The organism is Sphingobacterium sp. UBA6645 (genome assembly GCF_002455685.1).
GTDB lineage: Bacteria > Bacteroidota > Bacteroidia > Sphingobacteriales > Sphingobacteriaceae > Sphingobacterium > Sphingobacterium hotanense.
Window position 1 is genome coordinate 1 of record NZ_DKLH01000082.1, and the last position, 40,980, is coordinate 40,980.

At 40.5% G+C, this 40,980-nt stretch carries 35 protein-coding genes; 20 read left to right on the forward strand and 15 right to left on the reverse strand.

Translation table 11 applies throughout. The annotated features are described in order from the left end of the window. The first annotated feature begins 309 nt into the window (after positions 1-309). Entirely contained in the window at positions 310-3,531 is a 3,222-nt protein-coding gene (locus tag B2400_RS14465; protein ID WP_293934483.1) for a TonB-dependent receptor, read from the forward strand. Between the two features lie 488 nt (positions 3,532-4,019). Continuing rightward, complete coding sequence (locus tag B2400_RS14470) at positions 4,020-7,325, forward strand: TonB-dependent receptor (protein ID WP_293934485.1); 3,306 nt, start codon at positions 4,020-4,022, stop codon at positions 7,323-7,325. An 85-nt stretch (positions 7,326-7,410) separates the two neighbouring features. On the opposite strand, the gene B2400_RS14475 is transcribed toward B2400_RS14470, so the two are convergent. Beyond that, complete coding sequence (locus B2400_RS14475) at positions 7,411-7,803, reverse strand: lipocalin family protein (RefSeq protein ID WP_149526391.1); 393 nt, start codon at positions 7,801-7,803, stop codon at positions 7,411-7,413. 15 nt (positions 7,804-7,818) lie between these two features. Next, positions 7,819-8,523: a TIGR00730 family Rossman fold protein gene (locus B2400_RS14480; protein WP_149526390.1), complete on the reverse strand. Its 705-nt coding sequence runs from the start codon at positions 8,521-8,523 to the stop codon at positions 7,819-7,821. 202 nt (positions 8,524-8,725) lie between these two features. Between B2400_RS14480 and B2400_RS14485 the strand changes: the two genes are divergently transcribed. Together B2400_RS14485 and recR are read left to right on the forward strand one after the other, a co-directional pair. Further along, the gene (locus B2400_RS14485; RefSeq protein ID WP_149526389.1) at positions 8,726-10,003 is read left to right on the forward strand and encodes a Gfo/Idh/MocA family protein; all 1,278 of its coding nucleotides are present in this window, start codon (positions 8,726-8,728) and stop codon (positions 10,001-10,003) included. Between the two features lie 95 nt (positions 10,004-10,098). After that, positions 10,099-10,713, forward strand: coding sequence for a recombination mediator RecR (recR, locus tag B2400_RS14490; protein ID WP_149526388.1), 615 nt, complete (start codon positions 10,099-10,101; stop codon positions 10,711-10,713). Here recR and B2400_RS14495 read toward each other — a convergent pair. From B2400_RS14495 to B2400_RS14520, 6 genes are all read right to left on the reverse strand, one after another. Then, complete coding sequence (locus tag B2400_RS14495; RefSeq protein ID WP_149526387.1) at positions 10,710-11,927, reverse strand: MFS transporter; 1,218 nt, start codon at positions 11,925-11,927, stop codon at positions 10,710-10,712. The genes recR and B2400_RS14495 overlap by 4 nt on opposite strands. Positions 11,928-11,957: 30 nt before the next feature. Next, positions 11,958-12,917 (reverse strand): metallophosphoesterase, encoded by a 960-nt coding sequence (locus B2400_RS14500; protein ID WP_293934490.1) that lies wholly within the window; start codon positions 12,915-12,917, stop codon positions 11,958-11,960. Further along, entirely contained in the window at positions 12,892-13,656 is a 765-nt protein-coding gene (locus B2400_RS14505) for a 5'-nucleotidase C-terminal domain-containing protein (RefSeq protein WP_149526385.1), read from the reverse strand. The genes B2400_RS14500 and B2400_RS14505 overlap by 26 nt, the downstream gene beginning before the upstream one ends. A gap of 143 nt (positions 13,657-13,799) precedes the next feature. Then, positions 13,800-15,035, reverse strand: coding sequence for an ROK family protein (locus B2400_RS14510; protein WP_293934493.1), 1,236 nt, complete (start codon positions 15,033-15,035; stop codon positions 13,800-13,802). A gap of 550 nt (positions 15,036-15,585) precedes the next feature. Continuing rightward, positions 15,586-16,839 carry a PQQ-dependent sugar dehydrogenase gene (locus B2400_RS14515; RefSeq protein WP_293934496.1) on the reverse strand — a complete coding sequence of 418 codons (1,254 nt, stop codon included), beginning with the start codon at positions 16,837-16,839 and terminating at the stop codon, positions 15,586-15,588. Between the two features lie 22 nt (positions 16,840-16,861). After that, complete coding sequence (locus B2400_RS14520) at positions 16,862-17,428, reverse strand: YqgE/AlgH family protein (protein WP_149526382.1); 567 nt, start codon at positions 17,426-17,428, stop codon at positions 16,862-16,864. Between the two features lie 135 nt (positions 17,429-17,563). Between B2400_RS14520 and pdxH the strand changes: the two genes are divergently transcribed. The 4 genes from pdxH (at position 17,564) to B2400_RS14540 (ending at position 21,185) form a co-directional block, all read left to right on the forward strand. Next, on the forward strand, positions 17,564-18,217 hold the full coding sequence (gene pdxH, locus B2400_RS14525; protein WP_293934498.1) for a pyridoxamine 5'-phosphate oxidase: 654 nt from the start codon (positions 17,564-17,566) through the stop codon (positions 18,215-18,217). Between the two features lies 1 nt (position 18,218). Next, positions 18,219-18,710, forward strand: a complete 492-nt coding sequence (locus B2400_RS14530) for an NADH-quinone oxidoreductase subunit C (RefSeq protein ID WP_293934500.1) — start codon at positions 18,219-18,221, stop codon at positions 18,708-18,710. A gap of 1 nt (position 18,711) precedes the next feature. Next, positions 18,712-19,908, forward strand: coding sequence for an NADH-quinone oxidoreductase subunit D (locus B2400_RS14535; RefSeq protein ID WP_293934503.1), 1,197 nt, complete (start codon positions 18,712-18,714; stop codon positions 19,906-19,908). Positions 19,909-20,636: 728 nt separating this feature from the next. Further along, positions 20,637-21,185 carry a DUF1543 domain-containing protein gene (locus tag B2400_RS14540; protein WP_260042169.1) on the forward strand — a complete coding sequence of 183 codons (549 nt, stop codon included), beginning with the start codon at positions 20,637-20,639 and terminating at the stop codon, positions 21,183-21,185. Between the two features lies 1 nt (position 21,186). Here the strand turns inward: B2400_RS14540 and B2400_RS14545 are convergent, their stop codons facing one another. From B2400_RS14545 to B2400_RS14560, 4 genes are all read right to left on the reverse strand, one after another. Next, complete coding sequence (locus B2400_RS14545) at positions 21,187-21,837, reverse strand: NAD(P)-dependent oxidoreductase (RefSeq protein ID WP_260042170.1); 651 nt, start codon at positions 21,835-21,837, stop codon at positions 21,187-21,189. A 97-nt stretch (positions 21,838-21,934) separates the two neighbouring features. After that, entirely contained in the window at positions 21,935-22,618 is a 684-nt protein-coding gene (locus tag B2400_RS14550) for a hypothetical protein (protein ID WP_293934510.1), read from the reverse strand. A gap of 2 nt (positions 22,619-22,620) precedes the next feature. After that, positions 22,621-24,582 carry a M1 family metallopeptidase gene (locus B2400_RS14555; protein ID WP_293934512.1) on the reverse strand — a complete coding sequence of 654 codons (1,962 nt, stop codon included), beginning with the start codon at positions 24,580-24,582 and terminating at the stop codon, positions 22,621-22,623. 7 nt (positions 24,583-24,589) lie between these two features. Then, positions 24,590-24,934: an ArsC family reductase gene (locus tag B2400_RS14560; RefSeq protein WP_293934515.1), complete on the reverse strand. Its 345-nt coding sequence runs from the start codon at positions 24,932-24,934 to the stop codon at positions 24,590-24,592. A gap of 295 nt (positions 24,935-25,229) precedes the next feature. Between B2400_RS14560 and fbaA the strand changes: the two genes are divergently transcribed. The 9 genes from fbaA to B2400_RS14605 all read left to right on the forward strand — a co-directional run bounded on the left by fbaA (position 25,230) and on the right by B2400_RS14605 (position 35,766). Further along, positions 25,230-26,309, forward strand: coding sequence for a class II fructose-bisphosphate aldolase (gene fbaA / locus B2400_RS14565; protein ID WP_149526373.1), 1,080 nt, complete (start codon positions 25,230-25,232; stop codon positions 26,307-26,309). Between the two features lie 146 nt (positions 26,310-26,455). Beyond that, positions 26,456-27,337 (forward strand): tyrosine-type recombinase/integrase, encoded by an 882-nt coding sequence (locus tag B2400_RS14570; RefSeq protein WP_149526372.1) that lies wholly within the window; start codon positions 26,456-26,458, stop codon positions 27,335-27,337. A 13-nt stretch (positions 27,338-27,350) separates the two neighbouring features. After that, a complete protein-coding gene (gene hpf / locus B2400_RS14575) occupies positions 27,351-27,692 on the forward strand; it encodes a ribosome hibernation-promoting factor, HPF/YfiA family (RefSeq protein ID WP_149526371.1) in 342 nt (113 codons plus the stop codon). 228 nt (positions 27,693-27,920) lie between these two features. Continuing rightward, positions 27,921-28,430 carry a hypothetical protein gene (locus B2400_RS14580; protein WP_293934519.1) on the forward strand — a complete coding sequence of 170 codons (510 nt, stop codon included), beginning with the start codon at positions 27,921-27,923 and terminating at the stop codon, positions 28,428-28,430. An 80-nt stretch (positions 28,431-28,510) separates the two neighbouring features. Beyond that, positions 28,511-28,873, forward strand: a complete 363-nt coding sequence (locus B2400_RS14585) for a hypothetical protein (RefSeq protein ID WP_246172233.1) — start codon at positions 28,511-28,513, stop codon at positions 28,871-28,873. A 165-nt stretch (positions 28,874-29,038) separates the two neighbouring features. Continuing rightward, a complete protein-coding gene (locus B2400_RS14590) occupies positions 29,039-29,566 on the forward strand; it encodes a ferritin (RefSeq protein WP_149526368.1) in 528 nt (175 codons plus the stop codon). 141 nt (positions 29,567-29,707) lie between these two features. Next, positions 29,708-32,434, forward strand: a complete 2,727-nt coding sequence (locus B2400_RS14595) for an outer membrane beta-barrel protein (RefSeq protein ID WP_293934523.1) — start codon at positions 29,708-29,710, stop codon at positions 32,432-32,434. Beyond that, positions 32,434-33,408 carry an NAD(P)H-quinone oxidoreductase gene (locus B2400_RS14600; protein WP_293934525.1) on the forward strand — a complete coding sequence of 325 codons (975 nt, stop codon included), beginning with the start codon at positions 32,434-32,436 and terminating at the stop codon, positions 33,406-33,408. Before B2400_RS14595 ends, B2400_RS14600 begins: the two co-directional genes overlap by 1 nt. Positions 33,409-33,477: 69 nt before the next feature. Next, on the forward strand, positions 33,478-35,766 hold the full coding sequence (locus B2400_RS14605) for a GH92 family glycosyl hydrolase (RefSeq protein ID WP_293934527.1): 2,289 nt from the start codon (positions 33,478-33,480) through the stop codon (positions 35,764-35,766). A 451-nt stretch (positions 35,767-36,217) separates the two neighbouring features. Here B2400_RS14605 and B2400_RS14610 read toward each other — a convergent pair whose 3' ends face one another. From B2400_RS14610 to mqnC, 3 genes are all read right to left on the reverse strand, one after another. Then, positions 36,218-36,391, reverse strand: a complete 174-nt coding sequence (locus B2400_RS14610; protein ID WP_260042185.1) for a hypothetical protein — start codon at positions 36,389-36,391, stop codon at positions 36,218-36,220. Positions 36,392-36,521: 130 nt separating this feature from the next. Further along, complete coding sequence (scpB, locus tag B2400_RS14615; RefSeq protein ID WP_293934531.1) at positions 36,522-37,082, reverse strand: SMC-Scp complex subunit ScpB; 561 nt, start codon at positions 37,080-37,082, stop codon at positions 36,522-36,524. Between the two features lie 10 nt (positions 37,083-37,092). After that, complete coding sequence (gene mqnC / locus B2400_RS14620; RefSeq protein WP_293934533.1) at positions 37,093-38,217, reverse strand: cyclic dehypoxanthinyl futalosine synthase; 1,125 nt, start codon at positions 38,215-38,217, stop codon at positions 37,093-37,095. A gap of 158 nt (positions 38,218-38,375) precedes the next feature. Here mqnC and B2400_RS14625 point away from each other — a divergent pair, with 158 nt between their 5' ends. The 3 genes from B2400_RS14625 (at position 38,376) to B2400_RS14635 (ending at position 40,873) form a co-directional block, all read left to right on the forward strand. Further along, positions 38,376-38,822 carry an SRPBCC family protein gene (locus tag B2400_RS14625; protein WP_149526361.1) on the forward strand — a complete coding sequence of 149 codons (447 nt, stop codon included), beginning with the start codon at positions 38,376-38,378 and terminating at the stop codon, positions 38,820-38,822. A gap of 137 nt (positions 38,823-38,959) precedes the next feature. After that, the gene (dctA, locus tag B2400_RS14630; protein WP_293934536.1) at positions 38,960-40,213 is read left to right on the forward strand and encodes a C4-dicarboxylate transporter DctA; all 1,254 of its coding nucleotides are present in this window, start codon (positions 38,960-38,962) and stop codon (positions 40,211-40,213) included. A gap of 276 nt (positions 40,214-40,489) precedes the next feature. Continuing rightward, a complete protein-coding gene (locus B2400_RS14635) occupies positions 40,490-40,873 on the forward strand; it encodes a YkvA family protein (RefSeq protein ID WP_223110807.1) in 384 nt (127 codons plus the stop codon). Positions 40,874-40,980 lie beyond the last annotated feature (107 nt).

The window sequence follows — 40,980 nt, forward strand, 5'->3', positions numbered from 1 at the left end:
GGTTCAAAACAAAAATATCCTGCCTTTCCTGGTTCAAAGACAATACGCTCATCCTAAAATTCTTTCTTTCCTGGTTCAAAACAAAATACCCTTACTTTCTTGGTTCAAAACCTCCTTCTTAATGCTTCACAAAAAAACTGTACAAAAAGGAAGCAACGCGGCGTCGATAGGTCTAATTTCTAATGTCTATTGTCTAATATCTACACCATTAATATAAGGGTTAAATTTTTTAATTATTAAGTTTCTATTAAAGCAAGGTAAGTTTGATAAAAGCTCTATATATTTAACTTGTAATTTAAAACAAATCAAATGAAGAAATCTTTACTATTCTTTGCTTTGGTACTTGCAAGTTATAGCGCGGTCCAGGCACAGGTTACAAGTAGTAGTATGACGGGTGTTGTCAAACAACATAGTGGTAGTATGACAGAAGGTGCGAGCATAAAAGCCATTCACACGCCATCAGGTACGGTTTATTCCAGCTCGACGAATGAGGCTGGACGTTTTAGTTTGGTCGGTATGCGCGTTGGTGGTCCGTATCGCATTGAGATTAGCCATGTAGGGCAAGAGCCGATTGTCTATAACAATGTATTTATACAATTAGGTAGAGCCTTTGAGTTGAATCCTACATTTGGCGACGATGTGACGATTATTGATGCGGTTGAGATCACGGGGCAGGGGCGCGGACAAAACTTGAAGACCGGAGCGAGCACGCAGCTTTCGAACCGTCATCTACAAAGCATGCCGACAATTTCGCGTAGTCTTAAAGACTTTACTCGTCTAACACCGCAGGCTGATGTTCGGGGCGAGGCGACTTCGATCGGCGGAATGCACAACCGCTTCAATCAGTTGACGATTGATGGAGCAGTCAGCAATGATGTTTTCGGTTTGAATGACGCCGGTACGAATGGTGCGAGTACTGGTACATCGCCCATATCCTTGGATGCAATTGAGGAAATCAATGTACAAGTGGCGCCATTTGATGTGCGTGCTAGTGGATTCGCTGGTGGTGGTATTTCAGCTGTAACTCGTTCGGGTACTAACGAGCTGAAAGGATCTGCATATTTCTATATGCGCAATGAGAACCTGACAGGTATGACGCCTCCGGATTTGGTGAGAAATGAGGAAGTACGTAAGAAACTAGAAAGCTATAATGAACGTCAGATGGGGTTTCGTCTAGGCGGACCAATCATTAAAGATCGTTTATTTTTCTTTGCAAATTATGAGCGTACAGAGAATGTTACTCCACTAGGTTTCCTTCCAGGAACATCAGCTTCGAATGTCTCTTTAGACGCTGTAAAGAAAGTAGCGGAAATCATTAAAGGAATGGGTTATCAACCAGGTGGCTATTTAGACTTGGAGTCCAACAACTATTCAGATAAGATTTTTACAAGATTCGACTTTAACTTAAATGAGCAGCATAAATTGACAGCGCGTTACAGCTATGTGAAAGGATCTGCTTTTCAGATATGGCGTAATGCATCAACTGTTATTTTCCAAAATGCAGGTATCAATAGAACAAGTGACACCCATTCTGCTGTCGTAGAGTTAAATAGTCGTTTCTCAAATATCCTTTCAAATAACTTGGTTGTCGGTTATACGAATGTTCGCGAGCCGCGCGGATTCTTAGGAGAAGCCTTTCCTCGTGTAGCTATCAGCAGCAGAAACTTGAATATCAACTTGGGTCCGGAGCCGTTTTCTACGATTAACCAATTGAATCAGAATATCCTGACCTTGACCAATAACTTGACGCTGTTAAAAGGTAATCATACGATAACTTTCGGTACACACAATGAGTTTTACAAAATGTATAATGGATTTATCGGAAATGGATTCGGCAGTTATGTGTTCACGGATTCGCCTGTGACCGACATTAACCCGGCGACCAATGCGCCTTATACCGCACTTGAGAATTTCGAGCGTAAGCTTGCCAGCAATTTCAGATATGCATATAGTAATACCGACGATCCTAGACAAGTTGCAGACATCAGTGCCATGCAATTAGGTTTTTATATACAAGATGATTTCCAAGTTGCTAGTAATTTTAAGTTAACTGCTGGTTTACGCGTGGATATTCCGATTTATACAAGCAGTCCTTTGGAGAATAAAGATTTTAATAATTCGATTTTAGCAAAACGTTACGATGTTCAGACGAATCGTATGCCGAATACGGCGTTTATGTGGTCTCCTCGCGTAGGTTTTAACTGGGATGTCAACAAGGATCGTTCAGCAATATTGCGTGGTGGTGTTGGTATATTTGCTTCTCGTTATCCATTTGTATGGTCGTCTGGTGCTTATACACAAAGTGGTGTATTATTGGGCGGAGTGCAAGCGAGTGTGCGAAGCAATGTGGCTCCAAACATTCCTTTTATACCGGATGCTAACAAGCAGCCAAAAAGCACGGAAGAGTTTAAACCATCAGGAAATATCTCTGTGTTGGCGAAAGATTTGAAATTGCCACAAATGGCGCGCGCATCCATAGGTATGGATTATCAATTGCCATGGGGTGTGCAGGCGACGGTAGACGCGATGTTCTCGAGAAACTTAAGCAATTTCCGCTTTAGAGACTTAAACGTGAAAGATCCGATCGGACAGTTGGAAGGTGCAGACAACCGCCTAATGTATGAGCAAGATGTGAGAAAACGCCTTGTTTTGCCAAACTATACGCAGGTGATTTACATAGACAATGTGAACAAGGGTTATGCTTGGTCTGGAACCGCGCAACTATCAAAGCATTTTGACAAAGGATTCTTTGGTTCAGTGGCCTATACCTATACCGAATCGAAAGATTTATTCTCAGGCTCTTCATCACAAAACCAGTCGAACTTCTACAGAACAGGTACTATTAATGGTTCAAACAATATCACTTTAGGTCACAATTCATTTAGTACGGGTAGTCGTATTGTAGCGTATGCATCATACCACAAGGAATATTTGAGAAACTTAGGAACAACAATTTCATTGGTTTATAATGGTCAGTCAGGTAATCGTTTTGCTTATATGATTGCCGGAGATCCAGGAGGTCACTCGGCCGGCAGAAGCGATCAGTTCTCTTTGATGTATATCCCGAAAAATGCGAGCGAAATTAAATTCGTCGATATCCCTAAGGGAAAATCTGCAGCCGAGCAATCTGCTGAATTCGAAAAATATATCGAGTCAAATCCATATCTGAAAAGTAGAAGAGGCCAATATGCGGAGCGTAATGGCGATCGTACTCCATTTTCACACCAGTTTGACTTGAAACTTTTACAAGATGTATTCGTCAATGTTGGAGGTAAGAAAAATACAATCCAACTATCGATTGACATCATGAACATTGGAGCTTTAGTTAATAAAAATTGGGGTAAACAGTATCAGGGAGGTCAAAGTTTCTGGGACAATAGTTTCCGTCCGATTGTATTTGACAGTTTTGAGAAAGATACAAACATCCCTCAATACCGTCTTGGCAATTTGAACGATGGAAAACCATACTTCCAACATGATCTTTCATCGCGTTGGTCTGCTCAGGTCGGACTTCGCTATATCTTCAATTAAGAATACAGGTTTCGTTTAGTTTAGTGGTTCATAATGACGGAGGGTACAATATTATATTGTGCCCTCTTTTATTTTCTGTAAGTGTTTGTTTTCAAAGGGCATCAAAAACGCTCCTTTCTTTTGCTGTTTCAATGGAAAGTAGAAGTTCTTGTTATTGATACACTTCGTATTGATTTTAGATAATTTGCATTAAATCGTTACCCGAAATTATCGAACTCCGCATTTTATCTTCAAATTTTGAAAAAACTTTTCCACATTTCACAAAATGTTAAAATTTGTTAAACTGATAATGTTCAGCTATTTTTTTTGTCAATTTTTTAACCAATAGGCGTCGTTCGTACAAAAAGTTGTCATGTTTACTATTTTGGTTTACTCGTTTTTGCCAAAAGAATGCAAATCTATGGTTGTTAGTATATTAAGTTTATGTTAAGCATTAACAGAACATGATTTAACTTTATAATTTTGCATCGGAAAACAAAACAAACCATATGAAGAAATCTTTACTTTTCTTTGCTTTGGTTCTTGCGAGCTACGGAACTATCCAAGCGCAGGTAACCACTAGTAGCATGACTGGTGTGGTCACTCAAACCAATGGATCCACTACTTCAGGAGCTACTATCAAAGCTACCCACTTACCTTCAGGAACTGCTTATTCAGGTTCTGCAAATGATGCGGGTCGTTTTAACTTATCCAACATGCGTGTTGGTGGTCCATACCGTATTGAAGTAACATACGTAGGACAAGATCCAGTAGTATACGAAGATGTATACTTACAATTAGGTCAACCATTCGTTCTTAACCCAGTATTTGGTGACGCAGCGAATGTTATTGATGAGGTTGTCGTTACTAGAAGTGGAAGCCGTGTTAACAAAACGGGTGCATCGACTAACGTTGGATTAAAACAAATTCAAGAATTACCTCAAGTTAGTAGAAGTATTACTGAGTTCACACGTTTGACTCCTCAAGCAAACGGAAACTCGTTCGCAGGTAGAGATGCGAGATACAACAACTTACAAATTGACGGTGCAAACTTTAACAACGGTTTCGGTTTAAGTACAAACGCTCTTCCGGGCGGTAATGCACAGCCTATTTCACTTGACGCGATTCAAGAAATCTCCGTAAATATCGCTCCATTTGATATCACGCAATCTGGTTTTACTGGTGCTGGTATTAATGCTGTTACGAAATCAGGTACAAATGACTTCCATGGATCTATTTATGGGTACTATAAAAATGAAAATTTAACAGGTTTCAAAATCAATAAAGAGACTATCAATTACGAGCCAGGTACTAAACAAAACTATGGCTTTACTTTAGGTGGTCCGATCATTAAGAACAAGTTATTCTTCTTTGTAAGTGGCGAGAAAGAATTAGCAACTGGTATCAACGCTTCAGGAGCTAACCTTTGGGTGCCTTCAGAAGACGGTACAATGAACATCGAGAGAAATATTACTCGTGTTAAACGTTCTGATCTTGATGCAGTTAAGAATCACTTAATTAATCAATTTGGTTATGATCCAGGCGCTTACGAAGGATATGCAAATACAGCAGAGCAATTCGGTTATAAATTCTTAGCTAGAGTTGACTGGAACATTAATGACAAGCATAAAGCAGCTTTCCGTTTTAACTACTTAAACGGTGAGTCTATGCAAGTTGCGAATGCTTCTTCAGGTCCTCAACCACGTTCGTCATGGGGTCGTGTAAGTGAGAATTCAATTACTTTCCAAAATGGTAACTACGCTTTCAACAATATCGTTAGTTCATTCACGGCTGAGTTAAACTCTAACTTCACTTCACAGTTATCGAACAAATTCTTGTTTACTTACTCAAAGATTCAAGATACAAGAAAAACTCCAAGCGATAAATTATTCCCATTTGTTGACATTTGGGACGGAAGTGCAACAGGAGGTAACTACATCAGTTTCGGTACAGAGTTGTTCTCTTACTTAAACGACGTTATCAATGATAACTTCTCATTTACAAACAACTTAACCTATAATACAGGTAAGCACTCTTTCACTGGAGGTATCGCATTTGACGTTCAGAAATTCGGAAACTCTTATACGCGTATGGGTACAGGATATTACCGTTACGCATCTGTTGAAGATTTCTTGAAAACTGGTACTCCGGCAGAGGTTGCACCAATTATGTATGGTTTGACGTATCCTTACGAAAACCAAGATACGTATTCAAGAATCAACTTCGGACTTGCTTCAGCATACGTTCAAGACCGTATTTCGATTACCGATCGTTTCAATGTAACTGCTGGTATCCGTTTAGAAATGCCAATTTACATGAACAAATTGACAGCTAACCCGTCAATCGACGCGTTGGAATTGTTAGATGTTGATGGAAATCCAACGCACTACAATTCTGGAAAATGGCCGAACCAAAAGCTAATGGTTTCCCCACGTTTAGGATTTAACTATGACGTATTCGGAGATCGTTCATTAACGCTTCGTGGTGGTACGGGTATCTTCTCAGGACGTGTTCCTTTTGTATGGTTAACAAACATGCCAACAGGTGCTGGGGTATTACAAAATACTATCGAACCAGGATCATACGATCAAATTAAAGGATGGATCGGTAATGTTAAGTTCCACCCAGAAGATATTTACTATCATTTGAACAATGTTCCTGCAGGTGCAGAGAATGTGTTTATCAAGACTCCAAAAGATGGTGCTCCATCATCATTTGCTCTTGTTGACAAAAACTTCAAAATGCCGTCTGTTTGGAGATCAAGTATCGCTGCAGACTACAAAATTCCTAACTCGCCAGTTACTTTAACGACAGACATCTTATATACAAAAGATATCAATGGTGTATTCCAATTAGGAGCGAACAGAAAAGCTTCGACAGCGAAGATGGATTATGCAGGTGTTGACAGAGATTTCTATCCAAACGCTGCAGCTTATCAGTACAACACAGCAATCGGTGCTAACAACGCGACTGTATTAACAAATACGAAGTCTAAGGGTTATGCATTCTCAGCTACGGTAGGTGCTTCAGTTGCTCCTTGGCATGGTCTTTCTGGATCATTGTTCTACACCTATTCAGAAGCAGAAGAAGTTAGTGCAAATGCTGGTTCAAGTGCAAGTTCAGCATGGGGAGGTTCTCCAGTTATCAACTCGCCAAACCAAGATTTCTTAAGTATCTCTGACTTTGCGGTTCCTCATAGAGTTGTTGCTAACCTTAGCTACACAATTCAGAACACAACATTAGGTATTTATTACAACGGTTCTCACCAAGGTAGATATTCATTATACCACAGCTATGACTTAAATGGTGATGGTATTTCGAATGATTTAACGTTCATCCCTAAACAAGCTAGTGATTTGAACTTTGCTAACATCCTTAACAAAGACGGTTTGGTAATGTATTCAGTTGATGATCAAAGAAAAGCTTTCGATGAATATATCGCTTTAAATGATCTAGAAGAATACAGAGGTGAGATTGCACCAAGAAATGCTTTCTTATTACCTTGGTTGAACAGATTTGATGTTCGTTGGACTCAAAACATCTTGAAAGATGTAGTAACGAAAGAAGATAAACTTCAGTTTACTCTTGATATCATCAACGTTGGAAACTTACTTAATTCTGAGTGGGGCGTTCAAGACTGGATGTACACTAACGGTAGAGCGATCTTAGGTCGTGTTGGTAGAAATGCAGTTGCAGATCCTCAATTCCAAATGTTATTAGATGACAAAGGTGAGATGGTTAAACGTCCATACTTGCCAGCAACTAGAACTTCAACTACTTGGAGTGCAATGGTTGGATTGAGATATTCATTCTAATATTGAGTTCAGTTTTCGGACTGAGTCATGATATAAGAATCCCCGCTGAGAACAGCGGGGATTTTTTTTTGAGGGAGTCGTTATTCTATTCCACCCTTCGCCATTTCATCATAAACACCTGTTCTTCTTCCTCATCATCTGAAAGAATCTGAATTCGCCATTCCATCTCATTTTCATCAATGGGATACACTTCATATTCAGCGACTGCAACAAAATCCTCATCAGAAATACTTTCATTGCGGACAAGGATATTATCTCTCAGGTCCCAGGAGAAATCGCTGCTAGGCTGCTCCTCGCAGGAACCATCGGAATAGATGTAAAACTTGTCCGAACCTGTCTGATCCTCGTTAAACTGATAATACGTCTTACCTTCGCATTCTGCATGGAAATCAGCTTCGATATTACCGGCAATTTGAGAGCCTCGAAAACTAAGGTTCCATTTACCCAGCAAATAGCTCTTTAAATCTGTATGTGACATTTCTTCGTTTTTCGATTAGAAGTTTGGTTTCAATAAATACTTATCGTAGAATCGGAAGATATGTTCGGTCGCTTCCTCGGCTGTGTCTACCAGACGATATAGCATCAGGTCTTCTTCTGAGATGTATTTGTTGGTTAGCATCGTATTGGTAATCCAATCGAATAAACCGCTCCAATATTCTGATCCGACCAATACAATCGGGAAGCGGGCAATCTTGCCGGTTTGTATCAACGTAATTGCCTCAAACAACTCATCCATGGTACCAAAGCCTCCAGGAAGAACAATGTATCCCTGTGAGTACTTCATGAACATCACCTTGCGGACGAAGAAATAATTAAACTCAAGGAGTTTATCGCGATCGATATAACGGTTATGGAATTGCTCGTGTGGAAGCTCAATATTTAAACCCACCGACTTTCCGCCAGCGTTGTAGGCTCCTTTATTCGCAGCCTCCATAATACCAGGTCCACCGCCCGAGATAACACCATAACCACGCTCTGCTAATAGTCGTGCAATCTCTACCGTCATCTGATAATATTTATGCTCATCGGGCGTTCTGGCCGATCCAAATATGGAAACACAGGGACCAATCTTCGCTAATTTTTCAAATCCATCAACAAACTCCGACATGATTTTAAAGATTTGCCAAGAGTCTTTTACTTTTATTTCCTGCCAATTTTTATTGGCAAAGGAGTTTCTAATTTTATCGTCTTTTATCATACTAATAATTTATTCCTTTCAGCCTCCCTTTACCATACGGGAGCTTCGATGTAATATAACGTTTTCCTAATGATTTCCGAACGTTAAACAGTTGTTTTTATCCAGAAAATTTAGTCAAATGATATGTCCAATTTTGAAAATTGTCAGCCTTTAATTAGTTTTAGGAAAATAAACCTATTAAAGACAACAACTAAACCTAACAATGAACAGACGTAAATTTATTAGCTCTACTGTACTTGGTGCAGCAGCCTTTACTATACTTCCAAGGCACGTGCTAGGGGGAAATGGTTTTATAGCCCCGAGTGATCGAATCAATTTGGGATATATTGGTGTTGGGAAGCAAGTCGGGACGCTTCTCAGAGGGCATATGGCCCTGCCAGAGACGATGATCGTGGCTGCCGCTGATGTCGACAGCAGCAAACTCAATCGCTTCCTAGAAAACGCGAATAAGGCCAATGCTGAAAAATCAGGACATCAGGTGCAAGGCTATAAGGATTATCGTGAGTTGTTAAGGCGTAAAGATGTTGATGCTGTCATTATCGCTTCGCCGGATCATTGGCATGCCCTTCATGTAGTTCATGCTGCAAAAGCAGGGAAGGACATCTACTGCGAGAAACCGCTTGCCCTTAGTATTGATGAGGGAAGAGCGATGGTTGATGCGGTTCGAAAATACAAGCGAGTATTGCAAACAGGTAGTATGCAACGCTCGTATTACAACTTCCGTCAAGCTGCTGATTTAATCAGAAACGGCTACATTGGTGATATTAAAGAGGTGAATGTCTCGGTTGGCGAACCAGTAAAAGAATGTGATTTGCCATGGTTAGAGGCGCCAGCGCATTTAGATTGGGATATGTGGGTTGGACCGTCTCTCTATCGGGGATATCATCCGGTTTTGAGTCCGTTGCTGGATGCTAAGGAGTGGGCTATGTGGCGTCTGTATCACGGCTTCGGCGGTGGATACATCACAGACTGGGGAGCACACATGTTTGATATTGTACAGTGGGCACTCGATATGGATCACTCAGGGCCAGTGTCATTTACTCCGCCAGATCAAGCGAACGCAAAAGAGGGTTTGTATTATACCTATAAGAATGGAATTAAAGTGCACCATAAGTCTTGGGGAAAATTCAATGCCATACAATTCTTAGGAACTGAAGGTAAGATTGAAGTATCGCGGGAGTTTTTAACATCTGACAAGGAGAATTTACCAAAGCTCGTAATCCCTGAAAAGGACAGAAAAGTCTATTATTCGGAAAACCATTATAAGGATTTTGTAGATGCGATTAAAAAGCGTTCTAAACCAATATGCGACGTTGAAATTGGTCATCGCACTGCTACGGTATGTAATGCAATAAACATTGCTTATCAGCTTCAAAAACCATTGAAATGGGATCCTAGAAAAGAAGAGTTTGATAATGCGTATGCCAATAATCTAAAAACTAGACCATACCGAGGAACATGGGATTATAGAGACTTCTAAGGTTTTCAAAGAATCATGTTCGAATAATAGAATGTGGTTGATATCGTTAATGATACAACCACATTTTTTTTGCTATTATTTCGTAATTTTGAAGAATGAATTTTTCATCTAAACTATTAGAACAAGCCGTAGAGGAGTTTGGGAAGTTGCCGGGGGTAGGGAAGAAGACTGCGTTACGGTTAGTTTTGCATCTACTAAAGCAATCCGATGCGGATGTTTCGCGTTTTACAGATTCTTTAGATCGCTTGAAAAGCGATATTAAGTACTGCAAGACATGTTTTAATATTTCTGATCACGATGTTTGTGAAATATGTAGCTCTCCAAAGCGCGACCATAGTTTAGTTTGCGTAGTAGAGGATACGAGGGATGTGATGGCAATTGAGAATACCAATCAATTTAATGGTGTTTATCACGTGTTGGGCGGATTGATTTCACCGATGGAAGGCGTTGGACCTGCAGATTTGAAAATAGAAGGTCTTGTTGAGCGCGTTCGTAAGGGGGAAATTCAGGAAGTAATCTTAGCCCTAAGTGCAACCATGGAAGGGGATACCACCATATTCTATTTATACCGTAAGCTTCGTGAGTTTCAAATTCAAATTAGCACCATTGCACGCGGAATTTCGTTCGGAGGTGAATTGGAATATGTGGATGAAATTACCTTAGGTCGCTCTATTGCGACACGGGTGCCCTATGAGCGCAACGTAGGTTAAACCGTTTTCATCTTCCCAATAATCCAATAGAAGCCAAATCCACATATGATCAAAGTCGATCCGGTCACTAACCACAGTGTGGAGTAGCCATAGTGTTCAGCCAAATAAGTTCCAAGATAAGCCGCAAAGATGTTTGCGGTTGCAAAGGACAGTGAGTTTAGCCCCATATACGCGCCTTGATTTCTTTTTCCCGCTCGCTGAATCGCCACAGTTGCGGTAAAAGGTAGGGTCAGCATCTCTCCGGTTGACAATAAGAACATAGCAAAGAATAGCCATGCAATTCCGAAATCAATATTCAGCATCAGATAAGACACCCCGGCAATTGCTGTGCCCCATAACATAATTTGACGAACACTGAATCGATGCTCTACCAAATGCACCAAAACCATTTCAAAAAGCACAATCACGAATCCACTAAATCCTAACAACAAGCCTATCTGTCCGGTATTCAACATGTGGATTTCTTTATAGAATAGCGATAAGGTTCCTAATAGTTGAAAGAACGCCATGGAGAAAAAACAGCAGAAAACGCTGAAGATGATGAATAAGCCGTCTCTATAGGCGCTCCGCTCAGGCGCCTCATCTTTGTCAAGGCTTTTCTTATGTACATCCTGTAGGTTCGACTTGGGAGCACGATTACGGAAGAAATAAACAAAAACAACAGCAGCAACAGCAGCGCCGATTGCATTACCATAAAAGATCCAATCGTAAGAAAAACCAGCTAGGAATCCACCTAAAGCAGGGCCGATGGAGAAACCTAAGTTGACCGCCATGCGGTTTAGGGAATAAGCTCGCGTAATATTCTCGGGTTTGGCATATCGAGCTACAGAAACCGAGTTTGCCGGACGAAACACATCGGCAACCAAAGAAAGACTGAAGATCATGAATGCTAAACCTTCAAACGTTCGGAAGTTAGGGAGGATAAGAAATAAGGGAATTACACCTATTAAGCTCCAAATCTGAACTTTATAGCTTCCCAGTCTATCTGTTAACCATCCACCAAGCCAAGATCCACATACAGAACCCAACCCAAAACAGCCTAGCACAATACCGATTTGAGGTTTGCTGAAATGCAATTCCTCAGACATATAGATCCCCAAAAAAGGAATTACCATAGAACCGGTACGATTGATCAACATGACCAATGCCAATAACCAAGCTGCAGGAGATAAGCCCTTATAGGAATTTATATAGAGTCTAAGAAGTGATTTCAATACGTTACGCTATTTTAAGAAGTAATAATATTAGGCAAATGATTTTTTATCCAAACTTGCGTCGATGATGTAATTGTGTGCAACGGCCTTTTTAGTACCTTTTTGCTTGTTCAAAATAAAATCAACGCGACCAAGGTTTACCCCGGAACGACCAGTCTGGTTAACTAGCGTGACTTCGTTGTCTAGGTTCTTAACCTCGGTTGGTTTATCTAGAAAAGTATGCGTATGACCGCCAATAATCAAATCGATGTAGCGGCTGTTCTTTGCTAACACTAAATCTGATACCTGATCGGTATCATAACTATAACCAATATGGGATAGACAGATCACTAAATCACATTTCTTTTCTTTTTTCAGGAAAGGCGTCATTTTGTTTGCCACCTCGATGGGGTCCAAAATCTTCATGCCCTTATAGCTGTTCGGATCTACCAGTCCTTCCAAATTCACGCCTACAGCGAAAACACCAATCCTAACTCCTTGTTTTTCAAAAATTAGGTGATCTTTTGTTTTTCCTTCCATAACCGTCCCGGTGAAATCATAGTTTGAAGACACAAAAGGGAAATTAGCTTTATCAAAATGCTTCAACAGACCATTGAGGCCATTGTCAAATTCGTGGTTACCGAAGGTTCCAGCATCATAACCAAGTTTCGACATCAATTCCAATTCCACCTGTCCATCGAATACATTGAAATAGGGGGTTCCCTGGAATATATCGCCTGCGTCAAATAGTAATACGTTATCTTCTGCGGCGCGAATTTCTTTGATGAGGGTGCTACGGCGTGCAACGCCTCCTAAACCTTGAAATCTCGACCCGTCCATAGGAAATGGTTCGACACGACTGTGTACATCATTGGTGTGTAGAATAGTCAATTTAATATCCTTTGCTTTCGAAAAGCTTTCCAATGGAAGACTTCCTAAGCTCGCTGTTGCACCTAGTGCGGCCAAGCTTTTTAAAAATGCTCGTCTATTTAATGATTTCAACTCTTCCATCTAATTTCGCTTCTACTTTTTTACCCGATTTTGTTAACTCTTCAATGTGACTGATTAAAGCCTCCCGAACACGCTCGGTCGAGGTGTGCAACTGAATAGGGTTGCTCAAGCCCTCAACGTGATCCCCGCCATTCGCCACGAAATCATAAGTAACCAATTTATACGTTTTGTTCGGGTCGATTGGCTGATCATTAATTCTAAAGTCGACCAATTGTTTGTCCTTAATCTTTATTTTAACATTCCCTACAGGTTGGCCATTGCTCTTGGCGATAAAATTAGCCAATGTCATCACATCGGAGCCTTTTAATTCTAGTATGGTGACGTAATTTTCAAAAGGCATTAACTCAAAGATCGTTCTGACCGTCACATCGCCTTCTTTAATGCTTGAACGAATCCCGTCTTTAGTGGCTAAGGAGAATGACACTTCCGGATCTATTTTCTTGCCTATCGCTAATAACGCATCGATAAAGAAATTACTTAAGTTGGTTTCGGGAAGATTACGATTATGGATCATGTTTTCCGGTGCTAAACCAATAACTCGATTCATCGCTACATCCAACTGAACTTTATAAGGTTCGATATAATTACGAATGCTGCTGTCTTCGGCAATACTATTGTCGATTGCAAGCATTTGTTTGTTGCTTACTGTGGCTTGGTAATACGAGGTTTTACACGAAGCAAACAGGAATAAGGTGGAAATCAACAGAATGTTGAAAGACCTTAAATTAAGTACTCTCATAGTATTGAATTAATACGCAAAGGTATTAAGATTGCTGTAGAATACGAATTTAAGGCCTTCTAAAATTAGGAAAATGACAAAATGGTAATTGTGCCCTAACCTAACCTTAATAATATTATTGGAAAGTCTATTTTCCTTCTGTTTTACGCAAGCTTCAGTTTGTCGGCGAAGTATTTCTCGATAAAATACCGGCTAAGCCCTAGAATTGCACCTTTGTCTGATAATTCCGAAACGAATAACTCACAGTCTTTCGATATTTTGCCCATAGTATAGGTTTGTATCTGCTGCTGTATTGGGTTGGTAATCAGCGAGGCTGCGGATGCAAAGCTTCCGGACAGTACAATGCATTCAGGATCCAGAACCTGCAGAAATTGAGCTATCGCTTTACCTAAATGTGCACTTACATCCGAGATTAACTCTATGGCATATTGATCTCCATCAACTGCGGCTTTGAGAATGTCTATAGGTCTAAGATCTTGATCATTAAACATATTGGTAATTAAGGTCGGCGTGCCATTAGCAATATCGTTTTTCGCACGCTTGACTAAGGCAGTGCCAGAAGCTACAGTCTCTAAGCAGCCACGTTTACCACAATAGCAAAGTTCGCCGTCCTCAACAAAGCTGATGTGGCCCATTTCGCCAGCAAAGCCATGCTTGCCTTGGAAAACCTTACCCTTCGAGATAATCCCTACTGAAACGCCCCAATCAATCAATACTACTAAACCTTCTTCTCGACGTTTCAACAAACCGTAGTGCATTTCTGCAATAGAAGCGATGTTGATGCTATTCGTAATGCAGGTTGTTTTATTGAAAGTTTCGGCTAGGTGGGTTTGTAAGTTGAAGTTTGTTGCATGGAAAAAAGTATAGTTCTCGCCGGTATCCTTATTAATAAGTCCGGGCATCGAGATGGAAAGACCGGTGACTTGGGGCCATTCTATGCCTTGATCAGCCACGTATTTTCGGATGATATCGATAAAGGCTGGAAGGTTGCTCACGTCTCGGCTAAGCATCAATGGATATCTTACGGTTTTTGCCAATAAATTGCCGTTATTATCAATAAACGAAAGACTACAGTTGAATCGATCCATTTCGATACATAGTATTCGGAAGAGTTCATTATTGAGCTGATACAAATTAGGTTTGCGACCGCCGATCGATTCGCCACGCTCGTGTTGGGTAATCAGTTTTTGCTCTAGTAAATCAACGATTAATGCGTTTAGGGTAGGGAAGCTTAGGTCTAGACTTAGCATCAGCTCATTAACTGAAGCACGGTCTAATAAATATACGGCCTGCAGCACTCTGAATTTTTTCTTCGCAGTGCGAGCGAGCTTTTGGTTTTTATTAGTGGGATTGATAAAAAGTTTCTCAACTGAATTCATATTGTTCTTTAATAAAAAGAGATGCGTCTTATAGCACCGAATAAACCGGATTACTTCGTAATATTAAGTATTAAATTATAAAAATAGTAATGTTATATTATTTTAAACATTATCCGTTTGTTGGTGTGTATTTCAAATATAAGTCAAATAAAAGAAATAACGTCCATTTTTATTTTATAAAAAAACTTATTTGTTTCTTAATATGAAAAAATTAATAATAGAATCAATATTCATTTCAACAGTTTCTAAACTTAGAAAGATTAACTTTATTCATTAAATCAAGTACCATTCCGCAATGTAAATAATTTTTAGATTATAATTACAACATATATAGAAAATAAATTTCCTGAAGTTTATAGTTTATGCTTTTTGTCAGTTAGGTTCTTAATGCTATCTATATATTATTTCATGGAATAAAAAAATGTAGCAACTTTATTACCTAATTTATTTGTAGTGTATCAACGAGAAACGCAAGGGTTTGTAAAACTAGAAAAGCGGGCTGCTTATACAGCAACCCGCTTTTCTATATCAGTTAATCGATAAGACTAACTTATTGTTTGTCTACTTTATATACCTTTCCAGAATCCGTAACGGCGTATAGTGCGCCATCTTTACCTTGAATCACATCTCTGAATCTTTGGCCTTCAGATTGTAGTAATCGCTCTTCACCGACAACCTTATTGTCTTTAATCACCAATCTAGCAATATGTGTACTGCTCAATCCAGCTATAAATAGGTTGTTTTTCCACTCCGGCACATTATCCGCGGTATAGAAAGTCATTCCACTCGGCGACAATACAGGGTCCCAATAATAAACCGGTTGTTCTAAGCCCTCTTTTTGCTGAATAGGAGGGTTGCCGATTACATCTCCTTTATACTCTATACCATAGGTGATTGTTGGCCAGCCGTAATTCTTTCCTGGCGACACGATGTTGATTTCATCACCCCCACGCGGTCCAAATTCCGAATTCCATAAATCTCCGGTAACGGGGTTGAACGCCAGTCCTTGCGTGTTTCTGTGTCCATAGCTGTAGATCTCCGGTTTGGCATCTGCTTGTCCTTCAAACGGGTTGCCGGCAACAGGTTTTCCATCTTTCGTTATGCGGACAATTTTGCCCAAGGCAGAGTTTAAATGCTGCGATTGTGGGCGAGTTTCTAAATCAGAACGCTCACCTGTGGAAACAAATAAGTTTCCATCTTTGTCGAAAATAATACGGCCACCGTAATGCAATTTGCCGTTATAAGTAGGTAGAGCTTGGTAGATTACGCTCGCTCCTTCGATAGTTTTTTCATCTGCAGAAAGCTTGCCTTTTCCTACAGCGGTGTGATTTCCACCAGAAACAGGCTCCGCAAATACCCAGTAAACCATGCGGTTGCTCTCAAAGTCAGGATCCAATGTAATCCCTAATAAACCGCCTTGTCCTTGCGCATCTACTTTTGGAATACCTGTAATTGCATCTGATACTTTTCCGCTTGCGGGATCCACAATGCGCATAGTGCCTTCTTTCTCTGTGATCAATAGACGACCATCAGGGAGTGAAGCAATGCCCCATGGGCTTTTCAAGCCTTCGGCAACAACTTTGCCTGCAAAGGCAGTTGTCGTTTTTACGCCCGCAATACGAGTCTGTCCTTCAAAAGCAGGCTTATAGTCTGTGTTTCCTTTATTCGTCTCTACCGGTGGTAGTTTCGTGGTATCTTGTGCTGTTGTATCTGTAGGGTTTGTTCCTGCAGAATTTGCACCATTGCACGCTACTAACGTAGTGGCAGCAGCGCAAAATAGCGCCTTAGAAATAGTGTTCTTCATATGTTGTATGTTTGTTTCTAGTTTAGTTGAATTCAGGACGTTTAGGGAAGTTTGCAACATGCGCATACTTCGGTCCCATGCTGATAATAGCCTCTTTCCAAAGGTCTTCACCGTCTGTGATAAATGCTAAATCAATGTTGAAAGAGTTGTGAACGGCCCATGAGTTCTGCTGAATCTCGTTATTCAGTTGATCTGGTGACCAACCTGAATAGCCAAGAAAAAGCTTTACCTCTTCATTGCTGATCAGTCCCTCATTCAATAAGTCCTTAAGGCGATCAAAATCTCCACCCCAATACAAGTCGTCAATAATGTGATTGCCACTCATGAGCTTGTCATAGGCCTTATGTACAAAAAATAATGCATCACCTTCTACGGGGCCACCAAAGTACAGCGGTACTTCGGTGTTATCCATCCCTTCAATCACGTCAGATAAGTATAACATAGATCGATGATTAAGAATCAAACCAACGGTTCCTGTTTCCATGTCATGTTCGCAAAGAAGGATAACTGAGCGCTCAAAATTCTGATCCAGCATAAAAGGTTCAGATAAAATCAAGCTTCCACGTTTGGGAATAAATTCGTTGAACATAATTAAATCGATGTTGCCTTGTATCAAATTTATATAATAAAGTTGTAAATCGTTTCTAAATACCTATATATTTTACCAATAAAACGCCAAAAAGTTCGCTATTTTGTTAAGTTTGTAGGAATAAAAATATCTACTATGTCGATTCAACATAAGGAGATTGCTGCCATTCGTCAGGACTATGCGCTGAGTAGCTTAAGCGAATCGGATGTGTTAGGAAATCCCATCGAACAATTTGAAAAGTGGTTCAACGAGGCTCGTCACAGCGAGGTTATCGAAGTCAATGCACTCGTTCTATCTACTGTGAATAGCGATCTAAAACCTTCCTCCCGCGTGGTCCTGTTAAAGGATATCAAAGCAAACGGATTTAGTTTTTTTACTAATTACGAAAGCCGAAAAGGGCAGGAGATGGATGAGAATCCATCGGTTAGCGCTTTATTTTTCTGGCCGGAGCTGCAACGTCAGGTACGTATCGAAGGGCAAGTTGAAAGACTGCCGGCAGCTGACTCCGACGAATACTTTGAATCGCGTCCTCGTGGTTCTCGAATTGGTGCCATCGCATCACCGCAGAGCCATGATCTGACAGATCGAGCGGAGTTGGAAAATCGCGTCAAGGCGATTGAGGAAAAATATGCAGACAGCGATCAGATTCCTCGTCCTGCAAATTGGGGCGGATATCTTCTGAAGCCGAGCAGGGTAGAGTTTTGGCAGGGTCGGAGCAGCCGCTTGCACGATCGTATCGTGTACACTGCAAACGGCGACAAGTGGACAGTAAAACGTATTGCGCCCTAATATGATTGAAAAAATTCATACCGATCTTGCGAAGCATATTCATGCAGACGCAGTGCTGGAGGTTCAGGAGAGCGGATTGCAACCAGCGCTCTACATCAACCCTATTTACTTAAAACAGGTTTGTTTTTACCTGCGGGATACGGCAGGCTATTATTTTGATCTTCTCGCAGATTTAGCTGCGGTCGACTATTATCCGGCGAATTATTTCGAAGTGGTCTATCATCTCACGTCGATCCCTTATCAAAAACAATTGGTATTAAAGGTGAAGCTAGAGAATGAACGACGGACAGATGCTTTACCTAGCTTACCTTCGGTATCCGAGATTTGGCGTACCGCGGATTGGCACGAACGCGAAGCCTTCGATCTGATGGGGATCTACTTTGAAGGACATCCGGATTTGCGAAGAATACTAATGCCTGATGATTGGCAAGGCTACCCGCTACGCAAGGATTATGAAGATCCAGAAACTTTTCACGGCATAACAGTTAAGTAAGATGGGTAAAGATATATACGAAGCAGGCTTACGAAATTACGAGCAGAAAATCGCAAGCGTCTCCTCACAGGAGATGGTTATCAATATGGGCCCTCAGCACCCCTCTACACACGGCGTACTTCGGCTAGAGCTTATCACAGATGGGGAAATCGTAAAAGATATTATCCCACATCTCGGATATTTACATCGGTGCTTTGATAAGCATGCCGAGTCCATAAACTATACGAAAAGCATTCCCTTTACCGATCGATTGGACTATCTGGCGTCTATGAACAACAGCCATGCTTTCGTCATGGGAGTAGAACGTATGCTCGGAATTGATCAAAAGATACCCAAGCGAATCGAATACATTCGCGTCTTAGTGTGCGAACTTAATCGTATTGCATCACATCTTATTGCTATCGGAACCTATGGTATCGATATTGGTGCTTTCACACCCTTTATGTGGTGTTTCCGCGATCGCGAGCATATTATGAACATGCTGGAATGGGCATCAGGATCCAGAATGTTGTATAACTATATTTGGATAGGTGGCCTTTTTTACGATGTTCCCGTTAATTTCGAAGAGCGCTGTCAGGAATTTATAGACTATTTCAAGCCTAAGTTGGTCGAATTGGACGACCTGCTTTCCAATAATCAAATTTTTATTTCCCGGACCGCTAATATTGGTGTATTGCCGGCGGACGTAGCTATCAATTATGGTTGTACGGGTCCAATGCTTCGTGCATCAGGCGTAAAATGGGATCTCAGAAGGGTGGATGCTTATTCGGCCTATCCGGAGCTAGATTTTGAAATTCCTGTTGGAAAAGGCGAGATGGGAAAATTAGGCGATTGTTGGGACCGCTATAAAGTCCGTGTTGATGAGGTAAAGGAATCTGTTAAAATCATTGAGCAATGTATTGCACGATTGCAATCTGATTTTAAACGTACCACAGAATTCGACCCGCGTGCACTGGTTCCGAAGAAAGTCAACCTAAAAGCGCAAGATTATTACGTTCGCGCAGAAAACCCCAAAGGCGAACTCGGATTCTATTTCGTAACAGCAGAAAAAACAGATATTCCGAGACGCGTAAAAGCAAGAGGACCAAGCTTTAATAACCTTTCAGTCTTGCCTGAGTTGGGAAAAGGCGTCTTGATTGCTGATTTGATCGCGATATTAGGATCGATCGATATTGTGCTTGGTGAGGTCGATAGATAAATAAAACATGCAAAAACATGCAAAATTATTTGAACAGTTGTAGAAATATTTCTATATTTGCTGTCTCATAATTTAAGTTTATAATTGGTTAATAGTTAGGGATGTAATTGCCAGATTGCATCCCTTTCTCTTTTTAATACCTGCAAGACTTTCGCAACTCTTTTTTGAGCGTGCAAACAAAACTCTAAGTAAGATTATTCTTTTAACGTTGATGCTGGGGATTATAGTTTGATTGCCAATAGTTCTTCTGCAAAACGATGCAGTAGCATTCGACGAATTGCTGTCAATGGCGTGCTGAAAATTGGTAAAACTATTGGGCTCTTACATATGCATAATTCCATAATGCATATTTTAATATCCTCCAGATATTACCTCTTAATCCAACACAGATCTGCTTCAGCTCAGCAATTAATTATTCCCCTTTCACAACCCTTTCATACCCAATTGGGAACGGTTCTGATTGGGTTATACATTGGGTTTGAAAGGGCTTTAAAAGGGGAATGGGCAAAGCAAGTCTGCTTGAAAAATTATTTTAGTTAAAAAGGATCTGGCGTTTTGAGGTAAATGAGCACATCACTGATAGGGTACCCCGGCTCTATTTAACGTATTCTTCTGATATGATATTGACGAGACTGTTCCGAAAATAACTCAAATGATTTGAGTCAATTTCATTTAAAACTTATATTTTTAATAAAACAAAGTGCGGATAATATTAAAATACTCTACGTATGAATCTATTTATGTTGGTACTTGGCGGAAAGCCGGAAGGTCGATTTACGGAGCAACACGATGTGTTCTTTGGTATTGCTAATGAACTTAAAGATCTGGTTCCTTACATGAATAGTTTTTGGCCGGCGCTGGAGGGGAAAATGCACATCGACTCCTGGCGCAAGGTAACGAGAGTTGGAAATTATGAGGTTCGCATCGTTGACAAGTCAGAAGCAACAGCTACAAACGGATTGAAGCTGTTCTTTGTGAATCTGGGAGGCTATAAGCCCAACGATATGGAAGAATATCATTACAAAACTTTAGTCGTTGCGAATGATTTGGCTGAGGCTAGCAAAATTGCGAAGGAATCCACATTTTATAAGCATTATGAATCTTCACATATTGATGATAAATATGGTATCGATGTAGACGATATCTATCAGATAGAGGATCTGTTACAAGCGGAATTTAAACAAAAATATCAGCTGCAGTATGAGATTGCAGAAGATACGGTAGAGGACAGGCTAGAGGTAGGCTACTTAAAGATCAGCAAGTTGCTGGCTAGCTAAATTAATAGCCAGCCGAGAAATGCTTTTTGATAAATTGATTGTTTTCTAGCTCATCTACGATGGCAACAGCAACATCTTCGACAGATATAATGCTTCTGCCTTCATGGTCGAATACGGGATGTCCGATTGCTGTTCTATATGCGCCTGTTCGCGTTCCTGGATTCCCGGGATTCATTTCGATGGAAGGGCTAAAGAAAGTCCAATCTAATTCGTCCTCCCGTTTTACGACTTCCAGATAATCAGCTGCGGCTAATGCACCAGGTTTAATTTCGCCCGGAAAGCCAGCCGTATCGACTAATCGCTCGTCGTTTTCTACTTTAAGGCTTCCTGCGCCACCGACAATAATAAGCCTTTTGATACCCGCATCTTTCACAGCTTCCAATATGTTTCGTCCTCCAACTAGGAAATCATCATAAATGTTCGGATTGCCCCAGCCGGCGTTATATGCTGATATCACAGCATCGTTGCCTTTCAACGCGCTTGCCAAACGGCCTTCTTCATTGATGTCGACTTGAACGGCTAATACATGATCTTTGTTTTTTAATTCTTCAACATCTCTAGCAATTGCAGTTACTTCGATGTTCCTTGAAACTAACTCCTCTAAAATATGAGACCCCACATAGCCGGTGGCTCCAATTAATGCTACTTTCATATGTATTTGCTTTTAGATAAAAATGCCTTGGCGGACATGATCGGCCAAGGCATTTATACAACAATTGATATATGTTTTAGTTTTACCGTATACTGACTTACTGCTTTTTGAATTTCGCGTAAGAATCTAATATGTAAGCGGTCAAATCTTCTTTTCTTGCCTGTTTGATAAATGCATAGCTAGGTCTGTATTTATCTTTGAACAGTGCCAATTGATCATTTGGCATCGATATCAGAGATAAGATTAGCTCGTCCGTAAATGTACGGTCCACTAAACGCTGTTCTTGTTCAAGTTGAAGGATCTTGATGCTATTTCTTGCGATCCGCGCTTCCTTCCCAAATAAACGCGATGGTGAGACACGTAATCCCCCACGGTTTTGGCTTGTTTCAACTGCTTTGCTGTTGTTTTTTGCCTTTTCAATCTCGGTGTTCAGGCGACTATCCGTCATACGGGTAACTGTCACTTCATCAATCCGGATAATACTCTTATCGCGCACTAAATAAATTCGAGAAACGCCGTCCTGGTAGATGAAAGCGGTATCTCGATCATAGCCTTTCGCTCTTAATACGAGGTAGTCATTCCTTTTTCCGTCTATAGTAAAACTACCGTCAGAAGCACTTGTTGTTGATTTATTGTTGCTGATGTTTTCGATCTGCACATCGCTCAATCGCTGACTGCTTTCGAGATCGAACACCAAACCTTTAATTTGTTGGGCAGATAGTATGCCTATATTGCTGACGAGCAATAGGGTGATGATGTATATTTTCTTAAGATTTTTCATTCTTATTTTGATTTCCAGCTGTTGTTTTCAGGATTGCTATCTGGATAAACGCCATCCGGATCGATCTTTACTGAAGTAAGCTTCTCTGTAGTATTCAACAAAAATCGCCATGATTGGTTTCTTTCCCAAATTTCTACGGGCAATTTAGTGCGAACTTTCTTGCCACTTACGGTTGTCGCCTCGATTACGACCGGCATCGCCATTTTTTCTAAGTTGCTGATGCTGATTATTGCACCCTTCGTTGGGTCTAAATCTGGGTAATGAACGTCTGTAATTGCTTGATCTAAAGCCCAGTTGTTGAGGAACCATCCTCTCCAAAACCATGCGAGATTTTCGCCGGTCTCATTTTCTATCGTACGGAAGAAATCATCGGGAGTAGGGTGCTTATATGCCCAGTATTCGATATATTTTTTGAAAGCATTGTCGAATCGTTCTGCACCTAAAACCTCATCACGCAATATTCTTAGTGCGAAGGCAGGTTTATAGTAGGCTAGGATGCCAATATTTCTTTCCTTCATACCTTGCGGGGTAGTCATCACGGGTTCTAATGCAGGATTCATCAATACTTGTGTCATCGAGTTTTTAGTTCCCATTGGGCGGTTGTATTCCCCTTTGTTGAAGACTTCAGTTGAAAGTTCATTGATGAAGGTGTTAAATCCTTCGTCCATCCATGCGTGCAAGCGTTCGTTGGAACCGACGATCATGGGGAACCAGATATGCCCGAATTCGTGGTCAGTAACGCCCCAGAGACTAGCCGCCTTTGCGCGGTTTCCACAGAATACAATCGCAGGGTATTCCATACCTCCGACATTCGATGCTACGTTGATAGCAACCGGGTAGGGGTATTCCATCCATTTCTTTGAATAGTATTCGATGGACGCTTTGGTATATTCTGTCGATCGCTCCCATGCGTTGCCGCCATTACTTTCTTTCGGATATGCTGAAAGCGCTAGCGACTTTTTGCCGCTCGGAAGATTGATTTTCGCAGCGTCGATGATGAAGGCTTTCGATGAAGCCCAAGCGACATCACGCGCATTCTCCAAACGATATTTCCAAGTCAGCGTTTTCTTCTGTGGTCGCGAACTAGCATTGCTAACTTCGCTTTCGGAGCGGATAAGGACCGTTTTATCGCTGTCTTTTGCTTTGTTATAACGGTCTAGTTGATCCTTGGTCCAAACGTCCTGCGGGTTTAATAGCTCGCCGCCCATCACGACGATATGGTTTGCCGGGGCGGTAATTTCAACGTTGAAATCTCCGTACTCCATATAGAATTCGCCAGGTCCAGTGTAGGGCAGGCTGTTCCATCCTAACACATCGTCATAAACAGCTACCTTAGGATACCATTGCGCAATCGCATAAATGTCGCCATTCGCGGTTGGAAGTATTCCGGTGCGGTCGGCGCCGTATTCCGGCAAGATATAAGAGAAATCTAAGCTAAACTCAGTCTTGCCACCATTTGCCGCGAGCGGAGTCGGCAGATCAATACGCATTCTCGTATCGTTTATACTGTTTTTCAGTTCTTTGCCGCTTTGATCTTTGATATTGCTTAATGTGTACCCGCCATTGAAACTTGAGCCAGCATCGCCATATCGGCTGTTGCTCAAGGGAACAGTTGCCTGTCCGATGGATTCCTGGTTAAAGAGATTTTGTTCTATCTGAAGCCAGATAAATGCTAATTCATCCGGACTGTTATTGGTATACGATATCTTGACCGTTCCTTTAACCTCATGTGTTTGGTCGTTCAAGCTAACCTTTATATCGTAGCTCGCCGCGTTCTGCCAGTATTGATGGCCCGGTTTTCCTGAAGCCGAACGATAAGGCGATCCGTTATTACTGTAGAATATAGGGTTGAATGCTTCCTTATAATTATATTGACTTTCTTTTGTTTGGGCAATGCTTTCCTGTTGACCGAAGAAACCGATCATAAGACTTGCTAGTGTCCATTTAAAAATTGTTCTCTTCATAATTGGTTTAAAGTTTTGCTTTGTATTCCTCCTCATCAAAGCCTAATAAAATTCCCTGTGGCGACTCGATTAAGGGACGCTTAATCATGCTGTTGTTTGCGAGTAATACTTGATTTGCAGTATCGGCGTCTTTCACTTTTGCTTGCTCTTCTGCGCTGAGCTTCTTCCAGGTGGTTCCTTTTTTATTGACTAAGGCTTCCCATGCTATTTCTTTTTCCCATCCTTCTAATTTTTCAAGGGTTGCCGGTTCCTTCTTATAATCATGAAAAACATAGTCTTTTTTGTTTTCATTTAACCAGTCGAGCGCTTTCTTTACCGTGTTGCAATTTTTAATTCCGTATACCTGTAGCATGTTGTATTAATTTGTTAATAATGATCTAACAGGATAAAGATATTAAATACATTGTTAAGGGTGCGCAAAATAGTGTTAAATATGCCTTTCAGCTCTTGTTATAAAGTTGTCATAAGGACTGTTAAAAAGATGGTATTTTTCAATTATTTTATGGTATGGAAAATTAGTTTCTCTTCGTTTAAAGGGAATTTAAGGGGTAATATTCGGATAGTGTAATTTTTACACTATATTTTTTCGAATAATAAAAAAACGCTATCTTTAAGCATTCACAACAAATATTTAGAACGAATAAACTATGAGCCTAAAAGATTTCAAAGGTGTTTTAACTGGCGATCAAGTACAGGAGTTATTTGAGATTGCTAAAAGAGAGAAATTTGCTTTACCAGCGGTAAACGTTATTGGAACGGATTCCATCAATGCCGTTATGGAAACAGCAAAAAAAGTTAATTCACCAGTAATTATACAATTATCAAATGGTGGAGCGCAGTTTTATGCGGGTAAATCATTAAACAATGATGGATTGCAAGCTTGCATTTTAGGAGCGGTATCTGCTGCGCAGCACGTACATTTATTAGCAGAGCACTATGGTGTTGCTGTTATCTTGCATACGGATCATGCTGCTAAGAAGCTTTTACCTTGGATCGATGGTTTATTAGATGCTGGCGAGAAATTCTTCGCACAACATGGCAAACCTTTGTTCTCATCTCATATGTTAGATCTTTCTGAAGAACCAATTGAAGAGAATATCGAAATTTCTAAAAAGTATTTAGAGCGCATGAAACCACTAGGTATGACTGTGGAAATCGAGTTGGGTGTAACAGGTGGAGAAGAGGATGGCGTGGATAATTCGGATGTGGATAGCTCAAAATTATATACACAACCTGAAGAGGTTGCTTATGCTTTCGAAGAGTTAGGAAAAGTTTCTGATAAATTTACTGTAGCTGCAGCATTCGGAAATGTGCATGGGGTTTATAAACCAGGTAATGTGAAGTTACAGCCTGTTATTCTTCATAACTCGCAAGAGTTTATTCGTGAGAAATTCAATTTAACAGCAGAGAAGCCTGTTAACTTCGTGTTCCACGGAGGTTCGGGTTCATCGCCTGAGGAAATTGCTGAGGCGATCTCTTATGGTGCTATTAAAATGAACATCGATACAGATATGCAATGGGCATTCTGGGATGGCGTTCGTGCATACGAAGCGAAGAACCGTGATTACTTGCAAGGTCAGATCGGTAACCCAGAAGGGTCTGATTCTCCAAACAAGAAATACTATGACCCACGTGTTTGGTTAAGAAAAGGTGAAGAAGCATTCGTTACGCGTTTGACACAAGCTTTCGAAGAGTTGAATGCAATTGATGTGAACAGCAAATTATAATATTAATATAATCTAAGGAAAGGGCGAAGTGAACACTTCGCCCTTTTTCATTTTCGTGTCAAATGAGAGATTTCAATAATTATATTGCGATAGATCACATTTTTTTCAGAAAATAATTCCTAATATTACCAATAAGGGAAGAGGAAATGTATAAGGAAAGTTTTATAACATATCTAAGATTTGAAAAGCATTATTCGGTGCATACCTTGACCGCCTATGAGAAAGAAATAGATCAATTTCTAGCTTTCGCGGACCAAGAGTCGTATACCTTTGATGCTATCGATTTCAAATTTCTCCGTTATTATTTTTCGACGCTACGAGAGTCTAAAAAGGAGGCTCGATCAATTAATCGTTCCATCTCCGCTTTGAAATCCTATTATAAATATCTACTTCGCGAGGGTTTGGTAGAGCGCAACCCAATGTCGTTGATTAAAGCATTGAAAGTGCCGCAGAAATTGCCGACGATCGTTGAAAAAGAAAAGATGGTTAGCCTGCTGGATCAAATTGAAGGGGAACTGAGCAGTTTTGAAGATTTACGCGATTTTATCGTGCTTGAACTACTATTTGGAACAGGTATCCGTGTATCGGAATTAGTGTCGATTAAAGAAATAGATGTTGACTTTTATAATAAAAAAATACTTATATTCGGAAAAAGGAGTAAAGAGCGTTTTGCGCCTATCAACAACACTTTACTAGAAGAACTGAAACGGTATATGTTGGAAAAAAAACAACAGAACTTTCAAAACATTATACCGGAGTTAGTCGTTACCAAAGAAGGAAAGCCTGCTTATCGGGAGCTCATTTATAGAATCGTTAAAAGGTATCTCAGTATGATTACTTCACAGAAAAAAAGAAGTCCTCATGTGCTCAGACACACCTTCGCGACAGCGCTCTTAGATAATGGGGCAGATTTGAATGCAATTAAAGAGTTATTAGGTCACGCTGGGTTGTCGGCGACACAAGTATATACCCATAACTCAGCTGAACGTTTGAAATCAATTTATAAACAAGCCCATCCAAAGGCTTAAAAAAGGAGGAAAAATGAACATTACAGTGCAATCTATTAAATTTAATGCAGACCAAAAGTTAATTGAGTTCATTAAGAAGAGATCAGAGAAGTTAAATCAGTTTTTGGACAACATCATCGAGGGCGCATGCTATTTGCGTTTAGAAAATGTTGATGACGAAGCAAACAAGGTAGTCGAGTTAAAATTTAATGTTCCCGGCAATCAGTTGTTCGCTAAGGCACAAGCAAAGACTTTCGAAGAAGCCACAGATGTTGCTATCGAATCGATCCGACGACAGATTAATAAGCACAAAACAAAAACACGAACAAACGCAAGTAACCACAAAGAGATATTAAATCAAGAAGAAGAATTCTAAGAAATATAAAATTTGAAAAGAAAAGCTGCCTCAATGAGACAGCTTTTTTTATGCATATCATTTTCGTACAAAAAGAAATGTGTTGATTAGTGGTAATCGTATATTTCCTGTACGTACGTGACAAATACTTGATTGATAAGTTTGTAGTTAATTATCTATACAAATAGGTAATTAATAGTTTTATCCTTAGGGAATTCTTGCTAACTTGAGGTTAATAAAACAAACAACATGCCCCTAAATAAATTAAAAACATTGGAATCATTGGTTAAAAGTGCCGATGGGAGGAAGCTTAAGGACGACACCAAGCTTGTTATGTGGTTAAACGAAAACTCCGCTGTCGACGAAATAATTTATAGGATCGAAGAATTGATAGAGATGAAATGCGTAGAAAAGGAAATTTTGGATGACAATGGCATACGTCTTATCTACAATCAAAAGTCTATACAGATCGCCGACTCAAATGGAGAAATAAATTTAAACAAATTACTAGCTGCCATAAACGAACTTTTGCATCCAGATTATGAAATTAGGTTTTGGAAAGGTTCTTATGGAATGACGGATTTGGCATTCATTCCTTTAGCGAAGGAATTGTGGGATGCTTTGGAAGAGCATCTGAGCACTTCTTTAGTGAACGAGGAATTCCGCCGGGTAGAGTTTGATACGCAACTATTCTACCTTCATTCAGTAAGTGTTCAAAAATATTTAGACGAATATCTAAAATTTAAATCATTGTTCTAGGAGCGAACGAACTTTATCATGTTTATTTATTTGGATTAATTCTTAATATTATTTAGATTTGTTCCAGACTAATGAAAAACATGATTTGTCCTTTAGCAAACGTTGAAGAAGTATTTGTATCCGATGACGCTGCGGTCTACCAATGTAGCCGACAAAACTGTTATTGGTTGGAGTTTCAAGGTGCCACTACGGCGTTCAATGTAAGAGATTTTTTCGCTTTCAAAAAGAAGATTGATAGTATCGATCTTGAAGCTATGCTTACGGATTCGTCACGCAACGGTGACTTTGAAATCATCATGCCGTTTCGCACCGAACGTTGTTTTATTCTATCCATTGAGGAGATCCTTCAGCTTCGCGAAGTCCTGTCAGGAGCGAAGTTTATGATCGAACTTAATGGGGTGATTCATAGTTGTCTACACTCAAGATCCCTATTAACATTTTAAGCTGTAATTATACTAGTTCTAAATAAGTTAGCTATTTTATGGCCTAATTTAGACTGAATTTGTATTGCAGAAAAATCCAATAATTTTTATTGCAACACGTTATCTTTGTAGTGTTGGATTTGAAACTCATTCAATCCGCGCTGGACATTTTTATATATAGTTGTTATGAAAGATTTATTGAAATTAAAAACATCCATCTCTGAGGAGATCGAAAACATATTAAATGCACAAGTTAAAGTTGAAGCACACTCATCATCATTGTACTTAGCAATGTCAGCATGGTGTGACGATCAAGGATTAGATAATGCTGCAGCATTCTTTGCAAAGCAATCTGACGAAGAGCGTGCTCATATGTTGAAGATCTTTAACTACATCTCAGCAAGAGGTGGCCGTGCGATCTCTCCAGAAGTTACTAACGTTCCTGTAGACTTCGAATCGTTCAGAGGTGTGTTCGAGCAGACATTAGAACAAGAGATGTTTGTGACCGAACAATTTAACAAAATTGCTGATAAGTGTATGAAAGCGAAGGACTTCGTAACGTTCAACTTTATTCAATGGTTCTTAGAGGAACAAGTTGAAGAAGAGTATGTTGCTCGTCGTATTCTTGAGCTATTCGACGTAATCGGAGAAGACGGAACTGGAAGATGGGAAATTGACCGTCATCTAGTAAAAGTAACTTTCGACGGAGAATAAGTTAAAAAATAATAAAAAGGGGCTAAAATTGTATTTTTAGCCCCTTTTTTTATACAAAAATTTTAAGTTCCTGCGTTTTAATGTTAAATTTCATTTATTGTGAATTAGTAGATTTAAATTACTCTATAGGAACTATCTTAGGTGCATAATCTTTATTATATCTTGACCGTGTTGATGGTCTGCCTTTCGGTCTCTCCGAAGCTGCTTGCGCAAGAAGGCGCCAGAAGCATTGAAGGGTTGGTGGTAGATACTATTGGTATGGGCTTGAAAGGGGTTTCAGTGCGCTTAAGCAGTACGGCAGATACGATTGTTGTTACGACGAACGCCAATGGTTTCTATCGTATCAACAAGATAAAAGGTGAGCATATCAGTGTAACTTACAGTATGCTGGGGCATCAAATCGTTAAGAAGACTTTTCCCGCTAACCGTTTTATAGATCAGATTTTTGCGCCAAAGGTTACTCTCCATCCGCAGGCCAACTTAATCCCAGAGGTACGGGTGATGAAATACATTCCGATAGTCAATAAGGGAGATACTATACAGTTTAATATGAAGGCCTTTTCATTTCCACAGCGATCGCTGCTCGAAGAGGCGTTAAAGAACATTCCGGGATTTCAAGTTTTGCGTGATGGGACGCCATTTTACAATGGCCAAATAATTACCGGGGTACAAGTTGATGGCCGAAAATTCTTCGGAGGTGATGTGCTAACCGCGACGAGGAATCTTCCTACTGAATTTGTCAAGCAGATTGAAGTAATCAATGATTACGGTACTGCATCAGCAGAGAAAGGAATCAAGAATACGGAGCCCGAAAAAATCATTAATATCATCTTAGAAGATAATAAGAAGAAAATTACGTTCGGACAAGGGACGCTTGGCGGTGGAACGCGCGAGCGATATTTGGGTATTTTGGGTATCAATAAATTTAATGATGGTCAAGAGATCTCTGTTGTTGGGTCCTTAAATAATACCAATACCAGTTTGTTCGCATTTGGTTCTCCTAATGGTGCCGGTGGCAGAGCAACTTCGCTCGGGGAGTTCGGCGACTACGCTGATCAATCTGATGGCTTGAATAAGCTGGGGTCTGTAGGTGTCAGCTTTTCTGATAATTGGGGGAAAGACATACAGATATCTGGAGGCTATAACTATCAAAGCCGTCACAATCTGACAGAAGGTAACTCTTTATTAACTTCTTCCTATAGCAATTTTAAGATCCATAAGAAAGAGGATTATAGTACTACGACCCTAGATAACTATCACAAATTATTCTTTGAAATCAATTCTAAATTTAAGAATCAGGATATATTTAAAATCAAACCTACGATTACCTACAACAGAACTTTTGTAGATAATAATAAATATACCACCCGCCAGAATTATAGAGTTAGCGAAAGTGGTGAACAGAAAGATAGTTCTGTGAATTCTACGCCGACGGCAGAGGTGTTGATGTTCTATTCCAAGTATTTCAAGAAACCGGGAAGAAAGTTAGTAGGTGATTTTAGATTTAATTTTCAAACGATAGGGAAGGATGAACGTGTCACAGAGAGCTACGTTATTTATGATACGACCAGCGTGAACCCATCTATCAGTATGTTTGAACAGGAGCAAATTGTTGATGCACGAAACGATCTTAATACGATTAAATCATCTGTTTCGTATGTAGAGCCTTTTTTCAAGCACAGTCTTTTGGAGGTTTCCTACGATATTGACATTACGGATATCGAGGCACGCCGGATGGTTAGAAAGGAACCATTCGAAATAATAGATTCCTTAGGCGTTGAGTATGCTTATCAGTTTCGGAGCTTTAAAACCGGATTAAACTATCAGTATGAACCCAATAATAGATTCCGTGTTAATTTGGGCTTTGCGGTCCAGCCTCTTAGTCTAGATGGTAAAGTTAAGGGAGATTCAGCGACTTACAATTACAGTAATGTAAACCTTATTCCAACGACAAACGTTCGATACAAGGTAAATGATGAGCTTGATTTACAATTTTCCTACCTTGGGAAAAACAATCAGCCCAATTTCCTGCATATTTCGCCAGTGCGTGATAACTCCAATTCCAGAAATATTATCGTTGGTAATCCTGCATTGAAGGCCGAATTCTATAATAAGATTTCTACTAGCCTGCGTAAGTTCGTTACGAATAGGGGCCAATATTTCGAAACCAGCTTCGCTTATACCTTTATCAATAATAAGATCGTAAGTACAAAAAAGTCAGTATCCAAAGAGTCGACTATACAGGAAACCTCTTTTGAAAATACAAACGGTTATTACGATGTTCGGTGGAACTACCTATTTAATACGCCATTTATCAACGACAATTTCCAACTTGATCTAAATGGTGATGTTGAATATTATAACAACCTTTCTTTTATTGATACAAGAAAGAGTACGACTCGACAGTTGCTTTTTAATCAAAACCTCCAGTTCCGTTATAACTGGAATGAGTACTTTGAGTCGGTGTTCAATACCAACTATTTCTTGAATAGAGCTATTTACGAATTACCATATCGGAATAAGATTGCAGCGCATTCTTTTCTTTTAAGCTTAGGTGGCAAAGGGTATATCAGCAATAAGTTCGTGTTAGGCGCAGAGATGTCGCAGCGATTCTACAACGGGTATGTTAGTGAGTTGAGTGACGTAAATCCAATGATCATCAATACTTACCTAGAGTACACCTTTATGAAGAATAATCTAGCATTGCTTCGCTTGCAATGCTTTGACCTGCTTGATCAAAATAAAAATGTCGGCGTATTGACAGAATATGCAGGGAATGATGTTTTCGAATCTAGAAATAACAGATTAGGACGCTATTTGATGTTGACTCTCAATATCAGATTGCAATCCTATCCAAATAAAAAATAATGAAAGCCATTGTAATTACAGAGTTCGGCGGGCCTGAAGTATTGAAGATTGAGGAACGCCCGGATCCGATCCCTCAAGAACATCAGGTGCTCATCCGCGTGAAAGCTGCTGGTATTAATCGTCCGGATGTATTTCAACGAAAAGGCAATTATCCGGCACCTGAGGGCGTCGCTGCGGACATCCCAGGTTTAGAGGTGTGCGGTGTTGTGGAGGCACTAGGAGCCAAGGTAACTAAGTTTAGAATAGGAGATGAGGTCATGGCGCTATTGGCTGGTGGCGGATATGCTGAACTTGCGGTGGTAGATGAGGGAATTTGTATTGCGAAGCCTCGTAATATTAGCTTTTCTGAAGCCGCAGGACTTCCCGAAACCTTGTTCACCGTATGGCATAATGTGTTCCAACGAGGTAGATTGAATAGCGGCGAGAATTTTCTAGTACATGGCGGTGCGGGAGGGATCGGTACGACCGCGATACAGCTTGCCAAAGCTTTCGGAGCCCACGTTTATACTACTGTTGGAACAGCGGACAAAAAGCTGCTCACAGAGGAGTTAGGAGCTACCAAAGCGATTATTTACCGCGAAGAAGACTTTGCAGAGGCTTTGGCTGCCATCGGTATGGACGTCATTCTAGACTCGATCGGAGGAGAGTACTTTGAAAAGAACATTAAGATCATGAATCCAGAAGGACGACTGGTCTACATCAATGCGATGCAAGGTGCCAAGGTTGAATTGAATCTCCTAAAGCTTATGCATAAGCGCATAACTTTAACAGGATCCACGCTTCGCTCGCGCGACAGTGCCTTTAAGACGTCGCTCGCTCAAGAAATCCAAGAAAAAGTAATCCCGCTCATCGAAGATGGCAGATACAAAGTAGAATTGAGCCAGGTATTCGATTATCGAGACGCCGAGCAAGCTCATCGACAGATGGAGAGCAAAGATCATTTCGGGAAAATCATCCTGTCTTTCGAAGGCTAAATACTTTTAGCAGTCTATTATCAAGGAATATTTTCTATATTTAAGCAACGAATTAATCCTAAAAAGCCTATGCGATTAAAAATTCTTGCAACAGCTTTCCTATTGGGGAGCTCTATCCTTACAACTTACGCTCAAAAGATAGGAAAGATTGAACGTCCTATTGATATGGTGAGTACCCTCGTCGGTACTCAATCGACGTATTTTCTTTCTAGCGGCAATACTTATCCAGCGATTGCCATGCCGTGGGGAATGAATTTCTGGAGCCCACAGACTGGAAAAATGGGCGACGGTTGGATGTACACTTATACTGCTGAAAAAATAAGAGGAATTAAGCAAACTCACCAGCCATCCCCTTGGATGAACGACTATGGGCAGTTCTCCATAATGGCGATGGTTGGCAACAAAACCTTCGATCAGGATAAGCGCGCTAGTTATTTCTCCCATAAAGCTGAAATTGCGAAGCCGCATTATTATTCAGTATACCTAGCGGATTATGACACAAAAGTAGAAGTTACCCCGACGGAGAGAGCTTCCTACTTCCGTTTTACATTTCCCAAAACAGACTCCGCTTTCGTTCTGCTCGATGCGTTCGACAAGGGATCTTTTGTTGAGATTATCCCTCGCGAGCAAAAGATTGTTGGTTATAGCACCAAAAACAGTGGGGGAGTTCCGGATAACTTTAAGAACTACTTTGTCATGGAGTTCGACCGTCCATTCGCAAACCTAGCAACCTTCGCTGACTCGGTGTTGACCGATGATCGTTTAAAGATACAAGCAGATCACGTAGGCGCTCTAGTGGGATTTAAGACAGCGAATGCAGGGGAAAAGCTGCTCGTTAAAGTCGCGTCATCCTTTATCAGTCCAGAACAGGCGAACCTCAATCTAAAAGAACTTGACAACATCAGTTTCGACGAGCAGGTAGCCAAAGGTGAAAAGCGTTGGAATACGGAGCTTTCAAAAATCCAAGTGGAGGGCGGAAGCATCGATCAAATCCGAACATTCTATTCCGCACTATATCGTTCGCTATTGTTTCCGCGTATGTTCTATGAAATTGATGCCGCGGGCCAGGTCGTGCACTATTCGCCTTATAACGGAAAGGTGCTGCCGGGCTATATGTTTACAGATACAGGCTTTTGGGACACCTTCCGCTGTCTGTTTCCGTTCTTGAATTTGATGTATCCTGATGTGAACGAAAAGATTCAGGAAGGCCTTGCAAATGCCTATAAAGAGGGAGGCTGGCTCCCGGAATGGGCAAGTCCCGGCTACAGAAATATTATGGTAGGGAATAATTCAGCATCGATTGTTGCAGATGCCTGGATAAAAGGGGTGAAATCCAAAGATATTGAAACCCTGTACGAGGCTGTGAAGAAAGGAGCGAATAATGCTGGTCCTATTACGGCTGTAGGTCGCGCAGGAGCAACATACTACAATGAGTTGGGCTATGTTCCCTACGATGTGAAAATACATGAAAATGCCGCTCGTTCGCTTGAATATGCCTATGATGATTTTGCTATTTATCAGTTAGCCAAATCGCTGAATAAACCCCAGGAAGATTTAGATTTTTACAAGGAGCGCTCCTTCAATTACAAAAAACTTTTCGATCCATCCAGCGGACTGATGCGCGGTAAGAACAAAGATGGTTCATGGTCTACACCATTCAATCCTTTTAAATGGGGCGACGCCTTCACTGAAGGTAACAGTTGGCATTACAGCTGGTCGGTTTTTCAAGATGTTGAAGGACTAGCTAAACTGATGGGTGGACATAAAGCTATGGAAATTAAACTAGACTCCGTATTCCATCTTCCACCGGTATTCGACGATTCTTATTATGGATTTCCAATACACGAGATCCGTGAAATGCAGATCGCCAATATGGGACAGTATGCGCACGGAAATCAACCTATTCAGCACATGATATACTTATACAATCATGTTGGAGCACCTTGGAAAGCGCAATACTGGCTTCGTGAGACCATGAACCGCATGTACTCTCCAAACCCAGATGGCTACTGCGGCGATGAAGATAACGGACAAACCTCTGCATGGTATGTCTTCACGGCGATGGGCTTCTATCCTGTAACTCCAGCGACCGACGAATATGTCTTAGGATCGCCCATATTTGATAAGGTAACCATCAGCCTAAACAATGGTAAGAAGGTAAATATTGAAACAAAAAATAACTCGGATCAGAATCGCTATATCCAAAGCATGAAGTTCAATGGCAGAAGCTATAGTAAAAACTTTATCAGTCATAGCGAGCTTATGAAGGGAGCAAACCTAAGCTTTGATATGGGCGCAGAACCCAACAAAAATAGAGGGGTTAGCAGGGGAGATTTGCCGTTTTCATTGTCTAAGTAGATATTAGATATAAGAAATTAGACATCGGACGTTAGATTCTGGCATTTTGAGAAAAGATGTTTTGATTAAAAGTTGTTTTGAACCAGGAAAGGAAGGATGCAATGATTAGCAGGATCCTGTGAATCTTCTAAATCCTTCCTTTCCTGGTTCAAAGACAATGCCTCCTGACGATCCTTACATCCTTGCTTTCCTGGTTCAAAGACAATACATCCTGACTATCTTTGCATCCTTCCCTTCCTGATTCAAAACTTTTCTAGCTTAATCTAAAGGTTGAAACAACACTCCATTTTTCTAAAAACCACGCGTCTAACATCTAATATCTCACATCTAAAATCTAACAAAAAAGCCTGGAATCTCTTCCAAGCTTGCTCAATTTCTTTTATCCTTTATAAGGCCACACATAGCCCTCCCAACATGATGTATTGGTAAAAGTGATTCAGATTATTCTCGATTAAAAATCGTCGTCTTCATCGTCGTCGAAGTCATCGTATCCTCCGCCGATAGCGTCGATATCATCTAATTCGAAATCGTCTTCATCGCCATCGAAGTCATCAGAATCATCATCTGGACCGTTGAAGTTGAATACTCTTTCTTCAACCATTACATCATTTTCAATTACTTGCATTGTCGCCATTTTGTTAATTATGATATTGTACTTTGTATCTTTTGTATGGTAAAATTATAGAAGATAATTCAATTCAAAAATATTTTTTTGAAATTATTTCTTACTGTATAATCTTTAACATTTACAAATTTTATTCAACAATTTCACCAATGCTATTCTCCTCAGCCACAATGTCTTTCAGCTGCGGAAGCTCTTTTGTGCTTCGCAATCCAAAATGCTGCATGAACTCAAAACTCGTGGCATATAAGAGCGGTTTTCCGATGGAATCAGCTTTGCCAACTATACTGATCATGCCCTTGTCTAAGAGGCGTTGAATCGTATAATCACAGTTGACCCCACGTATCTGTTCGACTTCTAATTTTGTAATAGGCTGACGGTAAGCAATGATGGCTAAGGTTTCAAGGCCTGCCTGCGAAAGCTTCCTCTTTTCCTTATGCAACTGCAGTTGATTGATCGACGGATGATAGACTGCTTTCGTTAAAAACTGATACTGCTCATTGATGATATGAAGTTCGAAAACCTGATCATCCGACGCATATTTTTGTTTTATCTTCTCAACAAACCCTTCAAGCTCTTCTTTCGTAATCTCTATTGCCAAAGCCTCTTGCAATACCAAGCGTAGGTCATGAAGATTGATGCCCTCTGTAGACGCAAAAATGATGGCCTCAATATTTAATAGAATATCTTTCAATGTGCGGCTATTAATAGTTAATCACTTGTTCTTCCATATCCACTGGCAGCTCGCGGTACTGATAAGTCTGCGTTCTTAGCTGTGGTTCAAAGCCTGCCTCTGCAATGGCATCCTGAATAGATTTCGACGTAAATCTATGCGGAGCACCAGCAGCAGAAACAACGTTCTCCTCGATCATGATCGAACCGAAGTCATTAGCGCCGGCATGAAGACATAACTGTGCCGTTTGCTTTCCTACGGTCAACCAAGAAGCCTGTATATTCTTTACGTTAGGCAACATGATACGGCTCAAAGCAATCATGCGTACATATTCATCCGAAGTAACATTGTTGGTAATACCGCGAAGGCGCTTCAACAAAGTGCCATCATCTTGGAACGGCCATGGAATGAAGGCGATAAAGCCATAATGGTCTTCCGGTTTTTCATCCTGCACCTCTCGGATCCATACCAGATGCTCGAAGCGTTCTTCGATCGTCTCGATATGGCCGAACATCATGGTTGCAGATGTTGGAAGGTTGATCTTATGTGCTGCACGCATCACATCCAACCACTCCTGACCACCACACTTCCCTTTTGAAATCAAGCGGCGAACGCGGTCATTCAAGATTTCCGCACCGGCTCCCGGTAGAGAGTCCAATCCAGCTTCTTTCATTGCCGTCAGCACGTCGATATGGCTCATATTTTCCAGTTTCGAAACGTGAGCAATCTCTGGTGGACCTAGGGAGTGAAGTTTTAACGTAGGGTATAGCTCTTTCAGCTTTTTAAATAAGTCGGTGTAAAACGCCAATCCTAAATCAGGGTGGTGTCCACCTTGTAGCAACAACTGATCGCCACCATATTTAAAAGTCTCTTCAATTTTTTGCTTATAGGTTTCTATATCGGTGATATAGCTCTCATCGTGTCCCGGTCTACGGAAGAAATTACAGAATTTGCAGTTCGCAATACAAACATTGGTGGTGTTTACATTACGATCGATCTGCCAAGTCACTTTGCCGGAAGGAACTTGAATCTTTCGAAGTTCATTCGCAACGAAAGCTAAATCGGCCGTAGGCGCATGATGATAAAGAAAAACCCCTTCTTCTTTCGAGAGGAATTCAAAATTCAATGCGCGTTCAAGTAAGCTGTTTACATTCATCACTAACAAAGATACGGAGTTTTTTACAAATCGGAAGGCTCTAGCAGCCGAAGGAAAGACGAAGATTGTATGACGATTTTTTTACAGGACTTTAACCTTCGCTTAATAAATTGTTGGGTACTATTGCTTATATTTAAGACAACACAAAGGAGGATCCTATGCGCCAGCAAACTATTCACATTGAACGAACTTATCCCATCGCCCTAACTGATTTATGGCAAGCTATCACTAATAAAGACAATATGAAGGAATGGTTCTTTGAGATTCCCAATTTCACGATGGAGATCGGTGGGGAATTTGAATTCTACCGACATAATAAGCGCGAAGATTCTCTTCATCATTGCCAGGTCTTAGATGTGATACCCAATGAGCTTTTTAAGTTTACCTGGCGCCATCCAAAACAAAGCAAAGGCACCTCTATCATTACTTGGCGATTAATTCCGCGCGGAGGGGCAACGACCCTGCACCTGACCCACGAGGGCCTCGAGAACTTCCACGACGCCGGAGAGCAGTTCAGTCAAGTACGCTTTGAAAACGGTTGGAATTATCTACTTGGCGAATCACTCAACAAATATGTCGATAAACTAACAGTCTCCAACCAATAACTCAAGCGCTTACCTACGAAATCGTGTCTCTTCCAGAAATTATTTGCAAATTAGTTTGCAATACTCTTTCTTTTTTCCTTTAAATTTAGACTTTTGTAGATTCTAAACCTTAATTGATTAAGCCACAAAAGCTATTTATGAAGAAGATCTTTTCGAGCTTGTACGTCCAAGTCATTCTCGCTATTATCATTGGTATCCTTATCGGTATTTTTTATCCGGATTTCGCAGTCAAGATGAAACCTCTAGGCGACGGTTTTATCAAACTTATCAAAATGGTCATCGCACCGCTGATTTTTGCCTCCATTGTAATTGGCATCGCCGGTATGAAAGACGTAAAGAAAGTAGGGAAGATCGGTCTTACAGCCATTATCTATTTCGAGATTATGACCACCATAGCATTATTGATTGGCTTAGTCTTCGTCAATTGGATTCAACCTGGTACTGGTATGAACGTCAATCCGGCAGAACTAGACCCCACAGCGATTTCCGAATACGTGTCAAAATCGCAGGAGCATAAAACGACCATGGATTTTATCATCAGCATTATTCCGGATAATGTCGTAGCGGCTGTAGCGTCGGATAATTTGCTTCAAGTACTTCTGTTTGCGGTGTTGTTTGGGGTAGGGCTAACTAAGATAGGCGAGAAGGCTTCGGAGCCTGTATTAAATGTCTTAGACTCCTTCTTAAAAGGTCTATTTGCAGTTATCAAAATCATCATGTATCTAGCTCCCATTGGCGCTATGGGGGCGATGGGCTTTACCATTGGCAAGTACGGTGTCGAAGCCTTGTCCTCGCTGGGGTTGCTGATGATCAGCTTTTATCTAACCTGTATCATTTTTATCATTTTCATTATCGGTGCCGTGCTGCACTTTTACGTAAGAGTCAATATTTTCAAGTTTCTTAAATATATCAAAGAAGAGATCCTGATTGTATTAGGTACTTCTTCATCCGAATCAGCGCTTCCAGGGATCATGAAAAAGCTGGAAGATGCCGGTTGCTCCAAGCCTATTGTTGGGCTCGTTATTCCCACCGGATACTCCTTTAATCTGGATGGAACCTGTATTTATCTAACGATGGCAGCCGTATTTATATCGCAGGCCTTAAATATGCATTTGAGTTTAGAGCAGGAAATTACGCTGCTATTGGTGCTTTTGTTAACATCTAAGGGTGCCGCAGGCGTTACAGGGAGTGGTTTCGTAACATTAGCTGCGACATTGCCTGTGGTAGGTCATATACCGGTCGAGGCGGTCGGCATTGTGCTAGGAATAGATCGATTTATGAGCGAGGCACGTGCGATTACCAACCTTATCGGCAACGGAGCAGCAACGTTAGTTGTCGCGAAATATGAAAAGGGCCTCGATAAAGAGTTATTACAAGAAAAACTAGGCTAGCCGCCTATTCATTGAAGCATAAAAAAATTAAGGGGTTATACTTTCGTACAACCCCTTTTTATAAAGTTATTTCTTTTTTTTGTTAGCATCTCTGCTATCTTAAAAATAACCTTATTTGTACTATTATAACGCCGTAGTATTTACGATATTGTGTAGACGTTAAATTATTTTTAAAAAACTGTTAAATAACGCTATTTCAATCCTTTTAATAATTTTTATCCCTATTAAACCGTTTATTAAAAACACTGTCTTATTGATAAAATGACGAAAGAACAAATGAAGAAAAACTATTTTAACAGAGCACTTCTGTTATTCAATACCTTTAAAAATCGTAAACTGACTAAAGAAGAGATCGATTTGGCTGAGGATAAAGCTCAAAACTTAGGGGAGAAGAGTAGTGATTTTGGTCTTTTACTATCGATGATCAAAGATACCTTTGCCGGTCGATATAAAATGAATAAATGGAATATGTCGGTCATCGTGGCGACGATTATCTACGTTGTATCCCCTTTGGATGCTGTACCAGATTTGATACCGGTCTTAGGATGGTTGGATGATGCATCGATTGTAGGTTTTGCGATTTCAAAATTAGCGGATGAAATACTGCGCTACAAAAAATTTAAACGGATGAAACCGGTCGATTTACCGGTTACAGAATAGACGATGTGGGAAATGAAGTAAGGGAGCTGTCTGAAAAGACAGCTCTTTTTTTGTTTTGAACCAGGAAAGTGAGGATGTTTCGGATCCTTTGTCTTTGAACCAGGAAA

Coding starts and splice junctions, on each gene's coding strand:
- B2400_RS14465 (WP_293934483.1), top strand. CDS start 310: ATGAAGAAATCTTTACTATTCTTTGCTTTGGTACTTGCAAGTTATAGC.
- B2400_RS14470 (WP_293934485.1), top strand. CDS start 4,020: ATGAAGAAATCTTTACTTTTCTTTGCTTTGGTTCTTGCGAGCTACGGA.
- B2400_RS14475 (WP_149526391.1), bottom strand. CDS start 7,803: ATGTCACATACAGATTTAAAGAGCTATTTGCTGGGTAAATGGAACCTT.
- B2400_RS14480 (WP_149526390.1), bottom strand. CDS start 8,523: ATGATAAAAGACGATAAAATTAGAAACTCCTTTGCCAATAAAAATTGG.
- B2400_RS14485 (WP_149526389.1), top strand. CDS start 8,726: ATGAACAGACGTAAATTTATTAGCTCTACTGTACTTGGTGCAGCAGCC.
- recR (WP_149526388.1), top strand. CDS start 10,099: ATGAATTTTTCATCTAAACTATTAGAACAAGCCGTAGAGGAGTTTGGG.
- B2400_RS14500 (WP_293934490.1), bottom strand. CDS start 12,917: ATGGAAGAGTTGAAATCATTAAATAGACGAGCATTTTTAAAAAGCTTG.
- B2400_RS14505 (WP_149526385.1), bottom strand. CDS start 13,656: ATGAGAGTACTTAATTTAAGGTCTTTCAACATTCTGTTGATTTCCACC.
- B2400_RS14510 (WP_293934493.1), bottom strand. CDS start 15,035: ATGAATTCAGTTGAGAAACTTTTTATCAATCCCACTAATAAAAACCAA.
- B2400_RS14515 (WP_293934496.1), bottom strand. CDS start 16,839: ATGAAGAACACTATTTCTAAGGCGCTATTTTGCGCTGCTGCCACTACG.
- B2400_RS14520 (WP_149526382.1), bottom strand. CDS start 17,428: ATGTTCAACGAATTTATTCCCAAACGTGGAAGCTTGATTTTATCTGAA.
- pdxH (WP_293934498.1), top strand. CDS start 17,564: ATGTCGATTCAACATAAGGAGATTGCTGCCATTCGTCAGGACTATGCG.
- B2400_RS14530 (WP_293934500.1), top strand. CDS start 18,219: ATGATTGAAAAAATTCATACCGATCTTGCGAAGCATATTCATGCAGAC.
- B2400_RS14535 (WP_293934503.1), top strand. CDS start 18,712: ATGGGTAAAGATATATACGAAGCAGGCTTACGAAATTACGAGCAGAAA.
- B2400_RS14540 (WP_260042169.1), top strand. CDS start 20,637: ATGAATCTATTTATGTTGGTACTTGGCGGAAAGCCGGAAGGTCGATTT.
- B2400_RS14545 (WP_260042170.1), bottom strand. CDS start 21,837: ATGAAAGTAGCATTAATTGGAGCCACCGGCTATGTGGGGTCTCATATT.
- B2400_RS14550 (WP_293934510.1), bottom strand. CDS start 22,618: ATGAAAAATCTTAAGAAAATATACATCATCACCCTATTGCTCGTCAGC.
- B2400_RS14555 (WP_293934512.1), bottom strand. CDS start 24,582: ATGAAGAGAACAATTTTTAAATGGACACTAGCAAGTCTTATGATCGGT.
- B2400_RS14560 (WP_293934515.1), bottom strand. CDS start 24,934: ATGCTACAGGTATACGGAATTAAAAATTGCAACACGGTAAAGAAAGCG.
- fbaA (WP_149526373.1), top strand. CDS start 25,230: ATGAGCCTAAAAGATTTCAAAGGTGTTTTAACTGGCGATCAAGTACAG.
- B2400_RS14570 (WP_149526372.1), top strand. CDS start 26,456: ATGTATAAGGAAAGTTTTATAACATATCTAAGATTTGAAAAGCATTAT.
- hpf (WP_149526371.1), top strand. CDS start 27,351: ATGAACATTACAGTGCAATCTATTAAATTTAATGCAGACCAAAAGTTA.
- B2400_RS14580 (WP_293934519.1), top strand. CDS start 27,921: ATGCCCCTAAATAAATTAAAAACATTGGAATCATTGGTTAAAAGTGCC.
- B2400_RS14585 (WP_246172233.1), top strand. CDS start 28,511: ATGATTTGTCCTTTAGCAAACGTTGAAGAAGTATTTGTATCCGATGAC.
- B2400_RS14590 (WP_149526368.1), top strand. CDS start 29,039: ATGAAAGATTTATTGAAATTAAAAACATCCATCTCTGAGGAGATCGAA.
- B2400_RS14600 (WP_293934525.1), top strand. CDS start 32,434: ATGAAAGCCATTGTAATTACAGAGTTCGGCGGGCCTGAAGTATTGAAG.
- B2400_RS14605 (WP_293934527.1), top strand. CDS start 33,478: ATGCGATTAAAAATTCTTGCAACAGCTTTCCTATTGGGGAGCTCTATC.
- B2400_RS14610 (WP_260042185.1), bottom strand. CDS start 36,391: ATGCAAGTAATTGAAAATGATGTAATGGTTGAAGAAAGAGTATTCAAC.
- mqnC (WP_293934533.1), bottom strand. CDS start 38,217: ATGAATGTAAACAGCTTACTTGAACGCGCATTGAATTTTGAATTCCTC.
- B2400_RS14625 (WP_149526361.1), top strand. CDS start 38,376: ATGCGCCAGCAAACTATTCACATTGAACGAACTTATCCCATCGCCCTA.
- dctA (WP_293934536.1), top strand. CDS start 38,960: ATGAAGAAGATCTTTTCGAGCTTGTACGTCCAAGTCATTCTCGCTATT.
- B2400_RS14635 (WP_223110807.1), top strand. CDS start 40,490: ATGAAGAAAAACTATTTTAACAGAGCACTTCTGTTATTCAATACCTTT.